Source organism: Vibrio sp. 1F253 (assembly GCF_041439295.1).
GTDB classification, from domain to species: domain Bacteria; phylum Pseudomonadota; class Gammaproteobacteria; order Enterobacterales; family Vibrionaceae; genus Vibrio; species Vibrio tasmaniensis_A.
Genome location: NZ_JBGONU010000031.1, coordinates 1 through 57,671, shown reverse-complemented (window position 1 = coordinate 57,671; position 57,671 = coordinate 1). Strand labels below are relative to the sequence as shown.

General features: G+C 44.4%; 55 protein-coding genes, 1 tRNA gene and 1 riboswitch. Of the genes, 17 read left to right on the top strand and 39 right to left on the bottom strand.

What is annotated here, in order from left to right; translation table 11 throughout:
- Positions 1-389 precede the first annotated feature (389 nt).
- Complete coding sequence (locus ACED28_RS15415; RefSeq protein WP_009848258.1) at positions 390-842, top strand: RNA-binding protein; 453 nt, start codon at positions 390-392, stop codon at positions 840-842.
- Here the strand turns inward: ACED28_RS15415 and murI are convergent.
- The 3 genes from murI to ACED28_RS15400 are packed head-to-tail and all read right to left on the bottom strand — an operon-like array spanning position 805 to position 4,260.
- Positions 805-1,611 carry a glutamate racemase gene (gene murI, locus ACED28_RS15410; protein WP_029225473.1) on the bottom strand — a complete coding sequence of 269 codons (807 nt, stop codon included), beginning with the start codon at positions 1,609-1,611 and terminating at the stop codon, positions 805-807. The genes ACED28_RS15415 and murI overlap by 38 nt on opposite strands.
- A 60-nt stretch (positions 1,612-1,671) precedes the next feature.
- Positions 1,672-2,337, bottom strand: a complete 666-nt coding sequence (locus ACED28_RS15405) for an ATPase (protein ID WP_371710191.1) — start codon at positions 2,335-2,337, stop codon at positions 1,672-1,674.
- Between the two features lie 48 nt (positions 2,338-2,385).
- Positions 2,386-4,260, bottom strand: coding sequence for a TonB-dependent receptor domain-containing protein (locus ACED28_RS15400; RefSeq protein WP_371710190.1), 1,875 nt, complete (start codon positions 4,258-4,260; stop codon positions 2,386-2,388).
- A 39-nt stretch (positions 4,261-4,299) separates the two neighbouring features.
- Positions 4,300-4,503: riboswitch (cobalamin riboswitch) on the bottom strand.
- Positions 4,504-4,657: 154 nt separating this feature from the next.
- On the opposite strand from ACED28_RS15400, the gene trmA reads away from it, so the two are divergent.
- Positions 4,658-5,767 (top strand): tRNA (uridine(54)-C5)-methyltransferase TrmA, encoded by a 1,110-nt coding sequence (gene trmA, locus ACED28_RS15395; protein WP_009848254.1) that lies wholly within the window; start codon positions 4,658-4,660, stop codon positions 5,765-5,767.
- A gap of 90 nt (positions 5,768-5,857) precedes the next feature.
- Here trmA and ACED28_RS15390 read toward each other — a convergent pair whose 3' ends face one another.
- Together ACED28_RS15390 and fabR are read right to left on the bottom strand one after the other, a co-directional pair.
- On the bottom strand, positions 5,858-6,229 hold the full coding sequence (locus tag ACED28_RS15390) for a YijD family membrane protein (RefSeq protein WP_004736696.1): 372 nt from the start codon (positions 6,227-6,229) through the stop codon (positions 5,858-5,860).
- On the bottom strand, positions 6,229-6,870 hold the full coding sequence (gene fabR / locus ACED28_RS15385; RefSeq protein WP_010438693.1) for an HTH-type transcriptional repressor FabR: 642 nt from the start codon (positions 6,868-6,870) through the stop codon (positions 6,229-6,231). Before fabR ends, ACED28_RS15390 begins: the two co-directional genes overlap by 1 nt.
- Before the next feature lie 327 nt (positions 6,871-7,197).
- Here fabR and sthA point away from each other — a divergent pair, with 327 nt between their 5' ends.
- Positions 7,198-8,598, top strand: a complete 1,401-nt coding sequence (gene sthA / locus ACED28_RS15380) for a Si-specific NAD(P)(+) transhydrogenase (protein WP_017103565.1) — start codon at positions 7,198-7,200, stop codon at positions 8,596-8,598.
- A gap of 106 nt (positions 8,599-8,704) precedes the next feature.
- Here the strand turns inward: sthA and dinF are convergent, their stop codons facing one another.
- The 4 genes from dinF to ACED28_RS15360 all read right to left on the bottom strand — a co-directional run bounded on the left by dinF (position 8,705) and on the right by ACED28_RS15360 (position 12,255).
- Positions 8,705-10,060 carry an MATE family efflux transporter DinF gene (gene dinF, locus ACED28_RS15375; protein ID WP_371710189.1) on the bottom strand — a complete coding sequence of 452 codons (1,356 nt, stop codon included), beginning with the start codon at positions 10,058-10,060 and terminating at the stop codon, positions 8,705-8,707.
- Between the two features lie 141 nt (positions 10,061-10,201).
- On the bottom strand, positions 10,202-11,080 hold the full coding sequence (locus tag ACED28_RS15370; RefSeq protein WP_102249632.1) for a class I SAM-dependent methyltransferase: 879 nt from the start codon (positions 11,078-11,080) through the stop codon (positions 10,202-10,204).
- A 97-nt stretch (positions 11,081-11,177) separates the two neighbouring features.
- Positions 11,178-11,798 carry a transcriptional repressor LexA gene (gene lexA / locus ACED28_RS15365; RefSeq protein WP_009848249.1) on the bottom strand — a complete coding sequence of 207 codons (621 nt, stop codon included), beginning with the start codon at positions 11,796-11,798 and terminating at the stop codon, positions 11,178-11,180.
- A 94-nt stretch (positions 11,799-11,892) separates the two neighbouring features.
- Entirely contained in the window at positions 11,893-12,255 is a 363-nt protein-coding gene (locus tag ACED28_RS15360; RefSeq protein ID WP_269337478.1) for a diacylglycerol kinase, read from the bottom strand.
- 219 nt (positions 12,256-12,474) lie between these two features.
- Between ACED28_RS15360 and plsB the strand changes: the two genes are divergently transcribed.
- Positions 12,475-14,898, top strand: coding sequence for a glycerol-3-phosphate 1-O-acyltransferase PlsB (gene plsB, locus ACED28_RS15355; RefSeq protein WP_371710188.1), 2,424 nt, complete (start codon positions 12,475-12,477; stop codon positions 14,896-14,898).
- Positions 14,899-15,002: 104 nt separating this feature from the next.
- On the opposite strand, the gene ubiA is transcribed toward plsB, so the two are convergent.
- The gene (gene ubiA, locus ACED28_RS15350) at positions 15,003-15,857 is read right to left on the bottom strand and encodes a 4-hydroxybenzoate octaprenyltransferase (protein ID WP_009848245.1); all 855 of its coding nucleotides are present in this window, start codon (positions 15,855-15,857) and stop codon (positions 15,003-15,005) included.
- Positions 15,858-16,400, bottom strand: a complete 543-nt coding sequence (locus ACED28_RS15345) for a chorismate lyase (RefSeq protein ID WP_162924288.1) — start codon at positions 16,398-16,400, stop codon at positions 15,858-15,860.
- Positions 16,401-16,562: 162 nt separating this feature from the next.
- Here ACED28_RS15345 and ACED28_RS15340 point away from each other — a divergent pair, with 162 nt between their 5' ends.
- Positions 16,563-16,970 carry a flagellar basal body-associated protein FliL gene (locus ACED28_RS15340; protein ID WP_009848242.1) on the top strand — a complete coding sequence of 136 codons (408 nt, stop codon included), beginning with the start codon at positions 16,563-16,565 and terminating at the stop codon, positions 16,968-16,970.
- A gap of 87 nt (positions 16,971-17,057) precedes the next feature.
- Here ACED28_RS15340 and glpG read toward each other — a convergent pair whose 3' ends face one another.
- The 6 genes from glpG to ftsY all read right to left on the bottom strand — a co-directional run bounded on the left by glpG (position 17,058) and on the right by ftsY (position 22,731).
- Entirely contained in the window at positions 17,058-17,900 is an 843-nt protein-coding gene (gene glpG, locus ACED28_RS15335; protein ID WP_371710187.1) for a rhomboid family intramembrane serine protease GlpG, read from the bottom strand.
- A 55-nt stretch (positions 17,901-17,955) separates the two neighbouring features.
- Complete coding sequence (gene glpE, locus ACED28_RS15330; RefSeq protein ID WP_009848240.1) at positions 17,956-18,276, bottom strand: thiosulfate sulfurtransferase GlpE; 321 nt, start codon at positions 18,274-18,276, stop codon at positions 17,956-17,958.
- 441 nt (positions 18,277-18,717) lie between these two features.
- Complete coding sequence (gene rpoH / locus ACED28_RS15325) at positions 18,718-19,575, bottom strand: RNA polymerase sigma factor RpoH (protein ID WP_029223159.1); 858 nt, start codon at positions 19,573-19,575, stop codon at positions 18,718-18,720.
- A 177-nt stretch (positions 19,576-19,752) separates the two neighbouring features.
- Positions 19,753-20,721 carry a permease-like cell division protein FtsX gene (gene ftsX / locus ACED28_RS15320; protein ID WP_029223158.1) on the bottom strand — a complete coding sequence of 323 codons (969 nt, stop codon included), beginning with the start codon at positions 20,719-20,721 and terminating at the stop codon, positions 19,753-19,755.
- On the bottom strand, positions 20,708-21,385 hold the full coding sequence (gene ftsE / locus ACED28_RS15315; protein WP_009848236.1) for a cell division ATP-binding protein FtsE: 678 nt from the start codon (positions 21,383-21,385) through the stop codon (positions 20,708-20,710). The genes ftsX and ftsE overlap by 14 nt, the downstream gene beginning before the upstream one ends.
- A gap of 77 nt (positions 21,386-21,462) precedes the next feature.
- Complete coding sequence (gene ftsY, locus ACED28_RS15310) at positions 21,463-22,731, bottom strand: signal recognition particle-docking protein FtsY (protein WP_017104245.1); 1,269 nt, start codon at positions 22,729-22,731, stop codon at positions 21,463-21,465.
- Positions 22,732-22,961: 230 nt separating this feature from the next.
- Here ftsY and rsmD point away from each other — a divergent pair, with 230 nt between their 5' ends.
- Both rsmD and ACED28_RS15300 read left to right on the top strand, forming a co-directional pair.
- Positions 22,962-23,564, top strand: coding sequence for a 16S rRNA (guanine(966)-N(2))-methyltransferase RsmD (gene rsmD / locus ACED28_RS15305; RefSeq protein ID WP_009848234.1), 603 nt, complete (start codon positions 22,962-22,964; stop codon positions 23,562-23,564).
- Positions 23,565-23,574: 10 nt separating this feature from the next.
- Positions 23,575-23,841, top strand: a complete 267-nt coding sequence (locus ACED28_RS15300; protein ID WP_009848233.1) for a DUF1145 domain-containing protein — start codon at positions 23,575-23,577, stop codon at positions 23,839-23,841.
- Between the two features lie 118 nt (positions 23,842-23,959).
- On the opposite strand, the gene ACED28_RS15295 is transcribed toward ACED28_RS15300, so the two are convergent.
- From ACED28_RS15295 to ACED28_RS15280, 4 genes are all read right to left on the bottom strand, one after another.
- Complete coding sequence (locus ACED28_RS15295; protein ID WP_009848232.1) at positions 23,960-24,544, bottom strand: YhgN family NAAT transporter; 585 nt, start codon at positions 24,542-24,544, stop codon at positions 23,960-23,962.
- Between the two features lie 205 nt (positions 24,545-24,749).
- Positions 24,750-24,986 carry a YecH family metal-binding protein gene (locus tag ACED28_RS15290; RefSeq protein WP_009848231.1) on the bottom strand — a complete coding sequence of 79 codons (237 nt, stop codon included), beginning with the start codon at positions 24,984-24,986 and terminating at the stop codon, positions 24,750-24,752.
- 90 nt (positions 24,987-25,076) lie between these two features.
- The gene (locus ACED28_RS15285; protein WP_041472940.1) at positions 25,077-25,697 is read right to left on the bottom strand and encodes a lysoplasmalogenase; all 621 of its coding nucleotides are present in this window, start codon (positions 25,695-25,697) and stop codon (positions 25,077-25,079) included.
- 928 nt (positions 25,698-26,625) lie between these two features.
- Positions 26,626-27,000 (bottom strand): hypothetical protein, encoded by a 375-nt coding sequence (locus tag ACED28_RS15280; protein ID WP_004736595.1) that lies wholly within the window; start codon positions 26,998-27,000, stop codon positions 26,626-26,628.
- Positions 27,001-27,244: 244 nt separating this feature from the next.
- On the opposite strand from ACED28_RS15280, the gene ACED28_RS15275 reads away from it, so the two are divergent.
- Positions 27,245-27,574, top strand: a complete 330-nt coding sequence (locus ACED28_RS15275; RefSeq protein ID WP_009848228.1) for a DUF2500 domain-containing protein — start codon at positions 27,245-27,247, stop codon at positions 27,572-27,574.
- 60 nt (positions 27,575-27,634) lie between these two features.
- Here ACED28_RS15275 and ACED28_RS15270 read toward each other — a convergent pair whose 3' ends face one another.
- From ACED28_RS15270 to rhtB, 7 genes are all read right to left on the bottom strand, one after another.
- Positions 27,635-28,648: an acyltransferase gene (locus ACED28_RS15270; protein ID WP_102249640.1), complete on the bottom strand. Its 1,014-nt coding sequence runs from the start codon at positions 28,646-28,648 to the stop codon at positions 27,635-27,637.
- Between the two features lie 154 nt (positions 28,649-28,802).
- A complete protein-coding gene (arsJ, locus tag ACED28_RS15265; RefSeq protein ID WP_371710186.1) occupies positions 28,803-30,023 on the bottom strand; it encodes an organoarsenical effux MFS transporter ArsJ in 1,221 nt (406 codons plus the stop codon).
- A gap of 97 nt (positions 30,024-30,120) precedes the next feature.
- On the bottom strand, positions 30,121-30,630 hold the full coding sequence (locus tag ACED28_RS15260; protein WP_371710185.1) for a cyclin-dependent kinase inhibitor 3 family protein: 510 nt from the start codon (positions 30,628-30,630) through the stop codon (positions 30,121-30,123).
- 158 nt (positions 30,631-30,788) lie between these two features.
- Positions 30,789-31,790: an ArsJ-associated glyceraldehyde-3-phosphate dehydrogenase gene (locus tag ACED28_RS15255; RefSeq protein ID WP_371710184.1), complete on the bottom strand. Its 1,002-nt coding sequence runs from the start codon at positions 31,788-31,790 to the stop codon at positions 30,789-30,791.
- Positions 31,791-31,891: 101 nt separating this feature from the next.
- On the bottom strand, positions 31,892-32,233 hold the full coding sequence (locus tag ACED28_RS15250; RefSeq protein ID WP_009848223.1) for a metalloregulator ArsR/SmtB family transcription factor: 342 nt from the start codon (positions 32,231-32,233) through the stop codon (positions 31,892-31,894).
- A gap of 98 nt (positions 32,234-32,331) precedes the next feature.
- Positions 32,332-33,552, bottom strand: coding sequence for an EAL and HDOD domain-containing protein (locus tag ACED28_RS15245; RefSeq protein WP_371710183.1), 1,221 nt, complete (start codon positions 33,550-33,552; stop codon positions 32,332-32,334).
- Positions 33,553-33,597: 45 nt separating this feature from the next.
- Positions 33,598-34,215, bottom strand: coding sequence for a homoserine/homoserine lactone efflux protein (gene rhtB / locus ACED28_RS15240; protein ID WP_009848221.1), 618 nt, complete (start codon positions 34,213-34,215; stop codon positions 33,598-33,600).
- An 81-nt stretch (positions 34,216-34,296) separates the two neighbouring features.
- Between rhtB and ACED28_RS15235 the strand changes: the two genes are divergently transcribed.
- Positions 34,297-35,277, top strand: a complete 981-nt coding sequence (locus ACED28_RS15235; protein ID WP_371710182.1) for an alpha/beta fold hydrolase — start codon at positions 34,297-34,299, stop codon at positions 35,275-35,277.
- A gap of 190 nt (positions 35,278-35,467) precedes the next feature.
- Positions 35,468-36,295, top strand: a complete 828-nt coding sequence (locus ACED28_RS15230) for a Cof-type HAD-IIB family hydrolase (RefSeq protein ID WP_009848219.1) — start codon at positions 35,468-35,470, stop codon at positions 36,293-36,295.
- 88 nt (positions 36,296-36,383) lie between these two features.
- On the opposite strand, the gene ACED28_RS15225 is transcribed toward ACED28_RS15230, so the two are convergent.
- A complete protein-coding gene (locus tag ACED28_RS15225; RefSeq protein ID WP_017098543.1) occupies positions 36,384-36,851 on the bottom strand; it encodes an EVE domain-containing protein in 468 nt (155 codons plus the stop codon).
- A gap of 39 nt (positions 36,852-36,890) precedes the next feature.
- On the opposite strand from ACED28_RS15225, the gene ACED28_RS15220 reads away from it, so the two are divergent.
- Both ACED28_RS15220 and ACED28_RS15215 read left to right on the top strand, forming a co-directional pair.
- The gene (locus ACED28_RS15220; protein WP_371710181.1) at positions 36,891-38,435 is read left to right on the top strand and encodes a COG3650 family protein; all 1,545 of its coding nucleotides are present in this window, start codon (positions 36,891-36,893) and stop codon (positions 38,433-38,435) included.
- A 2-nt stretch (positions 38,436-38,437) separates the two neighbouring features.
- Entirely contained in the window at positions 38,438-39,034 is a 597-nt protein-coding gene (locus tag ACED28_RS15215; RefSeq protein WP_122047533.1) for a tRNA-uridine aminocarboxypropyltransferase, read from the top strand.
- A 179-nt stretch (positions 39,035-39,213) separates the two neighbouring features.
- Here ACED28_RS15215 and ACED28_RS15210 read toward each other — a convergent pair whose 3' ends face one another.
- From ACED28_RS15210 to ACED28_RS15175, 8 genes are all read right to left on the bottom strand, one after another.
- On the bottom strand, positions 39,214-41,694 hold the full coding sequence (locus ACED28_RS15210; RefSeq protein ID WP_122047532.1) for an EAL domain-containing protein: 2,481 nt from the start codon (positions 41,692-41,694) through the stop codon (positions 39,214-39,216).
- Positions 41,695-41,885: 191 nt separating this feature from the next.
- On the bottom strand, positions 41,886-44,384 hold the full coding sequence (locus ACED28_RS15205; RefSeq protein WP_371710180.1) for an EAL domain-containing protein: 2,499 nt from the start codon (positions 44,382-44,384) through the stop codon (positions 41,886-41,888).
- A gap of 165 nt (positions 44,385-44,549) precedes the next feature.
- Positions 44,550-45,266: a 5-amino-6-(5-phospho-D-ribitylamino)uracil phosphatase YigB gene (gene yigB, locus ACED28_RS15200; RefSeq protein ID WP_017103560.1), complete on the bottom strand. Its 717-nt coding sequence runs from the start codon at positions 45,264-45,266 to the stop codon at positions 44,550-44,552.
- A 15-nt stretch (positions 45,267-45,281) separates the two neighbouring features.
- Positions 45,282-46,214, bottom strand: coding sequence for a tyrosine recombinase XerC (gene xerC / locus ACED28_RS15195; protein ID WP_122047531.1), 933 nt, complete (start codon positions 46,212-46,214; stop codon positions 45,282-45,284).
- Complete coding sequence (locus ACED28_RS15190) at positions 46,183-46,881, bottom strand: DUF484 family protein (protein ID WP_371710179.1); 699 nt, start codon at positions 46,879-46,881, stop codon at positions 46,183-46,185. The genes xerC and ACED28_RS15190 overlap by 32 nt, the downstream gene beginning before the upstream one ends.
- A 43-nt stretch (positions 46,882-46,924) precedes the next feature.
- Positions 46,925-47,755, bottom strand: a complete 831-nt coding sequence (gene dapF / locus ACED28_RS15185) for a diaminopimelate epimerase (protein ID WP_009848210.1) — start codon at positions 47,753-47,755, stop codon at positions 46,925-46,927.
- A gap of 11 nt (positions 47,756-47,766) precedes the next feature.
- A complete protein-coding gene (gene lysA / locus ACED28_RS15180) occupies positions 47,767-49,020 on the bottom strand; it encodes a diaminopimelate decarboxylase (RefSeq protein WP_009848209.1) in 1,254 nt (417 codons plus the stop codon).
- A gap of 41 nt (positions 49,021-49,061) precedes the next feature.
- Positions 49,062-49,274, bottom strand: a complete 213-nt coding sequence (locus tag ACED28_RS15175; RefSeq protein ID WP_009848208.1) for a lipoprotein — start codon at positions 49,272-49,274, stop codon at positions 49,062-49,064.
- Between ACED28_RS15175 and cyaY the strand changes: the two genes are divergently transcribed.
- Complete coding sequence (cyaY, locus tag ACED28_RS15170) at positions 49,254-49,568, top strand: iron donor protein CyaY (RefSeq protein ID WP_009848207.1); 315 nt, start codon at positions 49,254-49,256, stop codon at positions 49,566-49,568. The genes ACED28_RS15175 and cyaY overlap by 21 nt on opposite strands.
- Before the next feature lie 71 nt (positions 49,569-49,639).
- Here cyaY and ACED28_RS15165 read toward each other — a convergent pair whose 3' ends face one another.
- On the bottom strand, positions 49,640-52,168 hold the full coding sequence (locus tag ACED28_RS15165; protein WP_009848206.1) for a class I adenylate cyclase: 2,529 nt from the start codon (positions 52,166-52,168) through the stop codon (positions 49,640-49,642).
- A 344-nt stretch (positions 52,169-52,512) separates the two neighbouring features.
- Between ACED28_RS15165 and hemC the strand changes: the two genes are divergently transcribed.
- The 4 genes from hemC to ACED28_RS15145 are packed head-to-tail and all read left to right on the top strand — an operon-like array spanning position 52,513 to position 56,608.
- Entirely contained in the window at positions 52,513-53,451 is a 939-nt protein-coding gene (gene hemC / locus ACED28_RS15160) for a hydroxymethylbilane synthase (protein WP_371710178.1), read from the top strand.
- Between the two features lie 2 nt (positions 53,452-53,453).
- Positions 53,454-54,182: a uroporphyrinogen-III synthase gene (locus ACED28_RS15155; RefSeq protein ID WP_009848204.1), complete on the top strand. Its 729-nt coding sequence runs from the start codon at positions 53,454-53,456 to the stop codon at positions 54,180-54,182.
- An 18-nt stretch (positions 54,183-54,200) separates the two neighbouring features.
- Positions 54,201-55,427, top strand: a complete 1,227-nt coding sequence (locus tag ACED28_RS15150; RefSeq protein ID WP_371710177.1) for a uroporphyrinogen-III C-methyltransferase — start codon at positions 54,201-54,203, stop codon at positions 55,425-55,427.
- Entirely contained in the window at positions 55,427-56,608 is a 1,182-nt protein-coding gene (locus ACED28_RS15145) for a heme biosynthesis protein HemY (protein ID WP_017098553.1), read from the top strand. Before ACED28_RS15150 ends, ACED28_RS15145 begins: the two co-directional genes overlap by 1 nt.
- 883 nt (positions 56,609-57,491) lie before the next feature.
- On the opposite strand, the gene ACED28_RS15140 is transcribed toward ACED28_RS15145, so the two are convergent.
- Positions 57,492-57,568: transfer RNA gene (locus ACED28_RS15140), tRNA-Asp, on the bottom strand.
- Positions 57,569-57,671 lie beyond the last annotated feature (103 nt).

The following is a 57,671-nucleotide window of genomic DNA, read 5'->3' as shown; positions in this document are numbered from 1 at the left end:
TGATAGGTTTAAATTGTTAAAGAGCGCTAGCGTTTTGTGACTCACATCTCAATCGCTAGGGGTGCGTACTATACCTGCACCACTTAGAGAGTCAAGGGTTATTTTCAAACTCTTATTCTCTACCGATTTCGCAGCGTGACTTTCGTCTCACTCCTTGTCGGTGAGGCGGCATTATAGAGAGTTCGATATAGAGCACAAGAGCTTTTTTAAATAAAAGTTTTGTTCGCCTAAAAAGCCACCACATCCGCATTTTTCGAATAAAAACTAAACATTTGAGACGTATCACAGCAATACATTGGCAAAATGGAAGCCATGAACGTAAGATTCATGTGTCTATTTTGTTAATGGTAGATGCGTATATTTCGTTTATTAATATGTAGTATTCCGATATGAACTCAAAAAAATCGATGTTGTTAATTGTCGCGCTAGCTGTATTGGGCGGCATTGTTTTCTCTCAGGTAGATATATCGCCTGCAATTACCTTTATCCTTGGTGTCTTGGCTTCCGCTTTTGTTGTTAATTTTTCAAGCACCAACTCAAAATCAGAGTCAGAACCTAAGGCTTCAACAAAAACACTTTATGTGGGTAACCTTCCATACAAAGCGAATGAATCACATGTACGTGAATTGTTCTCTGAATATGGTGAAGTATTTGCTGTACGTTTAATGAAAGACAAACGTACTGGTAAAAGAAGAGGTTTTGGATTTGTTGTTATGGCAAGTAATGATGTGAATCATGCTATTTCAGAACTTAACGATAAAGATTACATGCAACGTACTTTAAAAGTACGCGTTGCAAACGATCCTAAACATCCAGAAACGGACGAAGCTGAGCTGAGCTAAACCCTAACTGCTTCAGCATACTATTTAGTGCACTTTCTTTTTTAGGAAGTGCACTACAAAAAGCCTCACGCACTCCCCCTTCTTCAGTACTGCTCTCTAAATCCAATAAATCTTGAACCCGCTTAGCAATAGCCTTACCTGAATCAATCAACATCACGTTTTTACCTAGCACTTGCTGAATCTCTGATTTGATCAGTGGGAAATGAGTACACCCTAAAACAGCCACATCAATTGTGTTGATCATTGGTTGAAGGATTTGCTGCAGCTCTTCAAGGTTAATCGCCTCTCCTCGGAGTTTATCTTCGGCCATATCCACCAGCTGAGTAGAACCTAAAAGCTCAACTCTTTTATTACTAGAGAAGTTTTTGATGAGCTCGTGTGTGTATTCACGAGTAATCGTTGCGGGTGTTGCAATAAGACCAACGGCTTTATTGGCAAGTAGCGATGCTGGCTTGATTGCCGGAACAACCCCGACAATAGGGATTGGGTTATTAGCCCTTAGTGTAGGTAACACAATTGTACTTGCTGTATTGCAGGCTATCACCACAATATCAATAGCGTGGCTAGCCACAAAACTGGCGACGATGCTTTGAACTCTGTGGATAAGGACTTGCTGGTCGAGCTCACCGTATGGGTAAGCCTCGTTATCGAATACATAAGTATAGTTATGATTCGGTAGTAAGTGGCTTATCTCTTTATATACGGACAGACCGCCAACTCCAGAATCAAAGATCAATATGTTTTTTTGTATGCTTTCCGACACAACCATTACCTGTAATAAGTTCCGTTGCAATGATACCCCTTCACTTAGTTTTCGCCAATCATCACTCTACATAATGCAGGCTCGGTAGCGTTGATGCACAAAGCGCTCACCCTGATCTACATTTTCCAGCTCTATCTTAAGCCTTCCTTTAAAGCATGGCGCTGACGTTACTAAAGTATGGAACTCACCATCTTCGCCGCATGGGTCGACGTGACTCGGTAAACTGTCGATTAGCTCAAACGTGTATTCTTTCCCGCAATAGCTCATGTCTAATGCATCGGTATCGACCGTGACGAGAAAGGTTTCGATTCCTCTGTCTATTATTTCACTCGCAAGTACCTGACTGCTCTCTCCCATTAGGGGAAACACACACTCCCAACCAGCTGGCTCTATATAACTTCTTCGGTAATCGGCAATGCCATTACAGAACATATCTCCAAACGCGACCGCATCGATTGATAAGCTAGAATCTTTAAGTACCGAGACAATCGTACTTTGGTAAACCTCATTACTTGGGAAGACTTCCGGTAGCTCAATCATGATTAATGGTAAACCGACCAATCGAGCTTGCATTGCAACTACCTCAATAGGAGTTACCTGGAAAGGAACTTCATCTCCAACATACGTAGTATACAGAGCAACAACTTCATACTCGGTGCTTTCAAGTAGGCGCTCTAACGTTAACGTAGAGTCTTTACCTGACGACCAACTTATGACGACTTTCTTTTTCATTGATACATCCAATAAGAAAAAACCGCCCGAAGGCGGTTTGCATACCAGTTAGAACTGATATGAAGCATTTAGGTAGTATGCTTGATCTTGCGTTTCATACTTATCCACCGTTTGGTATTGAGTATTAAACAAGTTTTCAACTTTAGCTCGTAGTTTCCATTGTTCGGTCAACTGGTAAGCTAGTGTAAAGTTCACGAGGCTATACGGTTCAAGTTCCACCGTATTTTTTGCATCGTCATAGCGTTTACCTTGATACTGATAGCTCAAATCACCACGCCAGTCATTGTGTTCATAGCTGACCAACCATTTCGCTGCAAAGTTTGCTCTACGAGACAGCTCTTTATCTTGAATGTCTTCTGGTTGACCATAACCAGCAACATTGATTTTGTTGTTATGGTCTAGGAAGTCTAGCGACACTGAGTGTGAAATCACGCCAGTCTCAAACTGCGAGCTTACTTCAATACCACGTATTGTCGCATCAGAATTCTTTAAAGCTTCACCTTTTGACTGATAACTTACCAAATTAGTAATTTTGTTTGAATAACCTACAACGCGTATATCTGATACGTCAGAGAAGAACTCAAATCCAGCCTCAAAACTCAAAGACTCTTCTGGTTTCAAGTCACTCTTACCATAGCCAGGCCAGAATAAGTCATTGTATGTCGGAGCTCGAAAGGCAGTACCACCAGACGCAATCAAACGCCAATTCTGATTAACAAGATAACCAGTTCCTAGCTGCCATGTCGACTTTCCGCCATAGACTTCGTTGTCATCATGACGAACACTTGCTTCAATTTGCAGACCTGAATTGTCATAGAAAGCCGAAGCGAATACTGCATTATTCTTACGACTAGTACCGTCATATTTCTGGTAACTATTGCTGCTCCAAATTTTGGAATCAGCCACGGTGTCTTTAGTTAGGTCAACGCCTGCATTAAGTACAAAGATCTCAGATAACTGATAAGAGTTCAGCCAGTTAAGAGCATGGCGATCAGTGATTAAGTGGCTACCCGGAACTTGACCGCCTTTATTGTTACTATCGTCGCGGTTAGTTGATACAGACAAAGATGAACGATACTTCTCACCATTATATGCAACAAGCGCTGCGTAGTTGAAAAGAATAGATTCTTGCTCATCAGCTGATAGCTTACCTGTTGAAAAGTCCTTATAACTTTCATATTCAGTCACGCCTTTATGATAGAAGCCCATCACTTTGGCAGACCACTCAGGTGAAAAGTTTGTCCCAACCTCAAGCGTTAAGTCTTGACGGCTATAGCCATCTTCATCAGGTTGAGCCGGGCCAGTGCCTACGACATCAAAACCATCTGACGCTTCAGTGTTTACAGACATATTGATCCAAGAGTTCTGACCAACTTTAGAGCTCACACCAGCTGCGCCTTGGCGATAGTTATCAGTACCAGCACCAACTTGAACAGTACCAGAGTCAACATCAGCCCCTGATGAAGTAATAATGTTAATTACACCACCTATTGCATCAGCACCATATACCGCAGCACGAGCACCTTTTACTAACTCGATACGTTCAACGCCGCTTAGAGGAATAACTGAGAAGTTCGCACTACCAGTTGTCGCACTACCAATTCTCACCCCGTTATAGAGGACAATGCTTTGATTCGATGAGGTACCGCGAACAAAGACTGAACTGTTTTGTCCACGTCCGCCATTTTGCGTTACTTGCACACCAGGTAATAATGCTAAAGCTTCCGTTAGAGATTTGATTTGCAGGTTATCAATTTGCTCTTTAGTCACAATATCGACAGTTGCTGTAACTTGACCCACAGACTGCTCAAAACGGTTAGCCGTAACGACCATGGTTTCGTCAGCAGATGCTTCTTGTGCGTGTAAATTGGAGATAGGTGAAAGCAGCGATGCTACAGCAACCGCTAAAAGGGATTTGTTCATGTTGTGATCCTAAATCGCGTAAAGTCCTACCAAACCACATTGTATGGCTTAGCCGCTGGCAGGTATTCGGACTTAAGAGCACAACCTTTCGGTTACCTAATATTCGACTTCCCACAAAATGCTATTTGCAGTGTCTATGAATACTCGTTCTCTTTTACCGCTGCGCGTCAGTTCTGGATTTTCACCAGATTCCCTCTTCAGCCATCTATACATCCACATGGCACCAGCTTGCCGGAAATAGTATTGACCTATGAATCATTTGTCTAGTCTAAGATAGTTATAAGCTATAGTTTTCGTCGTCTATTTAGACTGAATGGCTCTCAACACTGGACAAGCGCCTGTGATTGAATAAAATCTGCGCTCTTGATTTAAAAGCACGATAGCAAAAGGCATAACAATGGCGAATTTAGAAGTAAACCCGCAACGCTACCAAGAACAACTGGCAGAAAAGACTGAGCGTCTTACTGAAATGTTCTCAGAATATAATGTGCCTGAGCTGGAAGTGTATGAATCTCCAGAACAACACTACCGCATGCGTGCAGAGTTCCGCGTGTGGCATGAAGGTGACGATATGTATTACGTCATGTTCAATCAAGAGACCAAAGAAAAATACCGCGTAGACCAGTTCCCAGCGGCTAGCCGCCTGATCAACGACCTAATGCCTCTATTAACGGATGCAATGAAGGACAACCACTCTCTACGCCACAAACTATTCCAAGTAGACTTCCTTTCTACATTAAGCGGCGAGATTTTGGTGTCACTGCTTTACCACCGCCAATTGGGTGAACAGTGGATTCAAGATGCTAAAGCACTTAAACAGCAATTAAACGATGAAGGTTTTAACCTAAACCTGATCGGCCGTGCGCGTAAGATGAAAATCGTACTGGACCGCGACTACGTTATCGAAAAGCTAGATGTGAATGGTGATAGCTACATCTACCAGCAAGTTGAGAACAGCTTTACTCAACCAAACGGTAAAGTAGCAGAGAAAATGCTGGAGTGGGCTGTCGACTGTACTCAAGACAGCAAAGGCGACTTGCTTGAACTTTACTGTGGTAACGGTAACTTCTCACTAGCACTGGCACAGAACTTCGAACGTGTACTGGCAACAGAACTAGCGAAGCCGTCAGTAGAATCTGCGCAATACAACATCGCAGCCAACAAGATTGAAAATGTTCAGATCATCCGCATGTCTGCGGAAGATTTTACCGTAGCAATGGAAGGCAAGCGTGAATTCCGTCGTCTACAGCAAGCGAACATCGATCTTAAGAGCTACAACTGCAACACTATCTTTGTTGATCCACCGCGTTCAGGTATGGATGTCGATACTTGTAAGATGGTTCAAGGCTACGAGCGTATCATGTACATCTCTTGTAACCCTGAGACATTGAAAGAGAACCTAGACATTCTAAGCGAAACACACGACATCACCCGTTTTGCTCTATTTGACCAGTTCCCTTACACACACCATATGGAAGCAGGTGTATTCCTAGAGCGTAAAGCATAAGCCTCGCTCTCTAGGTCGAGGTCAAAGCTAAGCTAAGCAGCAAATACAAAAAACGAGCCAATTGGCTCGTTTCTTTATTTATAGATTGGTTTAAGCGGTTTTACCGATAAAGCCTAGCTTCTTACCTACCCAAGCGAGCAGTAGCATCGCGACGATAATCGCAAAGAAGTTTGACCCGGCATCAGGGTGTTGTGCTTTCACAAAAGCCGAGTGGCCAAATGCACCTACAAAGAAACAAGCTAAACCCACTAACGGAATATCTTCAGATACGGGATTAGTTAGGTATTCTTGGTAAAGCGCTTGTACAGCCAAAACTAAAGCAATCAGTGGGAAGATAGAAAAGCCCACTTCGCTCATTGTTACCCAAGATAACAGTGCATCACCACACACACCTGCTACAACAGCAAGTACGAGTGTCTTTCTTTCAGAACCACGGTTTACAGTATTATTTTCATTCGACATTATTCAATCCCGCCTTTTAATCGGTTACGTTCACGTTCTTTACGATACCAAAAAGCTCCTTTGGCCATCATTCGCAATTGCATGATCAAACGCTCAGCCAATTCATCTCGCTGACGTCGATCTAAATCTAATGCTTCTGCCCCTGAGTTAAAAACCAAGATGACGGAGGCTTCCGCTTGAGTAAAAGCTTCGTCTCTTGTCATTCCTGTTGTGATCAAATATTCGGTTAACTCAGCAGAGAAATGCTGTATCTCACGAGCTACCGCTGCACGAAACTCAAATGAAGTTCCTGAGCGCTCCCGCAATAACAGTCTGAATACGTTTGGGCTGCTTTCAATGAATTCCATAAAGGTTTCAACCGATGTGCGAATCACGCTGCCTTCTTTTACTATGCGTTGCCTAGCTTGACGCATCAACTGACGCAACAATAAGCCACCTTCATCGACCATGGTTAAGCCAAGCTCATCCATGTCTTTGAAATGGCGATAAAAGGAAGTCGGAGCTATTCCAGCCTCACGAGCGACTTCTCTCAAGCTTAGATTAGAAAAACTACGATCGGCACTGAGTTGGCTAAATGCCGCATCGATTAAGCTACGACGAGTTTTTTCTTTTTGCTGTGCGCGAATGCCCATTGGTTTCATACTTTATCAACATCTTCTTTTACAGCCTAAACAGGCATGTCTAATACTCTATTCAATATAACGCGAATCACTTACTTATATAAGGCACTCTGGTTATATAAGACACTAAACACACCTCTTTGTTCACGTATCGAAGTAAATACGTTCAAAGAAAACATTTCAATATCCGCACCGTCATTTGGAGACATACGACATACCAAATATTATTTTTTCAGTAGCATGACGTGATCTCACCGACTCTCTGATGCCCTTTTCATGTACCCAAGAACAGAATCAGTTAAAATCTCGCTAAAGCAATGTTAATCAAATATAACAAGGAAGATATCTATGTCGCACTCCAACCACTTTGATGTAATCGTAATTGGTAGTGGCCCCGGAGGAGAAGGGGCAGCGATGGGATTAACCAAAGCCGGATTGAACGTTGCTATCATTGAAAAAGAGAGCAGCGTTGGTGGTGGTTGTACCCACTGGGGGACCATTCCTTCCAAAGCACTGCGTCATGCCGTAAGTCGTATTATTGAATTCAACAGTAACCCTCTGTTTTGTCAGAACAATAAAAGTATCCACTCAACATTTTCCAATATTCTGGGGCATGCTAAATCGGTCATCGACAAACAGACTCGCTTGCGCCAAGGTTTCTACGATCGCAACCAATGCACGTTAGTCTTCGGTACTGCACGTTTTATCGATACCCACACGATCTCCGTAATGCAAAGCGACGGTACTGAAGAACACTACAGCGCAGACAAATTTGTTATCGCGACAGGTTCTCGTCCTTATCAGCCAGACAACGTCGACTTCATGCATGAACGTGTCTACGACAGCGATTCGATTCTTTCTCTTAAACACGATCCTCAACACATCATCATCTATGGTGCTGGTGTTATCGGCTGTGAATATGCCTCTATATTTCGCGGTTTAGGCGTGAAAACCGATCTCATTAATACTCGCGATCGCCTGTTGTCCTTCTTAGATAACGAAACCTCAGATGCACTTTCTTACCACTTCTGGAACAGTGGCGTTGTTATTCGTAACGATGAGACCTTTGAGAAAATTGAAGGAACAGATGATGGTGTAATCATTCACCTAGAGTCAGGTAAAAAAATGCGTGCCGATTGCCTACTGTATGCCAATGGTCGAACGGGTAATACTGATAAACTGAACCTTGGTGCGGTTGGCTTAGAAGCGGACTCTCGTGGACAAGTATCAGTCAACAGCAACTACCAAACCAGTGTTGAACATGTTTACGCTGTCGGTGATGTGATTGGGTATCCTAGCCTAGCAAGTGCTGCTTATGACCAAGGTCGATTTGTGGCCCAAGCTGTGATGAAAGGTGAAGCAGAACGACACCTTATCGAAGACATCCCAACAGGTATCTACACCATTCCTGAGATCAGCTCTGTCGGTAAAACCGAGCAAGAGCTTACCGCAGCTAAAGTGCCGTATGAAGTGGGACGTTCTTCATTCAAGCACTTAGCTCGCGCTCAAATTGCAGGTAAAGATATTGGTAGCTTGAAGATACTTTTCCATCGTGAAACTAAAGAGATTTTAGGTATCCACGTGTTTGGTGAACGTGCCGCTGAAATCATTCACATTGGTCAGGCGATCATGGAACAAAAAGGCGAAGCCAACACCATCGAATACTTTGTGAATACCACCTTTAACTATCCGACGATGGCCGAGGCGTATCGCGTAGCAGCGCTTAACGGACTTAACCGTTTGTTCTAAACAAAGAACCAACAGGACTATTTGACCACCTGTAGGCCAAGTACATAAACAGCAAGCCAAGAGCTTGCTGTTTTTATTTTTCGTTCCCTGAACTAAGCTATGCAAGCTAAGCGAGAAACTCCCCCTTCTTCCACTGAGAAACAAACAACACTCCAAGACCGATGCCACGCATCGCCATAAAACTCAACATTGCTAGCCACAGCGCAGGGTTTTCTAAACCTGAGGCCAAGTAGAAAATTACAAAGAAGCAGCAGGTCGCCACGAACATGCTATTGCGCATATCCTTGCCTTTGGTTGCCCCAACGAAAATACCATCCAATAAGAAGCACCACATCGAAACCAACGGCATTGCAATCAACCATGGCAGATACACCTCAGCCTGGCTCTTCACTGCTGGGATTGTGGTGATCATGTTAATCAAGCTAGACCCCGCAATCGCGAACACAATGGTGAGCACCAAGCAAATGTTGAAGCTCCAAAAAAAGGTGCCAATCAAAGACTGATTTAGCTCATCTTTATCTTTCGCGCCGATCGCTTTACCGACCATGGCTTCCATTGCGTAGGCAAAACCATCCATCCCATAAGAGATGATCATCAAGAAACTCATCAACACTGCATTGGCCGCAACAACATCATCGCCAAAGCTTGCACCTTGGAAGGTCATGAAAGTGAAAGTCGCTTGTAGGCATAGTGAACGAAGGAAGATATCGCGATTCAGTTTTACGAAACGACTCAAACCTTGGCTGGTTTTCTTAAGCAGCTCCCATGGCGATGGTAACTGCTTCTTCACCCAGATTCGGTAAACACAAATCAGGCCAAATGTTAAACCGGCATAATCAGCCATTACAGATGCCAATGCTGCGCCTTCCACTTGCCAGCCGAGGCCAATCACAAATACGATATCTAAAACGATGTTGGTGATATTAGTAATGATCACCATCCACATGGGTGCTTTGGCATTTTGGGTTCCGAGTAACCAACCTAACAGCACAAAGTTAGTCAACGCAGCAGGCGCACTCCATGCTCGGATAGAGAAATATTGCTGACCATAGTGTTTCACTTGGTCACTGGCACTACTCAGAGAGAAAACCGCATCCGCAACAAAGCTATGCAATAGCAAGAAGAAACCAGCAAACCCTAGTGCCATGGTCACGCCTTGCACAAAGACTAAACCAAGTTGCTTGCCATCGTTCGCCCCATAAGATTGCGCGGCCAGTCCCGTCGTCGACATTCGTAAGAAACCGAGCAGCCAAAAGGTCACGCTGATCATTGTGCCACCCAGCGCCACACCACCTAAATACCAAGAATGCTCTAAGTGACCGATAACCGCAGCATCGACTAAGCCCAACAGTGGAACCGTAATATTAGAAAGAACCATCGGGATCGCGAGTAACAGCACTTTTTTGTGCATCGCCTGATTGGATAACGTTTGAAAAATAGTTTGGGGATTAAATAACTTCACGATCACCTCTTAGATTAGAGGCGATAGTTTAACCTAGTGAGTGGGCTTTCACTATGTTGTGGGGAGGTGCTTGCCTTTTATCGATAACGAATACCTCTAACGAGGCAAGCATTCAGATATCTGCCAACAGAACCGCTAGCACTACCACTTAACAAGCACTAACTGCGGCGTTAAACGCTTTTTGACCTGAGAGATTTTACAAAGAAGTCGCTGCCACAATTTCCAACGATTACACTGCTGGTCAAGTGGAGAAAACACTTTTACCCATTGAGCCCATGGCAGCCAATTAAGGACGCTGTCTATCGGAGAAGATAAGCCATGTGCGTATTTTCCAGAACCAAGCTTTTGTCCCAGAGCACTAGAGCTTTTATCTCCAGCTAACACTAAACACGCATGTGCGTGGGTAAAATAACGGCTCAAAGACTGAATAAAGTTCGCCGTCTGTTGTTCATTGCAATCCAGCAGAGCATGTTCACACACCACCATCACTGAGGCTTGTTCTGGAATATTAAGTTCATCCAACCAGGTCAGGTCATCCACCGAGCCACACTCTAGACGGTAGCGTTCATTCTTGTGGAACAGGCGTTGTCGCCAAACTAAGTTCTCGGTTACATCTAGCTCAACCCAATGACAGCGGCCATTATCTAAACGGTAGAAGCGGGTATCAAGCCCTGCTCCCACGTTAATTATCCAAGCATCTGGGTTATGAGATAAAAACTGTTGAACTTGAGAGTCACAAAGTTGAGTCAGTGTCGCGTAAAGGAGTTGTTGCTGGTCGAGTTCACCGGTAAGGCATTCAGGTGCGAGTTGGCAACGCTTGCAGGCTTGTGCTGCAATAGGGTCATAAACAAGACCGTCATCGGCTAGGCTTTCGCGGCTGCGAAACCAAAGGTGTTGAACAAGATTCGTCGGTACTTGGAATTCTTGATGTGCTGACCCGAGATCAGAAGAAGCCTTTTGATCATAGGTGTGCGACTTACGAATAAGCGGCTTCATTTGAGGTTTGGTTGGGTTTGGCATCATCATCTTCCTTGTATCTCGACAAAGAAGATGATAATGAATATCAATTACAATAACAAGTTATTGAGAGTAAATATCAATAAGCTGTTTGCACTGACTACATCCAGTCCGTGTTACGAATAATACCAACCGCAAGTCCTTCAATAGACAAGTGTTGGGATTCTAAGTCCACGTGAATTGGAGAAAACTCTTCATTTTCAGCATGCAACAGAACGGTAGAACCTTTGCGCTCTAGGCGTTTTACCGTTACATCATCGTCGACACGAGCCACGACAACTTGTCCATCACGCACGTCTTGTGTTTTATGCACGGCCAGTAAATCGCCATCCATAATACCGATGTCTTTCATACTTTCGCCATTTACGCGAAGTAAGAAGTCAGCTTGTGGCTTAAACATACCTGGGTCAACTTGGTAATGCATTTCTACATGCTCTTGAGCCAAAATAGGCTCGCCAGCGGCAACCTGACCGATTAATGGTAAACCTTGCTCTTCATTCGCTGCATCTTCAAGCAAAATACGAATACCGCGAGACGCACCCGGGATAATCTCAATCGCTTCTTTACGAGCAAGAGCTTTCAAATGTTCTTCTGCAGCATTTGCAGAGCGGAAACCAAGTTCACGTGCGATTTCTGCACGAGTCGGTGGCATACCGCAATCTTCGATCTTACTTTTGATAAGGTCAAAAACTTGTTGCTGGCGGGGCGTTAACGGCTTCATGATTCACCTGTCTTTTTATACAGTTGACTGTGAGTATATCCAGTAACTGAATAAAAGCAAAGCAATTGGTTGTTTTTAGTTCATTTTTAGCGAATTACAAAAACAAGATCTCTAACCACACGTAACCAGCTAATACTAAACAGATAAAAACGGCAGCTGAGCCAACATCTTTCGCCATCCCAGAAAGCTCATGATGTTCGCTACCGATTCGGTCAACGACCGCTTCAATCGCGGTATTGATCAACTCGACAACCATCACCAACACGACGGCTGAAATCATTAAGATTCGCTCAACTTGGTTTACATCTAAGTAGAACGCCAACGGAATAAGCACTGCGGCCATAAAGACTTCTTGTCGAAATGCAGCCTCGTTTTTAAACGAGCTCGTGATGCCTTGCCATGAAAAGCCCGCCGCTTTGACGATACGTTTGACTCCGGTGTTTGATTTTTTGGTCATTTTTAACTCTATACTCAATCAGTCGATGAATGATTTTCCACAAACTTAACGGCAATATGACTATTTCCATTAAAAGGTTAGACCAGTTTCTGGTATTCTTGCATCGATTAAATTTACGCCTAGGCTTATCCCTATTTCACTCATAGGATTTATCCTCTCATTATAGAAATAGAGATACGCTTGAGCACATTGAAATAACTATTGAGGCAGTGAACCTATATGTCTTCTGGACAATCTTTTTCACGTTCATTAATGAAGCTACCTTTATCCCTATTGGTAAAGAGCACATCAATCCCTTCAAACCCTGTAGAGGATTTGAACATTGATTTGAGCAAACCGATTGTATACGCCTTACCGTTTCGCTCAAGTGTAGACATTCTTACATTGCAAAAACATGCACTTGAACTAGGGTTGCCTGATCCATTGAGCAAACTTGAAATCAATGGCAAATCACTGCAACGCTACGTTTTTATCTCTTCTCGCAAAACTCTACTGCAAGACGATGATTATGTACCAAGCTCATCAATTGAAGTCTTCTCTGAACTGCTTTCACTGCATGCAGAAGACTCTGAGCTCGACGTTCAAGTTATCCCTGCCACCGTATTGTGGGGTCGAAAGCCTGGTAAAGAGAATAACCAGAAGCCTTACCTACAAGCAATGAACGGCTTAGAGAAATCGAAAGCTGTATTGCTAGCAGGTCGTGACTGTCTGGTTCGCTTTAGCCCAGTGGTATCTCTACGATACATGGCTAACTCACACGGCACCGACAGCACCATCGCGCATAAACTGGCGCGCGTGGCACGCATTCACTTCTCTCGTCAAAAACTTGCAGCATCGGGCCCTAACCTACCAAGCCGCCAAGCTCTGTTCGACCGCCTGCTAAAGTCAGAAGCAATCAAAAAGGCGATAGAAGATGAAGCTGAATCAAAAAATATTTCCATAGAGAAAGCGAGCAAAGAAGCTCAAGACATCATGGACGAGATTGCTGCGAACTTCTCTTACTCGCTAATCAAACGCGGTGAAAAGATTCTTGGTTGGTTGTGGAATAAGTTGTACCAAGGCCTGCATATCAGCAACGCTTCAACCGTTCGTAAGCTGGCTCAAGATGGTCACGAGATCGTTTATGTACCTTGTCATCGTAGTCACATGGATTACTTATTGCTTTCTTATGTGCTTTATCATGAAGGTATGGTTCCTCCGCACATCGCAGCAGGGATCAACCTCAACTTCTTCCCTGCCGGCCCTATTTTCCGTCACGGCGGTGCGTTCTTTATTCGTCGTAGTTTCAAAGGCAACAAGCTTTACTCAACGATTTTCCGTGAATACCTAGCCGAACTGTTCGCTAAAGGTTACTCAGTAGAATACTTCAGTGAAGGTGGTCGTTCTCGTACGGGTCGTCTATTGCAGGCGAAAACCGGCATGCTAGCGATGACAATCCAAGCCATGCTGCGCGGCATGAACCGTCCGGTAACTTTGGTTCCTGTATACATCGGCTATGAGCACGTAATGGAAGTCGCGACCTACGCGAAAGAACTTCGTGGTAAGCGTAAAGAGAAAGAAAACGCGAGCCTAGTGATTCGTACAATTCGTAAGCTGCGTAACTTTGGTAAAGGCTACGTGAACTTCGGTGAGCCAATTCAGCTTAACCAATATCTGAACGAACATGCTCCTGAGTGGACTAAAGATATCGACCCAATGGGAACCAGCAAACCACAATGGATGAACCCGGTGGTTAAGGACTTGGCAACCAAAATGATGACGCACATTAACGATGCGGCAGCGACCAATGCCCTGACTCTTTGTGCAACGGCACTATTGGCTTCAAGACAGCGCGCATTGTCTCGAGACTCTTTGGTTTCTCAGATCAACTGCTACCTGTCTCTACTTAAGAATGTGCCTTATTCAGATACATTCACAGTGCCTAAAGACAGCGCTGAAGACTTAGTAAAACACGCAGAGTCATTGAACAAGTTCTTAATTGAATCAGACACTATGGGCGACATCATTTCACTTGATCGTCACCAATCGATTCTGATGACCTACTATCGTAATAACATCATTCACTTGTTTGCATTGCCATCATTGATCGCTCAGATGACCATTCGTCAGCACGGTTTATCAATCGACGCTATTCAAGAAAATGTTGCAGCTATCTACCCATTCTTAAAGAAAGAGTTGTTTTTAAGCTACGACGAAGATCAGCTTGAAAGCGTGGTTGCGAACATCATTGATGAGCTAGTCGGTCAAGGCATGCTTGTTGTGTCGAACAACCAAGTAACGATCAACCAGTCAAACAGCCAAGCACTGATGCTACTAGGCCGTACGATTTCAGAAACGCTCCAGCGCTACTCAATTGCTCTGAACCTATTGGCAGAGAATCCTGATCTAGATAAGTCAGACCTTGAGCAGAAGAGCCAAGACATAGCACAGCGACTTGGTCGTCTACAAGGTATCAACGCACCGGAGTTCTTCGATAAAGGCGTGTTTGCGTCGATGTTCGCAACTCTGAAACAGCAGCAATATCTGGATAACGATGGTAACTGTGATTTAGAAAAGACTCAGCAATTCGCTAAACTTCTCTACTCAATGCTTTACCCTGAAGTACGTTTGACGATTCAAGAGAGTATCCACCAAGCAGAATAATCTCTTAGTTAGCATTCACTTTAATCGCTAGACTTAACACGATCAAAAAAGGCACCCAATGGGTGCCTTTTTCTTTAGCGTTCGTTTACTTGTAAAGCGGATGCTTACCAGAAGGTAATGAACAAGCCTACAGTCACCGCCATTCCAACATAGTTATTGTTCAAGAAGGCTTGGAAGCAAAGGTCTCGATCGCGGTGACGCATCAGATGCTGTTGATACACGAACAAGCTTCCCGAAACTAACAGTGCCCAGTAGAAAGTATCACCGAGTTGGTAGTGCATGCCCAATGCAATCAACATCGCCAGTGTAACTAACTGCAGCGCGCCAACCATAAGCTTATCAAAACGACCAAACAGAATAGCCGTCGACTTGATGCCAATCTTCAAGTCATCATCTCGGTCAACCATCGCATATTGCGTGTCGTAGGCTATCGTCCACAACGCATTAATCACGAAGATAAACCACACAATGCTTGGCAGTTCATTGGTTTGCGCCGCCCAAGCCATTGGTATTGCCCAACTGAAAGCCAATCCGAGAAACAACTGTGGAAGGTGTGTAAAACGCTTCATGAAAGGATAAATGAACGCGAGACCAACCCCAATAAAAGAGAGCTTGATAGTCAGCGGGTTCATGGTGAGTACCAACAAAAAAGAAACCACAGCTAACACTAGAAAGAGCACAATGGCTTCCTTGCTGGAAACCAAACCTGAAGGTAATGGACGTTGCTTGGTGCGTTTGACATGACCATCAACTTTACGGTCAGCAAAATCATTAATCACACAGCCAGCCGATCGCATTAACACCACACCGAGTATGAAAACAACCAAGACATCAAAATCAGGCATGCCTTTCGCAGCAATAATCAGCGACCACAAGGTCGGCCAAAGGAGTAACAGAGTACCAATCGGGCGATTCATTCGCGTCAATTGCCAGTACGCCTTCGCTTTGGTGGCAAGCATTTACACACTCTCCTTAGAGTAAATGGGGGATGTTGGTAAAAAAAGTTCGGCCACAAGCATAGGTTTATGATTCATCCATAATCGAGAACGACGCGCGAGTAATCGCTCATCGCCAGCGATAACCCAACCGACTTGAAGCGCATCTCGCTCCACGTTCTCAGCACTGAAAACCGTTAACCCAAGCGGGACATCCCCTTGTTGAGAAAGGTCAGAGTGCTGATGATCTTCTAGGGTAATTCGAGGTATTAAGGTTCGACCTAACACCCACGGCTCATCATCACCCTTTAAAATCACTTTACGCAGTAAGCAATCATGTGATGATAAAAGGCGTTCTTCGTCCTGTTGCAGAATTGATCGTTCCACAACTTGATTATGAAGCAACTCAACAGACAGGTGCTTGCAGCACTTGCCCAACTTACGGGAAAGCGATCCTTGTTCCATAAGCCACTCTTTGGTGGTTTCATTAGGAAAATTAAATTTTTCTGTGCTTTGCCAATCTACATTCATTAATGAATTTAGATACAATGATATTGACTGATTCATACTAGTATTCAATAGGTGACTTTACACGTACAATAAAGCTTCAACTTTCGAATAAAATTAAAGCGTCCTTCGAATTGTAAACGTATTTAGATTTAGACCGCTCATTGTAACAAGACTAATGCGTTTCGAATATCGCGAATAAACTAAAGAAAAGTCTCAAATATGCACAAACGTTATGTAGCCCAACTATTTATTGCGATTAATCTACTGTTTTCAGCATCAAGTTTCGCTGAAGAAGAATCGACACCCAAACTAGCCTACTTCACGCTAGAGCCCGATCTCACCACCAATTTTTACACTAAAGGTAAAAAACTGGGCTATATTCAGGTCCGTCTCGACATAATGGTCGCAAATAGTAATGACTTAGAAGCCATTGAGCATCATCAGCCATTGATTCGTGATGCGGTGATTGAATTACTCGGCAAACAAAATGAAGAGACAATTAAGTCTCTATCCGGTCGTGAAGATTTGAGAAAGTCCTTAGTTGAGCACCTCAATAAGATTTTACTTCCTGAAACAGGTAAAACTCTCATTGCTGACTTATTGTTTACCAAATATCTTTATCAGTAATGATGTAAAAACGAATCCCAATAAAAAAGCGGCTCATCTGGCCGCTTTTTTGTCTCTATCGTTTGGCTACTCACTAGAAAAAATGAGTTAGCTTCTTGCCGAGCTCGGTGCTTTCATCGCATCGATAAAGCCAATAATGACACCAGCGGCTAGGCCAGCTAAATGCGCGGTGTTTGCAATGGCCATGAATGGTTGCATGTACCCAAGCACTAACCACACCAACATAAAGCCGACAATCTGTCTTGGGATACCTAAACCAAGTTGTGGCGCCTTCGCACCGACAACCCATAAGTAACCAACCAAAGCATACACAACACCAGACAAACCACCGAAGTTCGCCCCTTCAACCCAATACTGACCAGCACCTGAAAGCGCAGAAGAGACAGCAAAGATCTGAAGTAGCTTGAGGCTGCCTAGTTTCTTCTCAATATCCCCACCTAGCTGCCACCACCACAAAATATTGAATGCGATGTGCATAACAGAGAAATGCAGAACAGCATGGCTCAACCAACGCCACAGCTGCCATTGCTGTCCATCAACCTCTGGGAAATGCAGGGCATTGAAAATAGCTTGGCCAAAACCAATCTGTTGCAGCGCAAAAATCACCACACACACCAACATTAGGCTCAGTGTCACAGGACCTGCTTTTGCTTTGATCATGCCCAAAAAGCTTGGTGTGTGGTAATGGAAATGACTCTTTCTAGACTCAGCCATATCCCAAGACGCCGCTTGATAGCGTTTATGATTGGGTTCAGCAAGAAAACGATTCAGCTCAGCTTCGGTTTCAACCTGAAATTGACCATCAAGAAGCCACAAAGCAAAACGCCCTTCTCCCTCTGGAGACATCTGAATAGGGATCTGACGAGAGGCCATATAATCAATAAATGCTTGAGCAAGACGTGGGTTGTCTAACACCATCAATCTAATCATTGTTACTTCCTATTCATACTATGGAGATGCTTGAAGCGTTTAAGTGATAAAGCTATTAACCCGCAATCACCGGAAGTTCAGCACGATGCCAAGCTTCGAAACCGCCATCAACACTATATACCTCTTCAAAGCCTTGGTTCACTAAATATTGTGCCGCGCCTTGGCTACTAATACCGTGGTAACACATCACTAAGATAGGCTGTTCGAACTCAACCTCATCCATAAACGACACCATTGTATCGTTAGTCAGGTGGTAGGCGGTTTCTGAATGGGCTACCGCAAAAGATTGCGGATCTCGTATATCGACAAGTCGAGCTTCACTTTGTTCAATAAGGGCTTGAGCGCCTTTAACGTCGATATGTTTAAACTGGTCCATGACTTTCTCTTTTTATACTGATTTACTTTGCTGCCATTGTAACCTATCCCAAGGCTAACAATCACACCCACTTAATAAGGTTATCCACCAGCGATCACTTTTACACCATTTGTGGATAAATCTGTGAATTGCGTGAATAAAGTGCCTTTTTAAAAATAGATCCACAACATGTAGTAATGATCCTGATCTAACTGTGGGTTAACTGAAACATATCCCCACTCAAAAAACCCTGTCAAAGCCTTACTACACCCTGCTTTTAGACAGCTGACGAATAAATTCCTCACAGAGTTATCCACAAAATCATTTTGCAAATTTCGATCGCAAAAGTTGAGAAATCGATCCAAAACAAAAAGGCCGAGATCTCTCGATCTCGGCCTTTTCAAAATTAAGCTATTTGCTTGCTACTATGAGAAACCAAATACTATTAAAAATTAAATGCTATTAGAAGTCGCCAACTGCTTGCTTCAATTTCTTCATCGCATTCTTTTCTAACTGGCGGACACGCTCTGCAGAAATGCTATAGGTATCCGCTAAGTCTTGCAGTGTTGCTTTGTTGTCGTCTAACCAACGTGAGCGAACAATGTGTTGACTACGCTCGTCTAAGCTCTTCAATGCGAGACCTAAGCGATTATTAGTATGAGATTCCCAGTTAGCTGCTTCAACCGTCTCAGCAACGTCTGACGCTTTATCTTCTAGGTAATAAACTGGAGCTGTGTAAGCAGAACCACCGTCGTCGTCGTCCATAGGCGCTTCAAACGTCGCGTCTTGTGCCGCTAAACGAGATTCCATTTCTCGAACTTCTGAAGGCTCAACACCCAGTTCACGCGCAACCGTCTCAACTTCACCGTTATTGAACCAACCTAAACGCTTTTTAGACTTACGAAGGTTAAAGAACAATTTACGCTGTGCTTTAGTCGTTGCGATCTTAACGATACGCCAGTTACGCAATACGTATTCATGAATCTCAGCTTTGATCCAATGAACAGCAAAAGAGACTAGACGGACACCAACTTCTGGATTAAAGCGCTTAACAGCCTTCATCAAGCCGATGTTACCTTCTTGGACAAGGTCAGCCATTGGCAGCCCGTAGCCAGAGTAGCCTCTTGCAACGTGCACCACGAATCGTAGGTGTGAAAGGATCAAGCCTTTCGCAGCGTCGATCTCACCTTTGTAATGTAATCGCTCTGCAAGTCCACGTTCCTCGTCAGGCGTCAGCATTGGGTAACTGTTCGCTGAGCGGATATAGCTATCTAAACTATCTTGTGTGACTAAAGCCATTTGATACGCTTGGTTTGCCATTCGGTTCCTCATCAATCTCTGATCTGGAGTAATACATCTATTAAAACCCGACAATCTTGAACCTAAAATGAACAGGTTTCAAGGAGGGGGAAGTAATTATGCATAATCAATTCGTCTATACAAGGCAAAAACTGGTTAAGAACTGCCTATTTTTCGTATAAATATGACTCTATTCACCTAAACTGGTTCAATTTCTTTTAGATGACGCTGTGCAGAAAGCTTCGCAGCTACACTACCAAGCAAGGTTCCGACGATCAAAAGCAATAAAGATTCATCCCAACTCAGGCCAATTAAGCGGAAGTGGCTATCGTACAGCTGAGCCAAGTCATCCACTGCACTGTTCAGTAATACGGTAATCAATGCCGTCATTACCCACGCGCTAATCGAACCTAAAACACCAAACCACATTCCAGCATACAAATATGGTCGAAGAATGTAGCTGTCGGTAGCACCAATCAGCTTCATGGTTTGAATCTCTTCTTTATGCGCCAACACATTAAATCGTAATGTGTTGCCGATAATCAGAAATACTGCGCCCAGCATCAACACAGTTAAGGTAATCACGATGACAGCCGCAAGTGCTTTGATAGCATCCAGTCGAGCTAACCAATCTTCATCTAAACGAACATCGGTGACTAACTCTTGCTTCTTAACCTTGCCTGCCAGTTCTTTAATTAACGTGTCGCTGTGTACGCTTGGCGTAATCACCAACACACCTGGCAATGAATAATCATCTAGGATAGTTAGGGCGTCCTCAAAACCAGAATACTGGCTAAGATCTTCAAGACCTTGCTGCGGAGAAATGTACTCAACCAGATCGACTTGGTCCCAACTTTCGATTTCATCCTTAAGCACCATGACTCTCGGCTCAGGGATACCATCCTCTACATAGGCACTAATTTGTGACGGGCTGGTGACATCTTGCGCCACTTCACCAACGTTCTTGCCCAGTAGGTACAAACAAGCGGGCATAGCTAAAGCCATTGAAATCACCGCAAGCGTCAGCAAGTTACCCAACGGACGCTGCCACATTTGCGAGAACGATGACTTGGCTTGTTTCCAATGAACAACAAAGAAACCGTCGCTTGAAGCCCGGTTTGCTGCTCGATTGGATTGAGGTTTCTTAATGCGCTTATTCGCGGCCATAATCTTCAACCTCACTCAAAAAGCCTTGGTTTAATTCCAGATGACGATATTGAGGGCGAGTGTTCACTAACCCGATATCGTGCGTCGCTAGCATGATCGTGACACCCGCACGGTTGAACTCTTCAAACAAGCGTAATACACGACTCGATAGTTCAGGATCTAGGTTACCAGTTGGTTCATCCGCTAAAAGCAGAGTTGGACGGTTAACCACAGCGCGAGCAATACCGACCCGTTGTTGTTCACCTCCAGAGAGCTGGCTTGGCAAACAACGGGCTTTATCTAATAAACCGGTTTTGTCCAACGCGGCGCTGACTCGACGTTTAATTTCGTTTTCAGAAATAGATTCAATACGCATAGGCAGAGCGACGTTATCGAAGATCGAGCGATCCATAAGTAGGCGGTGATCTTGAAAGACAATCCCGATGTTACGGCGTAAAAAGGGAATGTCTTTGGCTGGGATACGAGTAATATCGTGATCGTTAAACCAAACACGTCCGTCAGTTGGACGCTCTATCGCGCAGATCAACTTCAGCAAGGTACTTTTACCAGCACCAGAGTGCCCGCCTAAAAATGCCATCTCTCCTCGTTTGAGATGAAAGTCCACTTTTTGGAGCGCTTGTCGTCCGCCTCGGTAGGCTTTGCTCACTTGCTGAAATTTGATCACCGAAAATTCCTCTTACGATCACTCATATCAAATTTAAAACGGTAGCAGGTTAAGGATAAACCACTTTGCTACACGCGTTACTCTTCGCGGCTAAATAGTGCTTCAATAAAGTCTTTCGACTCAAATGGACGCAGGTCGTCAATGCCTTCACCCACGCCAATGTAGCGGATTGGAATCTGGAACTGGTCAGCAATTGAGAAAATTACGCCACCTTTCGCTGTACCATCTAGCTTAGTTAGCGTAATACCCGTTACTGGTGCCACGTCACTAAACAACTTCGCTTGGCTAATCGCATTCTGACCGGTACCTGCATCTAGCGTTAACATGATTTCGTGCGGTGCAGAATCATCGATCTTCTTCATTACACGAACAATCTTGCGTAGCTCTTCCATCAAGTTGCTCTTGTTCTGCAAACGGCCTGCAGTATCTGCAATCACAACATCAACACCACGCGCTTTCGCCGCTTCAATCGCATCGTAGATAACAGACGCGCTATCGGCACCAGTGTGCTGAGCGATAACCGGAACATCATTACGCTGCCCCCAAACCTGAAGTTGTTCAACCGCTGCCGCACGGAAGGTATCACCCGCCGCCAGCATCACTTTCTTGCCTTCACTTTGGAATTGTTTCGCCAGCTTACCGATAGTGGTTGTTTTACCCACGCCATTCACACCCACCATTAAGATAACGTAAGGTGTTTTAGTGGTATCAACAACCAGTGGCTGTTCCACTTGGCTCAAGATTTCTGACATCTCTTCTTTAAGCAGACCATAAAGCGCTTCACCGTCTTTTAGGTCATTACGGGATGCTTTTTCTGTTAGGTTTTCAATGATCTTCACGGTGGTATTCATACCCACGTCGGCGATCAGAAGTTGCTCTTCTAATTCTTCAAACAGGTCTTCATCGATTTGCTTGCCTTTGAACAAACCAAAGAAGCCAGCACCAATGTTTGCTTTAGTACGGCTGAGGCTACGCTTAAGTCGTGCAAAGAAGCTTTCTGTCGGCTTCTCTTGAACTTCTTCAACCTTAGATTGAGGAGCAATCACTTCTTCCTGTTCTGCTTCTGCTTCTGCTTCTGCTTCTGCTTCTGCTGCGACAGGCTGCTGATCTTGTTGAGCCTCTTCAAGCGTTTGCTCTGACTCCGCAAGTTCAGATTCAACAGACTTAGGTTCCGTTGATTTAGCGTCTTCAACTTCAGGTGCGACCTGTTCAGCCTCAACTTGTGATTCAACTTCAGTTTGATCTTCAACGTTTTCTACGTTCGCTTCATTCTGAGTTTTTGGGCTTTGTTCTTCTTCACCAAAACCAAGCCACGATAATAATCCGCGCTTCTTTTTTTCCGTCATCAGAGGAGTTTCCTAGATCTACTAATTAGCTGTATTGACTTAATACACGTCGACTCTTTGCTATTGTTATACAATACAAGCTTGTACAAACGAATAGTAAAGAAAAATGACAAAGCAGTGATAAGTTTGCTTTTAGCTTGATACACTTTGTCATTGTAAATTTATTTAATACTCGAACCCACTTAAATTGGGCTCGGTATAGTATCACTTTATTAGCGGTCAAAAAATCTATGGTAAGACGTCGCCAGCAAAACACATCACAAAAAAAGCCATCCGGAGGCTTTGTTCGAATTATTAGTGGCTCATGGAGAGGTAGAAAACTGCCTGTTCATGATTTAGAAGGATTACGCCCAACCATTGACCGAGTCAAAGAAACACTCTTTAACTGGGTGGCACAAGATATCCCACATTCGACCTGCTTGGATGTATTCGCCGGTTCTGGTGGTCTAGGTTTTGAAGCCGCTTCTCGCCAAGCAAAAATGGTGACACTGCTCGAAATGAATCAAAAAGCGGCCAAACAGCTTTCTGATAACGCGAAAGAGCTCAAAGCAGACAACATCAATGTAGTCAACACTGATGCTATCTCTTTTCTTAAGCAGCCAGGCACTCCTTACGATATGGTCTTTCTCGATCCTCCATTTCGTAAAGGCTTACTCGCAGAAACAGTACAACTGCTTGAGAGCAACGGTTGGCTTGCCGACAACGCCATCATTTACGTCGAGACAGAGAAAGAGCTAAAACTCGAAGCTATGCCAGAAAACTGGGAATTACACCGCGATAAGACCACTGGCCAGTCGAGCTACCGACTGTTCAATCGAATCACTGAAGAATAGGAGTTATTGAATGAAGTTCTTGCTTCCACTAGCAAAAGCAGCCATCGCCTTTGTTTGGTTTATCTTAATCGCCAATATTTTCTACCCATTCCCGGGTAATGCTGCGATTGCGCTTTATATCATGACAGCATTCTTATTCTTCATGCACGGCCTGCAGATGCTGATTTTCATCGGTGCTTTTGGCGATAAGATCGAAATGTCACGTTGGGAGAAGTGGTCCATATTGATTTTCGGCGTCTTTGCCCTACTCGATATCCGACGCAAACACATGATGTAATAAAGCTTAAGCTTAGATATAAAACGCTTAGCGACAGAAAACATCATGACAGAAACAATTGATACAAAAGCGCCGCTCATTTGAGCGGCGTTTTTTTTATTCAGCGATGATACTGATCTTAGCCCATGTAGCCCTTTACGCCATCTAGGAACATTTGCGTCGACAGCATAACCAGTAGCAAGCCCATCAAGCGTTCGATGGCTTTAAGGCCTCTCTCGCCCAGTACTCGCAAGAAGAAGCCATTAAACATCAGAATAAAGAAGGTCGCGCCCCAAGCCAGCATCACTGCGCCTGAAAGCTCTAACATGTTGTCAGGATGCTGTGTCGACAACAGAATCAATGCCGCAATCACTGAAGGGCCAGCAATCATAGGGATCGCCATCGGCACAATAAACGGTTCTTCACCCGCCGCGAGGCCAGTAATACTACCCGCACTTGGGAAAATCATCTTAATCGCGATGATAAACAGAATAATACCGCCAGAGATACTCAAGGTTTCAGGCTGCACATGCAGGAAGTTCATGATGCTTTGACCAGCAAACAAGAACAGCAGCAGGATAATCAGCGCAAACATTAGTTCGCGAACAAGAACAATACGGCGACGCTTCGGATCAATATGCTTAAGGATAGAAAGCACGATTGGTAAGTTGCCAAGCGGATCCATAATAAGAAACAGCATGGTCGCTGCAGATAAAATTTCCATAAGTTTGTCTCGAAAGCGTAAGTGCGCGGAGTATAGCAGCCTCAAGATTGATTTTCGAACACAGTAACAAACTTAGGAATTTACGTTATTGGAAGGGTATTTATGAGAGCCAAACGAGGGAGAAATGGTCGGAGTGGAGCCAAGAATATCGCATCCACTCGCTAATCACAGTTCACTGGCGACAAGAACTGATGGTCATTCAAAATCAGTGATTACAAACACGTTCGCGATTAGTGCAAAGCTTGTCATCAATGATCACGACCTTTTCCATTTTCAGGAAAAATTTCAGCAATCCATCTAAATCCAGACCGTTCAGCTTACACGTATGAAAGCGAGCTTCAGCGCCATAGGTTTGAGCGAGCTCTTGCGTCAACTCTTCACGAGTCAGTGGCTTTTCACTCAGTAGGTTTAAAACGTTGTGTGCGTGGATTTCGGTAGTCATAACTCTATCTCATGTTTAATGAAGTAGACGTAGAGTACCTATTTTCATCTAAGCTGCCTTGATGTAGCTCAGAATTAAGCTAGCTCTACCCTAAATGGTGAGGGAAGCAACGATGAGAGCGTGTGCAAGAAAATAACTGCCCGTTACCCAAAAGTAAGCGCCCTTGATTGGGCTGCGATAGAAATTTAGGGCGTACGCCAATGCGGAAAGCAGCAGCACGCAGCAACCAACAAAACCAACAGCATGTGATAGCTGAGGCTCAAGTAACCAGACTTCACCAGAGGCCCAAGCAAGCTGAATGAGCACAATACCCATGATAACCACTGGAAAAACGAGTTTGTCTAAGCGAGGGAGTAATAGGAAGAAAGCAACGATACATGCAGCTAACAGCAGCGCGAACAACCACCAGACCATTTCTCCTGATAGCTGTAACCAAAATGCTTTGCTGTAACAAAGTTGAGCCAACAGGAAACACACAAAATGCAGAAGACGTTTTTGAGTAACAGTATGAAGCACATCTGCGATCGCGGATATCGCTAATCCAACGACTACCCAATAGGTAAAATCAACGACAACAGATTGAGTTAGAGCAATAGTCGCCAATAATACAAAGGTAAAGACCTTATACAATAAAGCCTGACCGATATGCCCATGTTTCGTTCCTGTTATTGCTCCAATACCAGACAAGGAAACCGCCAACCAACTCCACATATCATTTGCCCTATTGCTTTTAATCGTCGCCAGTCTAGGCACACGGGTGTTGATGTAAAGCCTCAGCCCTTCAAAATTGGATCTTGATTACGCTTCCACTAAAAAGAGCATCTTTAGATTGAAGTCGTCACAATACCCGCAGCGATAGTGATTATTCCTTTTAAAATAGACTCATTGTTCGGAAAACTCATATAAATTGACGCTAGAGAACCCAAACTTAAATTCCAATCACTTCTATCCTGCCAACTCCACAATATGTTGCTATATATTGCAAATACCACATAACTAAAAGTTCAAAATTAAATATATAAACACCTTTAAAACAAACACTTAAAATCAAAAAACAGACTTACATAGAACTTTCCAACACTATACAAACCTAGACTTACAAAGTGCGTAAATTACCTTTATAAAAACCACTTTGTCAGGTTTCGCTAAGCTTCCTGTCAAAAAACCATCACAAAAATTAAACCTAAAACCTATAAAGCTTAATTAAACAAACCTAGACACCACCAAGCCCCATTAATACAGTTTAACAACCTTTAACAATATAAATTACACAAAACGACCATTACAAAACAATCACTTAAAACAAATGAGAACAAAAAAAAATCATAACGAACAAAATAAGAGCTCCCCAAAATACACAGTAAAACATAGCAAAAGTGATAGAAAACCCAATAGTTTTCTATCACTTTTAAAGGCTTCGAAAGTAATTCTTGATCTAGAGCCATAAGTAGTGCTATTCTTTAAAACATAGCGAGAGACAACCAAATTTAGGAGTAGTGTTATGATTTCATCTTCGCAAAGACAAGGACTTGTAATGATCGCGGTAGTTGTAGGTCTAATGACACTACCGATGATGTACTAAGCAAGTTACAGATAAAAAAAGGGACGCCATTAGCGTCCCTTTTTTTGTTCAATTTTTTCATTTCGAAAACAGATGCAGTGTTAACACATCCCAGTTCGCATAATAGAAACCAGCAGCAGCTAAAGTCATTGCCATCATCAGTAAGATTGCAACTCGCCAAATAAAACGACCACTACGTGGAGTCAACTCCTTCTCACAGTCGTTACACATCATGATGAACTTATGCTGGTCTTCCAACTTAGCCTCATGCTCATTGACTACCTTATTACGACACGTTGCGATATAACGCAGTTTGCTCACCATATCGTGCGGTAGCCTTTCTTCACAGCTTGTTACAAGCTCATGCAATCCTTCGCCTTCGGCATGATATTGAAGCCTCAATAATTTCTCTATATTACGAGTTCTTGTCACCACTTTTTCAATATCGGTCATATTAGCCCTCCCACTCCACACTATAATTCTAGTCGAGCATTTCCCTATTCTTATACAAAATCACTGTTATTTACGAGAGAAAGAGACAATAAATAACAAGGCTTTATCCCAAACTGGCCTCTAAATGTGATGTCTGCCGAAAAATAATCAGCTTGGCTTACAACAGTTCACGAATAACGGCTTGAAACACATATCCCTATTGCTTGAAAGATTAGAATAACCATCACGACTACATGGAGGTTACATGCCTAATTCACTCTTTTTTGCCATCTTTGCACTCGCCGGTCTAGCGGCTTGGGTATTTCTTGGTTTCTATCGAAAGCACTCACAAGGTGAAAATGCGCCAGAAAAGAAAGTGAACGTCACTGTGTTGGACAAACAATCCATCGACCTTCCTGATGCAGAACCAGGCCAAGAAGATCAAGAGTATTGGATTTACGTTCAACGTGGTGTGGTTGGTCCAAAACGAGAGTTCCAAGTCGGAATCCACTACTTCCACGCCCTGAACCCTGGCGACAAAGGTACCTTAACCTACCAAGGCGATAAGTTCTTACACTTTGCATTGAAGCGCTAAACATTAGGTACTTCAACTGTATCTTCTAAGCAATCCATCAGAAAGCCTTAGCACCCACCGCTAAGGCAATAACCAACGTGTTTTCTCTGACTTAGAGACCAACCAGCTCATCCATAACGCGCCAGCTCCGCTGATCACGATCCATAATGGAATAACCCAAGCAGGATGACCTTGGTACCAACCGAACTCTTTCATTGGCCATAAGAAAATCGGGTGCAGCAGATAAATACCTAAGCTGTGTTTACTGATAAAACCAACCACTTGATTGCTCTTCTCAGACAAGCCTTCACCATAGTAACGGCACACCATGAACACCATGCTCGCCGCTAATACGGTGTTCAACGTCTTGTAAGATAACCAACGCCCTACCGTGTACTCTTCTGCGACCAAACTTGCATCAACCACCATATAAACCGTGGTCAGTAACGCTAATCCACCAAGTAACACACTCACGCCGACAGTCATCTTGTTAAGTGGAACCATCTTATACAGCAGGTAACCCAACGGTAAGTACCCGGTGTACAACCACAACTCGTGACTCCAAGGGCCATCGATTTTCAATAAGAACAATAGCGTTGTGAACAACCATACCGCCGTAAAGGCATAGACAGATCTATCACCGTACTTTCTGACCATGATCTGTAAAAAAGGAATCACAAAGTAGAGTGGGATGAAGTAATAGAAGAAACCAAGGTGATAGTACGTGTAGTGATGATAACTATTGAGCAAAACCTCCCAACTGACGTCCGCATCAAAACCCATTAGCGACCAACCTGATAGGTAGGTATAGAAAAGCGACCAAACAATGAATGGGATCAGTACCTTACCCAGACGGCGCTTGAGGTAGTATTTGGCGTCAAACGGGCGCTGATCACTCAGCATCAATGCACCAGAAATCAAGATGAACACAGGCACTGCCCAGCGGCTGAAACCATTCACCGTAATGGCAGTCAGCCACTCACCGAAAGGAATGGTGCTTAATTCATTACGATAAGGCGCCAAAACATGAATCGCGATAACAGCTATGGCCGCGACACATCGTGCTAAATCAAAAAAGAGAACTCGCTGCTTCATGTAAATGCCTGATTAATATTCAATCATTCAACTATAGCAATAAAAAAGCTGACCGGAATAAATACCAAGTCAGCTTAGTGTTAAAGAAGATACTTATCGCGAATTTAACTTATTCGACTCTAGGTTATCCGACTTAAGCTCATGCGGCTGAAGCTTATGCAGCTGAGATTTGCGGCACTTTAGGTAAACGCAGAGAGATCACCGTCGTTATCGCTAAGAATGCGAAGGATACCCACAGACACGCATACAAACCGGCCATTTGGAATACCAAGCCCGACAATATCGTGCCAATCAAGCGACCCATCGCGTTTGCCATGTAGTAGAAACCGACATCAAGAGACACCCCATCGCCTTTCGCATAGCTCACAATCAAATATGAGTGAAGCGATGAATTCACCGCAAAGATGGCACCAAATACCATCAATCCACCGATGATAACTAGCTCTGGTTGCCAGCCAATTTGCACCGCATAAGCAATACCGGCAGTCACAATAGCCAATGCACCCGCCCACAACAGCGCGGCATGACCATCAGGCACCTTGCCTTGCGCTTTACCGGTAATCTTAGGCGCAATACCCTGCACAAAGCCGTATGCAATGGTCCAAGCTGCTAAGAAACCACCCACCCATGAGTGGTCCCAACCAAACACACTGCCTAGATAAATCGGCAAAGCAATCACAAACCACACATCACGAGCACCAAACAGGAACATACGCGCTGCAGATAGGATGTTGATGGATTCAGACTTAGAGAAGATCTGTTTGAACTTAGGTTTAGTTTTCGCTTTACCCATGTCCGCTTCTAAGCTCAACACACTGCCAACGAAGACCAATGCCAACACGGCTGCCATCGCAAGCACAGCGTATTGGAAGCCAATCGTTGAAAGAAGCAAACCACCAATAAAGAAGCCAGCCCCTTTAAGCGCATTCTTAGATCCGGTCAGAATCGCAATCCACTTATAAAGCGCGCCCTGTTGTTCATCAGGAACCAGAGTCTTAATCGAACTCTTGGCACTCATCTTATTGAGGTCTTTAGCGATACCAGACAAGGCTTGCGCCGCCATTACCCAAGGAATAGTCAGCATTGCCGTTGGTACCGCGAGCATACCTAAGGCAACAACTTGCATGCCTAACCCGATGTTCATGGTCTTATTGAGGCCAAGACGCGCCCCTAACCAACCACCGATTAGGTTAGTCACCACACCAAAGAATTCATAGAAAAGGAACAGTGAGGCGATTTCTAACGAACTGTAACCAAGGTCGTAAAAATACAGAACCACCAGCATGCGAAGTGCACCATCAGTAATGGTGAAGTTCCAGTAGTTAAAAGTCACCAGCATGTATTGGCGAACGCTCTTACTTAGATTTGAAAACATAACGCTATCTCTGCAATCTAAACAAAAAGAGCTTTTGGATCATGATAAGTTCAACACTCCAGATACCAAAAGCCCCTTGTATAACAACAATGGTTTATTAGCCGTTCGCTACGCCATTAATGTATTCAACCTGAATGGGCTTAGTAAATGCGCCCGGACGCAGTGCCTGCACCTCTTGAACAATCTTGCTCAGATCCCAACTCTTCTCTAACAGCAGGTGTGCAGCCAGCAAGCCAGTACGGCCAGAACCGCCCATGCAATGCATTGCTACCTTACCGCCGTTATCCACAATTTGGTGTAAAACTGGACTAGTCGCCCGCCACTTCGCAGCAAAATCGGCACCCGGTGCACAATCGTCTTCGATTTCGATTTGAAACCATTGCATGCCTAGTGCTTGCGCTTTCTCGCCTAACTTTGAAACGTTCTTGCTCGCCAGTTCTTCACTATCTAGCGCCGTCACAATCGCTTCCACGCCTTGCGCTTTAAGTTGCGCTAGAGATGCATCGAGGTCAGTGCCTTTAGTGCCTGGGCACGGAGTAAGCACTAACGCACCTGTTTTTAAATCTAGCTGCCATGTTGGGTGTGCTTGAGAATTCGTCATCGTCATTAATCTCTTAAAATTCTTTTGTATATAGACCGATACTCAAAATAATTGGAGTTGCAGCTAGGCAACCAGTAAGTTCAGCCCTATGAGCATAGGGGTTCTATGTGATTAGGGTGAACTTACGCAGTTAACAACGCTTGCAGCTTCAAGTATGAAGAGTATTAAGCTAGGCCAACTGTACGTACTAGATCAGCGGTACGTGTTGCGTAACCCATCTCGTTGTCGTACCAAGCGTAGACCTTAACCATGCGCTTACCGACCAACATCGTTGATAGTGCATCCACGATTGTTGAGCGTTGGTTGCCTTTGTAATCGATAGAAACCAGGGGACGCTCTTCAAAGCCAAGAATGCCTTTCAGTTCATTCTCAGACGCTTCTTTCAGCATCGCGTTGACTTCTTCAACTGTGGTGTCTTGCTTCACTTCGAAGATGATGTCGGTCAGAGAAGCGTTCGCTAGTGGTACACGAACCGCGTGGCCATTAATACGATTTTCAAGCTCCGGGAAAATCTCAACAATCGCTTTAGCGCTGCCTGTCGTTGTCGGGATAAGACTCATACCACATGCACGAGCACGACGTAGGTCTTTGTGCGGCGCATCTAATATAGTTTGTGTATTGGTGAGATCGTGAATAGTGGTGAAAGCTGCGTTTTCGATACCCAACTTCTCGTTAATCACCTTCACAACAGGCGCAAGACAGTTAGTCGTACAAGATGCCGCAGTCACAATCTTATGTACCGCTGGATCGAAGATAGCGTCATTCACACCAACTACGATGTTTGCAATGCCTTCTTCCTTTACTGGTGCCGATACCACAACACGCTTCACACCTTGCTCAAGGTATTTGTTTAGGAAAGATGTCTTACGGTGAACACCCGTCGCTTCAAGGACAACATCGCAACCAGACCAGTCGATTGCATCGATATCGCGCTCTTGCGTAGTTCTAATGCGTTGGCCGTTGATGATCATCTCATCGCCTTCAACCGTGACTTCGTGGTTCCAGCGACCTTGAACCGAATCGAACTCAAGAAGGTGCGCCAGTGTTGCTGTATCGCCTGCTACATCGTTAATTTGAACAAACTCTAGCTCAGCCCAATCGAATGCTGCGCGAAGTGCTAGACGGCCGATACGGCCAAAACCATTAATACCTACTTTGACTGTCATACTCTTTTCTCTCAGTTAATTGCCTTCATATTTGAAGCCGCAGTGTTGTTGACTATGCCTAGCTGCAATCTCAACGATTTTGGCAATAAATTTAAATGTATTTAAACGCAACATTGAGGGCGTGAAGTCATGGCTTCTAGGCGCTCAATATCCTGTTGGTATTCAGTTTTCAAACAGTTCGATGCTATAAGGTCATCAATTAACTTTAGCATCCAACCCGGTAAATCTTGTGACAGACGGTAGAACACCCACTGCCCTTGGCGAACGTCAGTTAAAATTCCGTTTGAACGCAACTGCGCAAGATGGCGGGAAATCTTTGGCTGACTTTCTTGTAATGCCTGAGTCAACTCACCAACAGATAGGCACTCTTGGCGCACAATCAACATTAAGCAACGCACTCGCGTTTCATCAGACAGTAATTTAAAAAATTGGTGAGGAAGCATAAATACATACTCATATATGGATATGCATATATATTAGTTATAAAAAAACGCACGTCAAGGCGTGCGTTTTCATTGTCATAAAAGTTTAACGAAAAATATCAGAGTTTGTTGGTAACAATATGGCTCCAACGTCGAGCTTCAGTGAGTTCTGTTTTCACTTGTTCCACGTTCAAACCTAGATCAGCACAGTGATCATCAATCTTTTGCCAATCAGCATGTTCGAAACTTTCTTCAAGCGCTAATAATGCGCCATATGGACCTTCTCTGCGCAGCAAGGCGACCTTAATACTTGTGCATAACGGTAATTGTTCAATTAAGTTCTCTAACGACAGATCGAGCAACGCATCAAGCAATGAGAACAAACCAATCATAAAGGCTTGTTCAGTATGCCCTTTAAATACTTGGTAACGAGACATCCGTTGGCAAAACTGCGCACGCTGCAAAGACAGGCCATACAGCTCTTTGGGCTTTTTATCAGAGACATAAGACGCTACTGCTAGCGAGACAAACATTTTCAATTTCTCTTGCCCTAAATAAACCAAGGCCTGACGAAATGAAGAGATGGTGACCTCAAGGCGGGGTGACATAGTGTTCACAAAGCGCAGAAGCTTATAGGATAAGGCAATATCTTTCGCGACGATGCTTTCAACACGTTGGAAGTCGACATCCGGCTTACAGACCTCTTGGAATAGCTCCATCGCTATCACTTGCTCTGGGCTAATATACTTAGTCTTTATGATTTCGGGCTTACTAAAGAAATAGCCTTGGAAAAACTTAAACCCTGCTTCTTTCGCTTGTTGGAACTCTTGTTCCGTTTCAACCCGCTCAGCAAGAAAACTATATTTCTTCCCTTCGTGCTTTTTGACTAACTCACACGCCTCATCCAACCCCATCTGCATGATATCAAGCTTAACAATATGCGTATATTGAAGGAAACGTTCCCACTCAGGTGTCGAAGTAAAGTCATCTAGGGCAATCATATACCCTGCTTGATAAAGCTCTTTGATTACCTCTAATAGCTCATCGGTCGGTTGGCAGGTTTCAAGAATCTCAACTACGACCTTATCTTTCGGTAAGCTCATTGGAAGACGACGAATCAAGCTTTGATACGGAAAATTAATGAAGCAGCGTGAAGATGGGATCGAAGGGTTAAGCCCAACGGACAAGAAGTTTTCAACGATCAGGCGATACGTTGCTCGATTAGACTCAATATGCGCGGGGTAGGCATTCCTATCACCGTCACGAAACAGCAGCTCATAACCAAGCGTGTTCTTGTTACGGTTTAAGATAGGTTGTCGAGCAACGTACGTAGCGGTCATTTATTGATAACTCTAATTGATTTAACTATAACTCTGTTACTTTCATTAAGCTTTGGCAGCAGCCAGCAAAGCGCCGCAGCCCATGAACATACCACCAAATATTTTATTTATCTTACCCATTATGCGATCTGAGCGAATAAAACGTCCCATTTGTGAAGCTAATGAGGTGTAACCCAACATAACCACGCTATCAATAAATACAGTGGTCACTCCGAGCACCAACAACTGCGGTGCTTGCGGTTGTGTCGGATCGATAAATTGCGGAAACAGAGCAACTAAGAAAACGATAGATTTTGGGTTAGTCAAATTGATAAGCACTGCATTTCTGAGCAGCTTGCCACTCGATAGCGTTGATTTTTCTTCTGAAGCCACCAAGCTAGACTTATCACGCCACTTTTGAATGCCTAACCATAGAAGATAAACCACGCCCACCCATTTGATGATGGTAAATGCCAAGGCGGATTTTGCCACTAGTGCACCAATACCCGCTCCCACCAGCATAATATGAAATGCAAGACCGAGCTGTAAGCCTACGATCGACGCAAGTGACTTCTTGGTGCCATAGCTGAGCCCATTGCTGATTGAGTTAACGGTACCTGAGCCCGGTGCCAAACTAAACAAAATCGCCGTGACGACATAAGCAAGCCAAACATGAGTATCCATTTGCATTTCCTTACTAGTTCTTTAATCTAACAACATTAGTAGCGATGACGCTCTCACATGCATCAGTTCAGGTAATTTCCCATGGAAAACCACAGTGCCACCCTGTTTTCATACACGCAAGAACCTGAGTTCGAGCAAGCGATTAAACACCCGATCTCCACCCTTTGGCAACAACGAAAGGATGGTTATGTTGCATCATCCGGTAAAAAAAGGTTGTACTGGTGTAGCTTAACTTCTCCGACACACACCAAAGCTATTGTTATTTCAAATGGTCGCATCGAGTGCTGCTTAAAATACCAAGAGCTCTTTTATGATTTCTATCAGCAAGGTTATGACGTTTATTCATTTGACCACCAAGGTCAAGGTCAGTCGGAACGTATGGTAACAGACTCTGACATTGGTCACATTCACGAGTTTGATGATTACGTATCAGATATGTCTGACATTATTGCCAGCTTTGATCTTAGCAAGTATTCCAATCGCTACCTGCTCGCACATTCGATGGGCAGTACAATCGCCACTCGCTACTTGCAAACTCATCCCAACCACCCGTTTGACAAAGTCACTCTGTGCGCTCCGATGTTTGGGATCAATACTGAATGGTACTTCAAGCCTATCGCAATGCTTGTTGGGCAAGCTCTCACCGCTTTCTATGCCAAGCCGACTTATGCCCCCGGGCAACAGGCGTATTACTCTAAGCCCTTCGAAAATAACTTATTAAGCCACAGTAAGGTGCGCTATCAGTGGTTCCGTTGCTTATATGACGGTTCCCCTTCTTTGCAGGTTGGCGGACCAAGTACTCGCTGGGTATGGCAAGGGTTAATGGCCGCCAAGCAGGCAATACAACAAACTCGTCAAATCAAGATCCCACTGCTATTGATTCAGGCAGGGGAAGAGAAGATTGTGAGTAACGATGCTCAAGTGAAGTTCATCAATAAGCTGAAAAAAACCAACTCTGATTGCCAGTTTAAGGTGATTGAGGGTTCTAGGCATGAGGTACTGTTTGAGCAAGATGAATACCGTAATCACACACTGGATGCTATCAATCAGTTTTTTGCCTAGATCGAATAAGCTAATAGGCTAAGTAACCGACCAAGAAGATAAGCGCTAAAGAGGAAGAGAAGTAAGTGAGCTTTGCCCTCTTTTCTTGCATGAAATTGGCATACAATTTCCACCTAGAGATATTGTGGTTAAAACGATGCTAGCGTTGGCTAGTATTGATATTTGCTAAGCATTTTGCAATGAGGGTTAAATGACTATTCCTGCACTTAAAGATTCCGTGAAAATTGTTGCTTCTGATTTAGATGGTACGCTTTTGGCTCCCAACCATCAGCTAAGCGACTTTACCAAACTAACGCTTAAGAAGTTACACGAGCAAGGTTACACCTTTATCTTCGCTACGGGTCGCCATCACGTCGACGTAGCAGGGATTCGTCAAATTGCAGGGATTCCGGCATACATGATCACGTCAAACGGTGCTCGCGTACACGACCAGAACGATCAACTGATGTATAGCCAGGACGTGCCTCAGAAATTAGTTCAACCGGTTATTGATATTGTTCGCCAAGATCCAAATATCTTTATTCATATGTATCAGAATGAAGATTGGCTACTCGACCGTGAAGACGAAATGCTCGCTAAGTTCCATAGTGAGTCTGGCTTTAGCTACAAGCGATTTGAAGCTGATAATGCCCCAAGCGACGGCATTGCTAAAGTCTTCTTCACACATCCAGAGCAAGACCACGAATATCTGGTCACGTTTGAGCAAAAGCTAAAAGATGCGTTTGGAGACAAACTGAACATCGCCTTCTCAACACCTTGGTGTTTAGAAGTGATGGCCGCTGAAGTATCTAAAGGCCACGCCTTAGACGCTGTTGCGAAATCATTGAACCTGACACTGGATAACTGTGTTGCCTTTGGTGATGGCATGAATGACGCAGAGATGCTGGCGATGGCGGGTAAAGGTCTAATCATGGGCACATCACATGAAAAGGTGATGAAAGCTCTACCAGACAATGAAGTGATTGGCAGCAACGCAGACGACGCCGTTGCTCACTATCTAGAAAAGCACCTGCTCTAATATCGTCTCGTCGAAGAGATCTGTATAAATAAAAAGGCAGCCAACTGGCTGCCTTTTTTGAACCTTACGTAAAAAGCTCTCTCTAACGCTATCGAGAACCCTGTATTTCTTTGCTTAATATTGCCTGCCACTCTTGTTCGGTAACCGGCATGATCGATAATCGGTTGCCCCGTTTAACCAGTGGCATTTCTGACAGTTCAGGCATGGCTTTAAGTGTTGCCAAAGGAATCAAGCGTTCAGTCACTCGCACAAACTCAACATCAACCATTATCCAGCGCGGATTATCGGGCGAAGACTTAGGGTCGTAGTAATCACTCTCTGGGTCGAACTGAAAGTGGTCTGGGTAGGCTTCTCTGGTTACTTTCGCGATCCCCGCCACGCCAACTTTTTTACATGATGAATGGTATATCATCACCAAGTCTCCAAGCTTGACGTCATCACGCATCATGTTTCGAGCCTGATAGTTGCGTACACCCTCCCAACAAGAGGTTTTTTGTACTCTCAGAGTCTGAATAGAAAAGGTGTCGGGTTCTGTTTTAAATAACCAATATGCCATAATAAATCCAATTAACGGTTGCTCCGAGGAAGATATAACATGAAGGTAATGAAAAACCCAGTGACATGGCTAGTCGCATTCACTCTACAAGGCTGTGTCACAGCGCCAGATGCTCCCCAAAAGCCAGAACTACCACCAGCAACCTTGGATGAGCCACTGAGCATTCAACCGCAAACCTTCATCATGCGTGGTCAGGTTGTGGTTGGCCATGAAAGCCGAACCTTCACCCCTTGCGGTAGCCAACAACAATACTGGTTAGACTTATCTCCAGAGTTAGCGCTAGAAGCACAAGGGCTCTCAACGAGACCTTACCAAGCTTTATATGGCGAGCTGATTGGTCACCTAACCGTACCGAGCCAAACCGGGTATAACGCAGATTTCACGGCACGTTTCGTGGTTGATCAAGTGAATATCCTAACCGCAGAAAACCCTAATCGTTGTGACCAACCACTGCGTTCAACACGAGTATTCGGTAACGAACCCTTTTGGTCAGCAACCTTCGATAAAGACCAGCTCAAATACACCAAGATGGGCGAACAACCACAGCTCCTCGATATTGAATCAAGCCGCACCACACCAAGCAGTCGTGATTACCAATTAGAGGGTAAAGCAGCGCAAGGCAAACTCAACCTTACAAAAGAGAGTTGCAGCGACGGCATGAGTGATTCTATCTATGGATGGCATGCCAAGCTTAACCTCAATGACAGTAACTATAATGGCTGTGCAACGGTCTCTAACCAAGACTCAACGCTAGACTGGAGTGGGCTCTACTTCGCGAGCTCAACGCAGAACACTGGATTCTCTATCAACCTTGAGCTCAAAGATGACCACAGCGCCATTACGACATACTCGTATAGCAATGGAGACCCTTCTATTATTGAACAGGGCTTCTGGCAGCAACTGAACCAAAATCAGGTACAAGTGGTTATGACTCGCCACCAGCAACAGTATTTGATCTCTGAGCGCATCTTCACGCTCGATAACGGTAAGCTCGTCGCTGAAAAAGAGAAAGTGGGCAACGTGGTCTATCCGATTGCCAATGGCGGTCTGGTGCTATTCGAAGCTAAGAGTGCGCAAGCGCAAGCAAATACCACCGCTAACGCTGATCTAACCGCAAAACAGGTGAACTCCAGTGATCAACTTGATCCAAAAGTCGACCAAGCGATCCGCGAGTATTTTAAGATCAACAACAGCTCACCTGACGATACCAAGTACCGCTGGTTAACCTACGACCTCAACGGTGACGGCAAGGAAGAGCTGTTTGCCCAACTGGACTGGTGTGGCTCGGGTGGCTGTACATTACTTATCTTTGAAAACCACCAAGACAACTGGCGCTTCAATAGCCGAGTGACACTGGTTAAAGGCGATATACGCTTAGGAAAGTCGCAGAATAATGGCTGGCAGGATCTGATCTTCAATGTCAGCGGCGGTGGAGCAACACCGGCGAAGCACACACTGTCTTACACCGGTGTTAGCTACCCGCTAAACCCAAGTGTCGCTCCAGTTGCAAATGATGCTGATATCAGCGATGTGGTTCTGTTTGCTGATGGCATATCACCCGCACAAAGTGGAGTAAAGCTGTAAACATGAGTAATCAACAAGCTTGCCCTGGTTGTGGCTTCACTCACCAGTGCGTTTGTCATCTAATACCGACGGTTGAAAGCCAAACTGATCTTGTACTATTGACTCATGAGAATGAGATGTCGCGAGACACCAACACCGGAAAGCTGCTTCAGCAATCTCTTGAGCAGTGTCAGTCCTTGGTATGGCAAAGGAAAACACCACCAGCGGAGCTAATGGCACTGCTTGAAGATGAAACACGACAACCGTTTCTGTTATTCCCAAGTGATCAAAGCATCGAGTGTCAGCAAGCTGTGATGACCCAAGCCCAGAATCGTAAACCGCTATTCATCATCTTGGATGGCACATGGCAAGAAGCGAAGAAGATGCTTAACAAGAGCTCGTGGTTACAAGCAGTCCCACAAGTTCATCTCGATATCACCAGCGAATCCTCTTACACCTTGCGCCGCAATCAAGACAGTGGCCATTTGTGTACTTGCGAAGTGGGCATTGAATTGCTCAAATCTTTAGGTGAAAGCGAACCTGCCAAGCTCATTGATGACTACTACCAACAGTATCTAAAAGTATTCCACGCCGACAAATGTGGTCATGCTCTCAAATAAACCAAGCAGGCGCGCGGGAAGACAACAGACACATTTCAGGACGGGACAAATACTGAAAACAAAAGGGTGAGCCATGAGCTCACCCTTTTTACATTGTACTTTAATCTATTGAACCGTTTAGTGTTTCACGTGAAACGCACACTCTAGCTGTTCGTTGAAAAGAGATTTTACTCTCCCTATCAGAATAAGCGCTGAGGTTGACCAAAGTAGTAACCCTGCAGGTAATCGACACCCATATCCTCTGCGATTCGACACACCTGTTCATTATGTACGAACTCCGCAACTGTTTTAGCGTTCAGTATCTGGCACAAACTCACCAGTTGCTGAGCGATCTTGCGCTGTTTCTTATCTTTATCAATATTGCGAATCAAACTGCCATCAAGCTTTATGACTTGTGGTTCTAACTTCAATATCTCATCAATGTTCGAATAGCCGGAACCAAAATCATCAACAATAATATTCACACCAAGGTCGCGGAAGTGATTACACACCTCGATCAAGCGACCGTAATCCTGAATTTGTTCCGTTTCTAACACCTCTAAGCCAATACGCTGTGGGTGACTAATTTTCTTGATGGCTTGCTCAAGGTGAAGAATGGTTTTCTCATTGCTAAAATCTTGTGGCGCTAAGTTAATTGAGAACGAATCGGTTCGTTGACTCATAAAATCGAAGGTGCGCGTTATCATCTGGCGACTCAGACGTGTATAAAGATGCGTTCCTTCTATGATTGGCAAGAATTTACCCGGTGCAATCAACTGACCGTCCTCTTCAATTCGGACCAAGCACTCATAGCTTTCTACCTGATGGCTGTGTGCCGAGACAATAGGTTGGGAACACGCCACAATATTCTGATTAAGCACCGCGCGACTGACACACGACAGCCAGCCAAGCTGCTCTTGGCGATGCTTCTCCAATTGAATGAGCGTCTTGGCGCTCACTAGATGCTTGTTCTGACTCACGGCGCTGCGCCTAGCATCAATCGCCTTCAACAACAAATCATCAATCGAGGTCGTAGGAAAATCTCGACGGCTGGCTATACCCGCACAGATGGATACCGACAGGTAATCAATATCAGGCAACCCCGTTGGTTCAAAATTCACATGCTCGGTTTGATCAGCAAATTCAGAAAAACGCTGATGAATATGTTCTTGCCCCACCCAGCTATCAAACACCACCGCCCACTCACCGATACCAATGCTATAGAGCTGACACCCCTCATCAAAGAACTGCCACAGCGCCTTTTGAAAATACTCGCTTAAATCATGCAGAAGCTTGTCACCGACTCGATAGCCATACTTCTCATTGATTTGGCCAAATGTCGTGACTTTCAAAGCCAACAAATGACTATCGGTACTCATTTTTGACAGCTTTTCACGCAATACGCTTCGGTTAGGTAAGCCTGTACGGCGATCAATTCGGTAGCTCGCGGTCAATGCGGTCGCTTGCTGTTGAATCTTACTCGCCATGCTGTTGTTCATGTCATCGACATCAAGCAGAGCATTTCGTATCAATGAAAACAGAGGGGAAATATTGGTCGCGGGTTGTGTCTCTAATGGCAATACCGCCTTGCCTTCACCTTCCCTAAGCGCAAGATAAGTGAGGCTATGATGCAAAATTCGTTGCTGGCCATTATCTTGATAGAGCTCTCCCATGCAGTAAACGCCATAGGTGTCCGCTAATGCTTGGAAAACCTCAACCTCTTGGTTGCCATCAATGAAATCAATGCGAGAGGTACAGTTGTAGATAAAAAACTGTTCTGGCTTATGGGAAGCAATCTGTTGAACGCCCAATCGGATTTGCTCTAGGGTCAATGAAGGATGGTCATAACAAAACCGCACCTCATCACCAACCTGAAACGACCCACTGAATTCGATCTCTCCGCCCTCTGTCACCTTGAGCGGTAAGTGAGTGTTCTGGTCTTTGGGTTCACCGACCATCAAGGGGAAGTTATACAGTTGCTCAAAAGGGATTTCGAGACCGTCAGCGAGGTAACGATTATAGACTTCTCGGACAGGTATACCGTCCAATTCAGCTAGCCGATTATCTTGAGCATCAGTCACTCGGAAGGTACGACCAATGGGGTTCCATTCGCAGTAATACCCCTTAGTAATTGAGAGTTCAACACTGTGCAGTGCTAACATGACATAGGCATTTTCATAGCAAATACCATCGAGCATCACCCATCGTCCATGCTCTGTAATGGTCGATGCACCGCCACAAACAGGTAATGAATATATCGACTGCTCAAACGCTGAAAATAGATCTTGGTTATTTATCTGCAAGCGATCGGCGAAACAGATAATGCTTTGAGTATCAGCATTACATTCAAGCTGCTGCCACATCGCTTGGCTATCCCGTCGAGGCTGCTCGCTATATTCGACAACCCCACAAGTGTAAGACGTCGCTTCAAAGCGAGTAACAATAACATAGAGACCTTTATGCAGGATTACACCTTGGCTGATGTAGTGATTAGCACTACAACCAATCAATTTGGCGTTGGGGAAAGTCGACTGGATTACTTGGCAGGCAGCCAACACCGAATCTTTCTCGAAAGAAGAAAACACCTGAATCAGTAGATTGTCATGTGGATGAAAATCTATCTTTTGCAATTCACGCTGGGTGTACTTAATGTCTTGTATCTGGAAAGAGGTCGATTGCATATTCACATTAATCGTTACGTTAATGATTTGTTATTGTGCTTATTATAGATAAAGCTTGCACGGAATACTTACAATCGTCTGATAAATAATGTGACGCTAGTTAGACATCATTCATTCTACTAAAGAGCCATCATCAGTGCCAGTGAAGCACTTTAAAAGCAAGTGACGTTAAGGTCTGAGGGCTTTAATAACTAAAACAGTCGCTTAGGCTCACCAAAGTAATAACCTTGCAGATAATCGACACCCATTTGCTCTGCAATTTCACAAACCTGTTGGTTATGGACAAATTCGGCAACTGTTTTGGCGTTAAACACCTGACACAAGCGTACTAATTGAGAGGCGATATTCCTTTGCTTTGGGTCTTTGTCGATATTGCGAATCAAGCTACCGTCGAGCTTTATGATCTGCGGCTCAAGTTTAATGATCTCATCAATATTGGAATAACCAGAACCAAAGTCATCAACAATGATTCTCGCCCCAAGAGCACGGAAGTGATCACACACTTCTATCATGCGGCCATAATCTTTGATCTGTTCAGACTCGAGAACCTCTAGACCAAGTCGAGTAGGGTCGTTCATACCACTAATCGCTGACTCGAGAACCTCAAGCGTCTTATCGCTCAGTAAGTCTTGTGGGGATAGGTTGATTGAAAAAGAACTCTGCTTATTTGCCATGTAGCCAATGGTGTTTCGAATCATGTGCCGGCTAAGGCGAGTATAGAGATGCGTGTCAGCAATAATGGGTAAGAACTTACCAGGGAGTACAATGGTACCGTCCGACTCCATGATTCTGACCAAACACTCTTGGCCAATCATTTCGTGAGTACCAGACGCCACAATCGGCTGTGAGTAGGTGATAATGTTCTGATCTAAGATTGCGCGGCTTACACAGCTCAGCCAGCCTAGTTGTTCTTTACGATCTTCCTCACTCACCTGAATGTTTTTGGCATTAGTGATGTGAGTATTGTTCCGCACCCCGTAGCGTCGAGCTTCAATCGCTTTCAACAAGATCTCATCACCGCTATCAGCTAAGAAATCACAGCGACTAGCGAAACCACCACACAGAGAAACCGAAAGGTAGTCTATGTCGGTTAATCCATATGGCTCAAAATTAATATGCTCAATACCATCAGCAAACTCGACGAAACGTTGCTCTATCTTCACGCTATCGACACTCGCGTTAAAGATAATTGCCCACTCACCGACACCAATACTGAACAGTTCAACCTTTACCTTGGATTCCTTAGCCACACTAAGGTGCAATCGGTTGACAAAATGATTCGACAGATCAAGCAGTAATTGGTCACCCACTTGATAACCGTATTTTTCGTTAACTTGATGAAAATTAGTCAGCTTCAGCGTCAACAGATGTTCATTGAATAAAATCGTATTGAGGCGTTCTTTTAATACAATACGGTTAGGTAGCCCAGTGCGAGAGTCAATACGGTAGCTTTCAGTTAAGCGACGTGCTTGTTGATGGAGTTTGTTCTCCATCTGAGTATTCATACTGTCAAGATCTGCGACCGCATTTCTGACTAAGTTGAGTAGTGGCGATACCGTTGAGTCTCGCTTAAAATCTTCGCAACGAAACTCATTAATCTCGTCCGACTCTCTCATCGCAATATAGGTAAGGCTGTGATGCAGTATCTCTTGGCGATCGTCGTTGCGATATAGTTCGCCCATGCAGTATGCACCACACGCGTTTACTATCCCTTCAAATGGTTTGAGCTCAAGTTTACTGTCGATAAATTCTAGTCGAGATACACAGTTATAGATGATCACAGATTCAGGCTGATGCACGGCAAGCATCTCAGCGCCGTGACGCACTTTTTCTGCGGTCAAAGAAGGATGGTTATAACAAAACTGGGCCTCTTCGCCGACATGCCAAGGGCTATCAAACTCAATACTACCATCATCATTAATACGTAGAGGCGTCGAGATGCACTTCTTTCTGCCGAGCTCTCGATACAGGGGGAAGCTCATCAACTGACTAAAAGGGAGATCTTTACCATCAGCAAGGTAATGTTTGAACACCTCGATAGCCGGCTTGTCATTCAACGCATATAAACGATTTCCAACTGCGTGTGTCACTCGCAATTTCATCCCAATAGGATTCCACTCAGAATACGCGTCCGACCAAACCTTTAAGCTAGGGTTAGTCAATGCAACCGCAACACAAGCATGTTGGTAGGTTTGCTCATTATGCATGACCCAACGGCCATATTCATTCTCGTGGCACAGCCCACCAGCAACTGGTAATGCGTAAGATAAACTCTCAAAGGCGCTATAAATAGGATAGTCACGCCCTTCAACCTGATCGCACAAGCTGATAACCGTTTTGGTTTCTTCTGTAAGGTTTAATTGAGAAGCGAGATCTTGGCTATCTTGATTGGGGTTTCCGGTAAACGTCTGAACTGTAGACGTTAAATGGGTATCGTTAAATTCACTGACTACGACTAAGGTACATTCATGCTTCAGGCTGTTATCACAGATAACATAACGGGCGCTCTGACCGATTAACGTCGCATGCCCTATGCGATTGAGGGCTGCATTGGCAATTCGACGAGCGATATCAGAGGACTGAGCAGAGAAAATTTGAATAAGGTACTGTTTGCTGTCACACCACTCTCGCTGATCAAATTGAGACTTAAATAACTCCTCAGTATTTGCGAGAAATGTAAATGTTTGCATGCCAACCCTTGTTCGAAATCGAGTGAAATGAGAACCCGCACTACTATGAATCAAAAATTTCGATCAAAAGTAGCCGTCAACTATCCTAGCCTAAACAGGCATTTAATTGTGACTAATGTAACAATTCAATATCATAAATGCGACACATTAAGCTTACTACGGCCATTAAGTTAATCGCATAAGATCACTAAGTTGCTCTATTTCAACATCAGGCAGCACTGTTGCCTTCGGGGAATCATATAAATTGGAACCAGTATCATTAAACCAGCATGCTTGGAAACCATTTGTCTTAGCTCCATAGACATCGGTTCTAAGATGGTCACCAACATGGAGAATATTCTCAGCGTCACAATTTAGGTATTGCTGAGCTTTATCAAACATATCTGGGTAGGGTTTTGCTCTGCCGTCAGGACCGGCTTTAAGGATTAATTGGAAGTACTGCCCCAAGCCAATTTTATGTGGGTCGACATTGCCATTAGTAATCGCAACTAAAGGAATACGTTGGCTCAGCTCAGCCATCACTCGATGCGTTTCTTGTGGCACATCCACCTGATTTCGCAGCCACAAGGCGTGTTCTATGCCTTCACGAGCCGCTTGTTCTGCTTGCTGCTGAGAATACCCCAGTTGTAACAAACCACGCTTAATCTGTGTTTCTCGCCACACGGTGACATCATGCTTTAACGCTGGGTTTTCAGAGGCGACTTGCTGTTTGATACCTTGCCACTCTTCTAACGAAAGAGAAGCAGACACAGGATGCTTTTGATAAAGCCACTGCGCCATCTCTTTCTCAACCTTCATGATCACAGGCCAGTTGTCGTACAAGGTATCATCCAAATCAAAGGTCATGGCTTTGATGGGCTTTAACCCTCGATAAATTCGCATAGTTAAACCTTTAATCTAATCTTTATTCTTCTTACGAGCTCTTGGATGAGCTTGGTCATAAGCTTGTGCTAAATGTTGGAAATCTAAGTGAGTGTACACTTGGGTTGTCGAGATGTTTTCATGCCCGAGCAACTCTTGAACCGCACGAAGGTTTTGGCTCGACTCCAGTACATGCGTTGCAAAGGAGTGACGCAGTTTATGCGGGCTGATGTGACTCGCGACAGATTGCTTCTTGCCCCACTCTTCCATGCGCTTTTGCACGCTGCGATGAGAGATACGAGTCCCTAACTTCGAGACAAACAGTGCAGGCTCACCCGGCGAAGCTAGTGCACCACGAACTTTGAGCCATTTATCAACCCACTCTTTCGCTAAACCAGAAAAAGGCGCTTTGCGTTCTTTGTCGCCTTTACCAATCACTCGGATTTCGCCTTGTCGACCCAACACATCTTTAAGATTGATACCGACCAGCTCAGCCAAACGTAATCCAGCACCATACATCACTTCCATCATCGCTCGGTCGCGAATTGACAGTGGGTCGTCCTCATTCACATCAAGCAACTGACCGACTTCATCAACATCGAGGTTTTTAGGCAAAGGACGTTGTTTACGAGGTGCTGAAACCCCTTTGGCTGGATTGGCGGTCATTTCGCCACGCAAGACAAGGAAATCAAAGAAGCTGCGCAGTGACGATAAGCGAGTCGCAATACTGCTCGCTTTCATTCCTTCGCGCATGCCTTTACTTGCAAGTTGTCTTACCCACGCCGCATCGACTTGAGACCAATCCTTTAGTCCAAGAGTGACTAAATGAGCGGCCATGGTTTCAAGTTGTTGTTTGTAGTTACGTTGGGTGTGTAAGCTGAGTCCCTTCTCACTTCTAAGATATTCATAGAAGCGAGAGAGCGGCTTTTGAAGGCTATTAGGAAGAGGTATTTTGGGCTCTAGGCTCATTATTTATCTGCCAAGGTAAGGTGTCCGCCAAATGAGCGACAACAAGTGCTAAATGGCGTAAAAAGAGCGTGTCCATATGAGGCTGGAAGTGTCCGCCATCTTCACTAGAAAAAGCGAGTACACCCAGTGGAGATCGCTTAGCAAGGGGTAGCACTACATAAGAGCCTAGCTCTGGAACTGGATAATCACCAAACAAATCGTGTCTGTCTGCCTTTCTCAATCGCCCTAGATAAGCATCTTTGCCATTGAAATGGTTAAGTGAAAATTTCGAGTAACGCTCTTCATTCAGCTGATAAAAACCTAATTGTGAGAGAACTCGTACATGAGCCTTAAGCCCTAGTTCCAACGCTTTTTGTTCAACAGCCTTGACAACCTGAATGAAGTCACTGCATTTCAACACTTGAGTTTGCAGATCCATGAATTCATAGAAAGTTTTATCGTTATTCGCCGCTAGTGACATCAGGCCAGTGATCTCTTCTTCCAGCTCTTTGATTCTATGACGCTGACGTTTAAGCTGAATCTCAACCAGAGAAACAGCGCCCTGCTCAACATTATTAATAGCAAGGCGATCAACCAAATCTTTCCTGTTTTGAAAGAAATCTGGGTTATCACGTAAATATTCCGCAACCACCTCTGCAGTCAGAGTGTCGCCTTCAACGTAAGACAAAACCTATCCTTTATTTTTTATAAATCTATTTGTTATATCGTTATTAGCAAGAAAGCTGACCATCAAACACATGCGTTGCTGGACCAGTCATCAACAGAGGTTTCCCAGGGCCTTGCCAGCTAATGTGTAAGTCACCACCAGGTAGACGAACCTTCACATTCTCAGCCAGTAAGCCTTGTGTTATACCAACAGCAACTGCACCACATGCGCCACTGCCACACGCCTGAGTTTCACCCGCACCACGTTCGTAGACGCGCAAGCGAACCTCTTCACGGTTAACCACTTGCATAAAGCCAGCATTAACACGCTCAGGAAAACGTTCGTGAGATTCAAGCAGCGGACCTAAGGTATCCACATCTGCTGTATCGACGTCATCAACTACGGTAACCACATGTGGGTTACCCATGCTAACAGCACCACAGAACAAGGTGTGTACATCCGTTCTTAGGATATACGTCTTTTCTGGCTGCTTCGCCTTAAATGGAATCTTGCCCGGTTCGAACTCAGGAATACCCATGTTGACAGTGATTAAATCATTGTCTTCAATCTTAAGAACCATTTTCCCTTTCTTGGTGCTCACGTTGATGCTGTACTTATTCGTTAAGCCTTTCATGCGAACGAATCGAGCAAAACAACGTGCACCATTGCCACACTGCTCAACTTCACTGCCATCTGCATTAAATATGCGATAATGGAAGTCAGTTTCAGGATCATAGGGAGCTTCAACTACAAGTAGCTGGTCAAAACCCACACCAGTGTGACGATCCGCCAAACGACGGATCAAATCTGGAGAAAAGAAAATATTTTGAGTAATGCAGTCCACGACCATGAAATCATTGCCCAAACCATGCATTTTAGAAAAGTGGAAGTGCATAACGCTTAAAATTACTCCGGAAGAATGTTTTCAAGTTCCCACAGACTCGTAAGCTCTTCACGCTGACGAACCAAATGAGTTTTATCGCCATCAACCATCACTTCTGCCGCACGCGAACGAGTGTTGTAGTTAGATGACATTGCGAAGCCATAAGCACCTGCTGAACGAACAGCCAATAAATCGCCCTCTTCAAGAACAAGGTCACGGTCTTTACCTAGGAAGTCACCCGTTTCACATATAGGGCCAACTAAATCGTAAGTCACAGCTTCACCCTGACGCGGGCTAACTGGAACAATATCTTGCCAAGCTTGGTAAAGTGCAGGGCGCATCAGGTCGTTCATTGCCGCATCGATAATGGCAAAGTTCTTATGCTCTGTTGGCTTAAGGAACTCGACTTTTGTTAATAATACACCAGCGTTAGCCGCAATCGCTCTTCCTGGCTCGAAAATCAGCTCTAGATCAGAATGATTGTCTAGGCGAGCCAACAAGGCTTTCGCGTAGTCAGAGGGCTGTGGTGGTAATTCATCACGATAAACCACCCCCAAACCACCGCCAACATCAAGATGCTTGATGTTGATATCGTTAGCTCGTAGTTGGTCGATCAACGCAAGCAAGCGATCAGTGGCATCGATGAAAGGTTCGATATCCGTTAACTGAGAGCCGATATGGCAATCAATACCATGGATAGACAAGTTATCGAGTGTTTTAGCAAACGCATAAACAGCAGGAGCACGATCGAAGGCGATACCAAACTTGTTATCACGCAAGCCCGTAGAGATATAAGGGTGAGTATTGGCATCAACATCAGGGTTGATTCTCAGTGAAATCGGCGCTTTAACTCCAAGTTCACCGGCCACTTTATTCAGTCGCTCCAGTTCTGGCTCAGACTCTACGTTGAAACATTTAATGTTCAACTCAAGCGCTCGCTTCATTTCTGCGGCTGTTTTGCCGACACCAGAGAAAACAACTTTCGCCGGATCGCCACCAGCAGCAACCACACGCTCTAGCTCACCACCAGAAACGATGTCAAAACCAGAACCCAAACGAGCCAAGGTATTCAACACGCCTAGATTCGAGTTAGCTTTAACGGCGTAACACACCAAATGCGGGTGCTCACCTACCGATGAGTCAAACGCGTTCCAGTGACGTTCTAATGTGGCACGAGAATATACATACAGCGGTGTACCATATTGCTCTGCTAGTTGTGAAAGTGCGACGTCCTCAGCCCAAAGCTGGCCATCTTCCTGATAGTTGAAGTAATCCAAAGTTCTTATCCCTTATAAATAACGATTTCTGCGTTTTTCACTTATTGTGATTGTTCAGTCTGTTGAACTTCATCAGGATCATACAAAGGACCCGTTTGACCACAACCAGAAAGTCCAATAACGGACACCATAAACAAAGCGGTAATTAGTTTTTTCATTTTGCACATCGTGATTATTAACTCAATGCCCCCTATAATCGCACCACACTCAGGAAAAGCAATAGGATAGAAAGGATGAACGAGACTGAATTTCATAAGCTGGTCGATATACAGATGCAAAACATCGAAGAAGCGATCGATGAATCAGAGGCAGATATTGATTATGAAGTGACTGGTAACGTAATGACGTTGGAGTTTGAAAACCGCAGCCAAATTATCATCAATCGCCAAGAACCAATGCGTGAGATCTGGTTAGCGTCTAAATCTGGCGGCTTTCACTTCAAGCTAGTTGACGACAAGTGGACATGTTCAAAGACGGGCATGGCGTTGTTTGAGATGGTCAAAGAAGAGTGCGAAAAGCACGCAGATGAAGAGATTAATTGGGTCTAATCATTTGTAAGCAAAACTAAAAAGGAGTGAATCAATCACTCCTTTTTTAATATCAATCAGTCTTGGTAAGACTAGATATTGACTATCTTTGAGCTCCGAGAAGCTAAAGTCGCATCGTTACGATATGGCACCACATAAGAGTTACCTTCTTCAGGGTGAACAATTTGGTAGTACTGAGGTAGGTTAAAGTTAATCAACTTAGACGACACCTTCGACTCATCTTTAACTGAAGTGTAGAAAGAATTCACGCTTGCGATCATCTCATCTTTTTCACCGCTGTACTGGTGATACACCTCAACCTGATTCGACTCGTCCAATACATAAATATTGAAACCTTTGTCGGTATCCTCAAAGAAAAATTGAATTAAACCTTCACTCGCAAAACCATCAACCACTTCTGGTAGCTGATACTCTTGCTCTTTATCGAGCATCAGTAAAGGTGAGCCCTTCAGCTTATTCGTCGAGATACTACGATAGAAATCGACCGAGTTTTCCAACATCTGTACCGATACACCACGACGTTCAAAGAACAGACCAAACATTTTGTTTGCCAGGCGAATAGCCTTAAATCGGCGGCGTTTCTCTGGCTCAATCGGTTTTAATCGCAAGTCGATACACTCGGCAAGCAGTTGATACACCATATTACGCATCACACCGCGTAGGTTTTTGCTGTAACAGAACACATCGACCGACTCTGGCGGCAACGCATCCTGGTGCATTTTACCCAGTACCGTCTTCAGCGCGTCCAACATCGCGGTTTCGCCTTGGAAATGAAGTGTACGAACTTCATGCCAAGAGTTCCGATAAACCAGATCAACACTACCGACTAAGCTCTTACCTTCTTCACCAAAACTGAAAATATCGGCATTCTTAAGATCCACTTTTAATGCGCGACCACTTAATTCAGACGTCGGGTCATTTTCAAAGTTGATGAACATCGCCAGTTGGCTTATCTCACACGGGCTCGCCAGTGCCTGCATACTCGGACGACGCTTACGCAAAGAGAAGGTATTACGTAGATCGCTCACCATTTGATAAAATTTATCGATATCAATATGAGCATCTCGAACCACAGAGTGCAAACGCGTCGACTCTGTAATTAGGCCATTAAAGAACGACCAAGCAACCAATTTACTCAAGTACTCATGGTGTTCAAGTGAAGGCTGACCGAGAATGCGATGTGCAATCAAAGGCTGTTTGTACAAGTACCAACCTGCTTTATTTGACTGACCCTGACGAACTTCGATAAAGCTCAAATCTGGCTCATGGAGATCCGGGGATATTTGTGGATTCAGTAGCGTCACTTTGCCTGGTAACACCTCAAACGCAGCATAAAGCTTACGTGCCAAGATACTGATATCTTGCGGGCTGATAGCTGAAGTGATGTCGTTGCGACGTGCAAATTGAATCAGATTACGATAGCTCAGCATCAAGGCATCAAGCAGCGCATGGTGTACCACTTTAACCTGCTCAACCTTCCAGTTACGGCGGTTGTCGAGCTCAGCAATGGTTTCATGTCCCCAGTTCCAAGATTTAGTCATCTCGGTTAAGGCTTCACGACGCCATGCGACAGAACCAATACCCGCATCTCGTGACAACTTCTCGTGGGTTTTAAGATAGAAGCAGCGTCTCACCAAATCCAATCGAGTATGGTCGTTGATACGTTCTAGGTAGCGAGTGACCTTTTCAAGCATCAGATAGTAGCTATCCATGCCATACAGATCAGGTTCATCTGCGAAGAAACGACGCTTGGTGTCAATACTAAGAAGCTGGGTGTTTGGGTATTCCCATGAATAAGCTTCTAACAGGATCGCCTTCAACACCGATTTATACGGTGAGTCGATACTCTTATAGAGCTGCCATAGGTTTGAACCAAAGTACTCTTCAGCAGGAATACTGTTCAGCTTGCCGAAATCGATCCACTGCGAGCAATCAAGATAACCATCGTTACATAAACCTTGGACATACTCGTCGTAGCACTCCTCCATTTCTGGCGGGATGATTTGCCACAACAAACGCTGGCCAGCCAAACGAACGGCTGAGCGGTAGAACTCATCAAGCAGTAGTAAGTGCTGTGAAGAACCACAGTTATCACCGGTCATCTCTTCAGAATGATTCGAGCGGAAACGCTCTTCATCCATCAAAAAGAAGTTCGCTTCAACCCCTAAGGTTTCAGCCCAATCAGTAATAAGCAGGCATTTATTGGTCAGGCTATCGCGAGATGCGCCATCCATATCTGGAGATACACACACCCAGATATCAAGATCACTTGAGGTACTTTGACCAATAGACGAAGTACTACCCATGGTGTACAAACCCAAGATTGCTGGTTCAGCGGCCTCGGTAAGTTTTCCGCCCAGAGTTAATTCAGTATCAGAGACAAATTGCTTTTGGAATTCATTGAGCGTGAAGCTACGAATTCCAAAAGGAACTTGTTGGTCATAATAACCAGGCATCATCGGGTGATTGAAGTGAAGCAGCGCGGGGATAAGGTTAAAAACTCGCTGGCCCTGCACATTCATCAACGCCAACGCACGATCAATGCGCTGCTGATTTAGATTGTCTAATCGTTGAATCAAAGTTTGAGTGTAAGCCTGCAAGGTAAGTCCTTGGTTTGAGATTAAGTGTACTTCTGTTTAGTTACTGAACGAAAGCAGCAACAAAACGTGATCAATTTAACACTTTTACCCTTATCGGTAAAGCAAAGGACGCCGTCATACTTACGAATCCCTTGATGACTGAAAGTAAAACTCGCGGCGCCGTAGTGTCCTCTTTATTGACTATTTCTAATAATAGCCCATGTTTCAAATGAGATACCAATCACACTATTTTGGTGAACTCATGAAATTCCCTCTGCTATCAAAGTATCGAATGATCAAACAGTAAGAATTTTCGCCTCACAATGGTAGGATTAGCCTATTACAGAACCTATATCGGAAACACCATGACAAATTCAGCACCAATCCGTATCGCGACCAGAAAAAGCCCTCTTGCCCTTTGGCAGGCATACTTTGTAAGGGATGCACTGCAAGCTGCTCACCCTGGTTTAGAGGTTGAGTTGGTAACTATGGTGACCAAAGGTGACATCATCCTAGACACGCCACTTGCTAAAGTAGGCGGTAAAGGGCTATTCGTTAAAGAACTTGAAGTAGCAATGCTAGAAGGTCGTGCTGACCTAGCGGTTCACTCAATGAAAGACGTACCAGTCGACTTCCCTGAAGGTCTAGGTCTAGTAACTATTTGTGAGCGCGAAGATCCTCGTGATGCTTTCGTATCAAATACTTACAACAACATCGATGAGTTACCACAAGGTGCTGTCGTAGGTACATGCAGCCTGCGTCGTCAATGTCAGTTGCTAGAATACCGCCCAGATCTCATCATCAAAGAACTGCGTGGCAACGTTGGTACTCGTCTAGGTAAACTCGACGATGGTCAATACGATGCTATCGTGCTGGCGGCAGCTGGCCTTAAGCGATTAGAGCTAGAAGAGCGTATCCGTAGCTTTATCGAACCTGAACAGTCTCTACCTGCTGTAGGGCAAGGCGCTGTTGGTATTGAGTGTCGTCTAGATGATGAACGTCTAATCAAGCTTCTTGAGCCACTGAACCACAAAGACACAGCCGATCGTGTGCTATGCGAACGTGCAATGAACCTAACTCTAGAAGGTGGTTGTCAGGTTCCTATCGGTAGCTACTCATTATTAGATGGCGATAATATCTGGCTACGTGCATTAGTAGGCGAACCAAATGGTTCTAAAATGGTTCGTGGTGAGATCTCTGGCCTTCGCAAAGATGCAGAAGCACTTGGCGTTACTCTGGCAAATCAATTGCTGGATGATGGCGCGAGAGAAATCTTAACCAAGCTATACGCAGACCAAGAATAACTATGACAGTGTTGGTGACTCGTCCCGGTTCAGAGGGACAATCGCTTTGCCAACAACTAGCGGATGAAGGGATTCAAGCAATCCATCATCCGCTTATTCGTATCGTTGATAATCCACACTCATCGGATTTAAGCACCCAGCTTAATAACAGCGATATCATTATTGCAGTCAGTCACCACGCCGTGACCGCTGCCCAAAACATCCTTTCGAAAACTTCATCTATTTGGCCAACTTCGCCGCTTTATCTTGGCGTTGGTCAAAAAACTGCGCACGTTTTAAGCAAAGTTAGTAAACAAAAAGTAAACTATCCCAAAGTGAGTGATAGTGAACATCTTCTCAAACTTACTGAACTTAATGGCGTAGATAATAAATCCATTTTGATACTGCGTGGAAATGGTGGGCGTGAGCTCATTAGAGATTCTCTACTCAATCGAGGTGCAAAAGTCTCTTATTGTGAGACCTACCGTAGAGAATATATTCCTATTAGCGACCACAATACCTATCAAACATGGATAAACAAAAAAACGTCCAAAGTTGTCATCACTAGTCAGGAACAATTGGAGTATCTCTGCTCAATTACCCCTGATGAGTATTTGGCTTGGCTTTCAACAAGACATTTATTTGTCCCAAGCCAGCGCATAGTAGAACGAGCACAACAACTCGGCTTCTCAAACGTGACCAATACTCACAGTGCTACGAACCAAATATTACTGGCTGCTCTCCGGCCCTAGCTAGAACAGGAAATAAGCATGACAAGCAAAAAAAATAATGAGCATATTGAACCTGAAAAGAAACAAGACACTCAGCCAGTAGTTGTTGAAAACGAAAAAGCTGACTCTACAGAGACAAAACAGCCTGAACAAAAACTTGATGCCTCTGCGTCAAATACCGCTCAAAATGAACAGCCTCAAGCTGAACATAAAGAGCAAATAGAGAGAGCAGAAAAGCAAGGTAAGCGCGGTGTAAAACTAGGCGCTATTGCGATCGCTATTTCAATTGTCTTCAGTAGCGGTATCGCCTTTCAAATGCAGCAAAAGAGCGCTGAGTACTCGGCTCAAATCGCTGCTCTTCAAGCACAACTGCAAAATACTCAATCTGCAGTAAATAAAGACCTACAAACCATCAAGCAAGAGACCATCCAAGAAGCATCACATGCGGTGGAGAAAACTCAAGTCGTGCAATCTCAGCAACAGAAGAGCATTCAAAGCCTACAGCTAGCGGTTGCTGATGTTAAAGGTCGCCGTCCAAATGACTGGTTGCTTGCTGAAGCTGATTACCTTGTGAAACTAGCAGGACGTAAACTGTTCCTAGAGCATGATGCCGTTAGTGCAACCAAACTAATGGAAAGCGCCGATCAACGTATCGCCGCACTGAATGACCCAAGCTTGGTCTCTCTTCGTCAATCAATGACCAATGACATTACTAAGCTTCGCACTATTCCTCTTATCGACCGTGATGGCTTAGTTCTACGCATCACAAGCCTACAACAACAAGTCGATACGCTGCCGCTTGCCAATGCGATTCTTCCAGAAGCTGCGGTTGTTGAGAAAAAAGCCGTATCGCAAGATATCAATGATTGGCAGAACAACCTGATGACGTCGATGAAAGATTTTTCAGAAAATTTCATCACATTCCGCAGTCGTGATGGTGAAGTTATTCCTCTACTCTCTCCTGAGCAACACTTTTACCTGCGTGAGAATATCAAGGGCAAACTAGAGACCGCAATTCGCGCTGTCTACAAAGAACAAGGTGATGTCTACAGTGCAGCACTACAAACAGCTAACGAATGGTCGAAGTCGTACCTAAACCAAGACAACAACTCAGTGATTGAGTTTGAGAAGGCAATTAAGCAGCTGAGCGAGCAGAATGTTTCTGTGAAATATCCTGTGAAACTTGAGTCTCAAAATGAGTTATCAGACGTGATACGTGAGCGCCTACGTCGTGAAGTAACCGTTATGACCGCGGAGGAAAAATAATGATTCGTTGGATTTTTCTTTTTCTCGTTCTAGGTGCTGGGTTAATTGTTGGTACTCAGTTCTCTGGTCAACAAGGCTACGTTCTGATCTCAATTGCGAATAAGACCATTGAGATGAGCGTGACAACACTGGTTATCTTTGTCATTGCTCTTCTAGCGGCTCTATTCGGCTTAGAGTACCTATTTAAAAAGCTTATGTACGCAAGCTCGACAACTTGGAACTGGTTCAGTGTTCGTAAACTAAAGCGCTCTCGTCGTTATACCAATGAAGGCATCATCAAGCTTCTTGAAGGTGACTGGAAAGGCGCAGAGAAGAAGGTAACTCGTTGGGCTAACCACCACGACATGCCGCTACTTTGTTATTTAGTCGCTTCTCAAGCTGCTCACGAACAAGGCAATACAAGTGAGCGTGATAAGTACATTGAGCTTGCTAGCCAACAAGAGGACTCTCTATTGGCCGTTGAGCTAACGAAAGCAAAACAACAGATCAGTGAGTCGAACTACGAAGCCGCATTCGATACACTTTCAACATTGAAAGGTTCGTACCCGAATAACACCGCCGTACTTGGCCTGCTAAAAGCCACTTACATGCAGCTTAAGCTGTGGCAGCCACTGTTAGAGCTAACGCCTAAGCTGGCTAAGAACAAGCTTCTTACACCTGATGAACAAGTTGAGCTGGAACAGAAAGCTCAATGTGGTTTGCTTCACGATGTGGCACAGCAGCAAGGTAGCGAAGGTTTAATCAGTCATTGGAATAAGCTTTCAAGAAAGCAAAAACAAAGCTCTCACCTTGTTTCTTGTTTTGTGAAGCAACTGATCGCTCGTAAAGCTGATTCAGAAGCCTTCACAGTGATTAAAGAAAACATTGCGAAGAGTGGTTCAAATGAGCTCTATATGTTGCTTCCTGAGCTAAATCTTGCCGATCACCACCCAGTAGTTGTGATGCTAGAGCGTGCTATCAGTAAAGATGGTGGCAATGCCGAAGCACACAGCGCATTGGCTCAATTCTACCTAAGAGAACAGAAGTGGGCAGAAGCACAAAGTCACTTTGAAAAAGCACTAGCACTTCGCTCAAATGTTTCAGATTACGGATACCTATCTGATGCCCTAGAGAAGCAAAACTTAACGAAAGCAGCTCACGAGGTTTCTCGTAAAGCACTCGCTCTCGTTCAACCAGCGTAATTCAAAACGACTCAAACTAAGCCGATGTCTAGCATCGGCTTTTTTGTATCTGTTATTTGCCCCTAGATAACTTCTACAACACCTATAAACCAAACTCATCGAACCCTACCCGTCCAACGCCACCAAACCTAGTGCACAAAAGTAACTATGAAATAGCGTAATAAAGCCTCCCAAACAAACGGAGAACGACACTAATTGTGTCTATATGTAGTTTTACGATTTTTATATACAAGCTCTTAGAAGAGGCTCGAGAGGTATGACGCCTGTAAGCTGAAGAGTAAAAGGAGCTCACTTTGAGAGAACACATTTAAAGATATTCACCAACAGACCGAAAGCCACGTTAAATCACGCTGAATTAGCAATTAAATGGCCATCAATATTCCAACTATAAAACGCTAAAGCCGGGGTTTCACGCAACTGCTTAATAGGTTCATCTATTAAGCAGTAGAGATATAGCAAGAGTTGCCGAACCAGCAAAACCTTGTGACTAGAGACGAGACATCTTTATCAACCAGTTCAAATTAGTAAGAAGTAAACCTCACTAAGACATTCTCTAAAGGTTAACCATTGAATCGATAGCCACAAATATCAACTAACGTAATCAAGCGCTTCTAGAAAGAGCAGGACTTTTATAATAAGTGTTGGAATATCAGAGCTCGAGCTCAACGGACAACGCTTCTACAAAACTCGAAGTTGAATAATAAGATTCATATGCCGGAAACGACGAAAGCCTAGTCGTCAGACTAGGCTTTCTAATATGTGCCGGAATAGCGTGAAGTGTAGGGTCTCGATGCCTTTACAGCACTCATACAATCTACAAGCAAAACTCTTTTCTTCAAATATAAAAAAGCCCTGCTATTTCTAGCAGGGCTTTTCTAATAAGTGGCGGAGTGGACGGGACTCGAACCCGCGACCCCCGGCGTGACAGGCCGGTATTCTAACCAACTGAACTACCACTCCGCAGTGGAATACTTGTCGTCGCTGACAAGTGTTCAAATTTAAAGCCTAGCGATGTCCTACTCTCACATGGGGAAGCCCCACACTACCATCGGCGCTATTGTGT

What these genes read in the sequence shown, in the direction of transcription:
- ACED28_RS15415 (WP_009848258.1), top strand. Translation starts at nt 390, where the DNA reads ATGAACTCAAAAAAATCGATGTTGTTAATTGTCGCGCTAGCTGTATTG.
- murI (WP_029225473.1), bottom strand. Translation starts at nt 1,611, where the DNA reads ATGGTTGTGTCGGAAAGCATACAAAAAAACATATTGATCTTTGATTCT.
- ACED28_RS15405 (WP_371710191.1), bottom strand. Translation starts at nt 2,337, where the DNA reads ATGAAAAAGAAAGTCGTCATAAGTTGGTCGTCAGGTAAAGACTCTACG.
- ACED28_RS15400 (WP_371710190.1), bottom strand. Translation starts at nt 4,260, where the DNA reads ATGAACAAATCCCTTTTAGCGGTTGCTGTAGCATCGCTGCTTTCACCT.
- trmA (WP_009848254.1), top strand. Translation starts at nt 4,658, where the DNA reads ATGGCGAATTTAGAAGTAAACCCGCAACGCTACCAAGAACAACTGGCA.
- ACED28_RS15390 (WP_004736696.1), bottom strand. Translation starts at nt 6,229, where the DNA reads ATGTCGAATGAAAATAATACTGTAAACCGTGGTTCTGAAAGAAAGACA.
- fabR (WP_010438693.1), bottom strand. Translation starts at nt 6,870, where the DNA reads ATGAAACCAATGGGCATTCGCGCACAGCAAAAAGAAAAAACTCGTCGT.
- sthA (WP_017103565.1), top strand. Translation starts at nt 7,198, where the DNA reads ATGTCGCACTCCAACCACTTTGATGTAATCGTAATTGGTAGTGGCCCC.
- ACED28_RS15370 (WP_102249632.1), bottom strand. Translation starts at nt 11,080, where the DNA reads ATGCCAAACCCAACCAAACCTCAAATGAAGCCGCTTATTCGTAAGTCG.
- lexA (WP_009848249.1), bottom strand. Translation starts at nt 11,798, where the DNA reads ATGAAGCCGTTAACGCCCCGCCAGCAACAAGTTTTTGACCTTATCAAA.
- ACED28_RS15360 (WP_269337478.1), bottom strand. Translation starts at nt 12,255, where the DNA reads ATGACCAAAAAATCAAACACCGGAGTCAAACGTATCGTCAAAGCGGCG.
- plsB (WP_371710188.1), top strand. Translation starts at nt 12,475, where the DNA reads ATGTCTTCTGGACAATCTTTTTCACGTTCATTAATGAAGCTACCTTTA.
- ubiA (WP_009848245.1), bottom strand. Translation starts at nt 15,857, where the DNA reads ATGCTTGCCACCAAAGCGAAGGCGTACTGGCAATTGACGCGAATGAAT.
- ACED28_RS15345 (WP_162924288.1), bottom strand. Translation starts at nt 16,400, where the DNA reads ATGAATCAGTCAATATCATTGTATCTAAATTCATTAATGAATGTAGAT.
- ACED28_RS15340 (WP_009848242.1), top strand. Translation starts at nt 16,563, where the DNA reads ATGCACAAACGTTATGTAGCCCAACTATTTATTGCGATTAATCTACTG.
- glpG (WP_371710187.1), bottom strand. Translation starts at nt 17,900, where the DNA reads ATGATTAGATTGATGGTGTTAGACAACCCACGTCTTGCTCAAGCATTT.
- glpE (WP_009848240.1), bottom strand. Translation starts at nt 18,276, where the DNA reads ATGGACCAGTTTAAACATATCGACGTTAAAGGCGCTCAAGCCCTTATT.
- rpoH (WP_029223159.1), bottom strand. Translation starts at nt 19,575, where the DNA reads ATGGCAAACCAAGCGTATCAAATGGCTTTAGTCACACAAGATAGTTTA.
- ftsX (WP_029223158.1), bottom strand. Translation starts at nt 20,721, where the DNA reads ATGGCCGCGAATAAGCGCATTAAGAAACCTCAATCCAATCGAGCAGCA.
- ftsY (WP_017104245.1), bottom strand. Translation starts at nt 22,731, where the DNA reads ATGACGGAAAAAAAGAAGCGCGGATTATTATCGTGGCTTGGTTTTGGT.
- rsmD (WP_009848234.1), top strand. Translation starts at nt 22,962, where the DNA reads ATGGTAAGACGTCGCCAGCAAAACACATCACAAAAAAAGCCATCCGGA.
- ACED28_RS15300 (WP_009848233.1), top strand. Translation starts at nt 23,575, where the DNA reads ATGAAGTTCTTGCTTCCACTAGCAAAAGCAGCCATCGCCTTTGTTTGG.
- ACED28_RS15295 (WP_009848232.1), bottom strand. Translation starts at nt 24,544, where the DNA reads ATGGAAATTTTATCTGCAGCGACCATGCTGTTTCTTATTATGGATCCG.
- ACED28_RS15290 (WP_009848231.1), bottom strand. Translation starts at nt 24,986, where the DNA reads ATGACTACCGAAATCCACGCACACAACGTTTTAAACCTACTGAGTGAA.
- ACED28_RS15285 (WP_041472940.1), bottom strand. Translation starts at nt 25,697, where the DNA reads ATGTGGAGTTGGTTGGCGGTTTCCTTGTCTGGTATTGGAGCAATAACA.
- ACED28_RS15280 (WP_004736595.1), bottom strand. Translation starts at nt 27,000, where the DNA reads ATGACCGATATTGAAAAAGTGGTGACAAGAACTCGTAATATAGAGAAA.
- ACED28_RS15275 (WP_009848228.1), top strand. Translation starts at nt 27,245, where the DNA reads ATGCCTAATTCACTCTTTTTTGCCATCTTTGCACTCGCCGGTCTAGCG.
- ACED28_RS15270 (WP_102249640.1), bottom strand. Translation starts at nt 28,648, where the DNA reads ATGAAGCAGCGAGTTCTCTTTTTTGATTTAGCACGATGTGTCGCGGCC.
- arsJ (WP_371710186.1), bottom strand. Translation starts at nt 30,023, where the DNA reads ATGTTTTCAAATCTAAGTAAGAGCGTTCGCCAATACATGCTGGTGACT.
- ACED28_RS15260 (WP_371710185.1), bottom strand. Translation starts at nt 30,630, where the DNA reads ATGACGATGACGAATTCTCAAGCACACCCAACATGGCAGCTAGATTTA.
- ACED28_RS15255 (WP_371710184.1), bottom strand. Translation starts at nt 31,790, where the DNA reads ATGACAGTCAAAGTAGGTATTAATGGTTTTGGCCGTATCGGCCGTCTA.
- ACED28_RS15250 (WP_009848223.1), bottom strand. Translation starts at nt 32,233, where the DNA reads ATGCTTCCTCACCAATTTTTTAAATTACTGTCTGATGAAACGCGAGTG.
- ACED28_RS15245 (WP_371710183.1), bottom strand. Translation starts at nt 33,552, where the DNA reads ATGACCGCTACGTACGTTGCTCGACAACCTATCTTAAACCGTAACAAG.
- rhtB (WP_009848221.1), bottom strand. Translation starts at nt 34,215, where the DNA reads ATGGATACTCATGTTTGGCTTGCTTATGTCGTCACGGCGATTTTGTTT.
- ACED28_RS15235 (WP_371710182.1), top strand. Translation starts at nt 34,297, where the DNA reads ATGGAAAACCACAGTGCCACCCTGTTTTCATACACGCAAGAACCTGAG.
- ACED28_RS15230 (WP_009848219.1), top strand. Translation starts at nt 35,468, where the DNA reads ATGACTATTCCTGCACTTAAAGATTCCGTGAAAATTGTTGCTTCTGAT.
- ACED28_RS15225 (WP_017098543.1), bottom strand. Translation starts at nt 36,851, where the DNA reads ATGGCATATTGGTTATTTAAAACAGAACCCGACACCTTTTCTATTCAG.
- ACED28_RS15220 (WP_371710181.1), top strand. Translation starts at nt 36,891, where the DNA reads ATGAAGGTAATGAAAAACCCAGTGACATGGCTAGTCGCATTCACTCTA.
- ACED28_RS15215 (WP_122047533.1), top strand. Translation starts at nt 38,438, where the DNA reads ATGAGTAATCAACAAGCTTGCCCTGGTTGTGGCTTCACTCACCAGTGC.
- ACED28_RS15210 (WP_122047532.1), bottom strand. Translation starts at nt 41,694, where the DNA reads ATGCAATCGACCTCTTTCCAGATACAAGACATTAAGTACACCCAGCGT.
- ACED28_RS15205 (WP_371710180.1), bottom strand. Translation starts at nt 44,384, where the DNA reads ATGCAAACATTTACATTTCTCGCAAATACTGAGGAGTTATTTAAGTCT.
- yigB (WP_017103560.1), bottom strand. Translation starts at nt 45,266, where the DNA reads ATGCGAATTTATCGAGGGTTAAAGCCCATCAAAGCCATGACCTTTGAT.
- xerC (WP_122047531.1), bottom strand. Translation starts at nt 46,214, where the DNA reads ATGAGCCTAGAGCCCAAAATACCTCTTCCTAATAGCCTTCAAAAGCCG.
- dapF (WP_009848210.1), bottom strand. Translation starts at nt 47,755, where the DNA reads ATGCACTTCCACTTTTCTAAAATGCATGGTTTGGGCAATGATTTCATG.
- cyaY (WP_009848207.1), top strand. Translation starts at nt 49,254, where the DNA reads ATGAACGAGACTGAATTTCATAAGCTGGTCGATATACAGATGCAAAAC.
- ACED28_RS15175 (WP_009848208.1), bottom strand. Translation starts at nt 49,274, where the DNA reads ATGAAATTCAGTCTCGTTCATCCTTTCTATCCTATTGCTTTTCCTGAG.
- hemC (WP_371710178.1), top strand. Translation starts at nt 52,513, where the DNA reads ATGACAAATTCAGCACCAATCCGTATCGCGACCAGAAAAAGCCCTCTT.
- ACED28_RS15155 (WP_009848204.1), top strand. Translation starts at nt 53,454, where the DNA reads ATGACAGTGTTGGTGACTCGTCCCGGTTCAGAGGGACAATCGCTTTGC.
- ACED28_RS15150 (WP_371710177.1), top strand. Translation starts at nt 54,201, where the DNA reads ATGACAAGCAAAAAAAATAATGAGCATATTGAACCTGAAAAGAAACAA.
- ACED28_RS15145 (WP_017098553.1), top strand. Translation starts at nt 55,427, where the DNA reads ATGATTCGTTGGATTTTTCTTTTTCTCGTTCTAGGTGCTGGGTTAATT.